Here is a 54,168-nt window from a genome sequence, read left to right as displayed (position 1 = left end):
TCTTGATGGGAGAGTCGGCCTTCACGGCCACCACCTCGTAGTCGCTGGTGAGCCGGGCCACCGGCGCGACCTGCGCCATGGTGACGGCGGGCTTCTGCAGCGCCACCGCGCCGACCATGACCATGCCGCTCATCAGCAAGGTGTCGGGGTCGGCGTCGTACTTCTCGACGTACTTCGCCAGGCCGATGGTGCCGCCTTTGCCGCCGAGGTTCTCGTAGACCACGTCGCCCACTGCGCCCGAGGCGATCATGGCGGCGCCGAGCGCGCGGCCGGTCTGGTCCCAGCCGCCGCCCTCATTGGCGGGAATGAAGATGCGCAGCTTCGGGATCAGCTGCGGCTCGGCCGCCTGGGCCGCAGCGGGCCAGAGCGAAGCGGGCACCACCCCGGCCGCCGCGGTCGATGCAAGCCATGCGGCGAAACCGCGGCGAGAAGGAGTTAGCACGGAATGCGTCATTTTGTTTCAATCTCCCCGTAAAAGTAACGGGATGATGAACGAAAACCGTGTCAGTCATTAGTGTCATTTGCTCGGGGAAAACCCGAACAAATGAGCGGGCCCGGCGGCCTGGGCAGGCCGCTCAGGCCTTCAGCTTGAGCAGGTAGATCAGCGGCCCGGCCATCGCCGTGTCGGTCTCGAGGAAGCTCTCGAACTCCTTGCCCTCGAGCCAGAACGGGTCCCAGTTGTTCTGCTTGATGGCTTTCTGCCACACGTCGGTGGCGGTGGCGCGCTTCACCACCGTCAGCAGCGCCGCCTTGCGGTACGGCGGCACCTTGCGGCCGGTGAGCACACCGCGCCAGTTGGCGAGGTCGGCCTCCACACCCTGCTCGCGCACCGAGGCGATGCCCTGGAACGGCCGCTTCGACGAGACGCCGATGGCGCGCAGCTTGCCGCTGGCCAGGCTCTCGGCGAACTCGCTGTAGCCGGAGATGCCCGCCGCGGCCTTGCCGCTTTCCAGCGCCTCGACCACCTCCGCGCCGCCGGGGTGCGCCAGGTAGACCAGCGACTGCGAGGCATCGGCCACGCGCGCCAGCATGCCGGCGTACATGTGGTCCACGCCGCCGGCCGAACCGCCCGCGACGACGGTGCCGGCCGCATCGGAGCGCAGTTGCGCGATCAGGTCCTTCGGCGTCCTGATGGGAGAGTCGGCCTTCACCGCAATCACTTCGTAGTCGCTGGTGAGGCGGGCGATGGGCGCCATGTTGGCCATGGTGACCGTGGGCTTCTGCAGGGCCACCGCGCCGACCATGACCATGCCGCTCATCAGCAGCGTGTCGGGGTCGGCGTCGAATTTCTCGACGTACTTCGCAAGGCCGACGGTGCCGCCCTTGCCGCCGATGTTCTCGTACACCACGTTGCCGACCGCGCCCGACGCGAGCATCGCGGCGCCGAGCGCACGTCCGGTCTGGTCCCAGCCGCCGCCCTCGTTGGCGGGAATCACGATGCGCAGCTTGTTGCTCACCGGCGCGTCGGCCGCGTGGGCTTCGCGCGGCCACAGGGCGGCACGCCCCCCGCCGACTGCTGCGGCCGAGGCCGCGATCCATGCAGAGAAACTGCGACGGGAGATAGGGGAAACGGAACGCGACTGGGTCATCTTCTTTCCGGTTGTCGTGGGGTAAACCGGATGATGTCCGCGAAACGCGCCAATCCCGCGAGCGCGCGGGCAGGACAAACCCTGAGGCCCCGAGTTTCGCGGGGCCGCTGCTGGAGCTCTTCTTCTTACTGGAACGCCACCTCGGCGAAGCTGCGCAGCTTGCGGCTGTGCAGCCGCGACGAGCCTTCCTCGCGCAGGATGTCGATGGCCCGCATGCCGATGCGCAGGTGCTGCTCCACGCGCTCTCGGTAGAAGTGGTTGGCCATGCCGGGCAGCTTGATCTCGCCGTGCAGCGGCTTGTCGCTCACGCACAGCAGGGTGCCGTAGGGCACGCGGAAGCGGAAGCCGTTGGCCGCGATGGTCGCGCTTTCCATGTCGAGCGCCACCGCACGGCTCTGGCTGAAGCGGCGCTGCGGCTGGTTGCCCGGCAGCAGTTCCCAGTTGCGGTTGTCGGTGCTGGCCACGGTGCCGGTGCGCATGATCTTCTTCAGGTCGGGGCCTTCGTAGCGCGTGACGTCGGCCACGGCCTTCTCCAACGCGAGCTGGATCTCCGACAGCGCCGGAATCGGCACCCACAGCGGCAACTCTTCGTCGAGCACATGGTCCTCGCGCACGTAGGCGTGGGCCAGCACGTAGTCGCCGAGCTGCTGCGTGTTGCGCAGGCCGGCGCAGTGGCCCAGCATCATCCACGCATGCGGGCGCAGCACCGCGATGTGGTCGGTGATGGTCTTGGCGTTGGCCGGGCCGACGCCGATGTTGACCATGGTGGTGCCGCTGCAGTCCTCGCGCACCAGGTGATAGGCCGGCATCTGCGGCAGCCGCGGCGGCGCGATGCCCTGGCTGCCGTCGAGCAGGTGGCCGTAGGTGGCGCTCGAGCCCGCGGGCAGCCCGCGCCGGCGCGTGACCACGTTGCCGGGCTCGATGAAGGCGACGTACTCGCTGTTCTCGTCGGCCATGGCCTCGTGGCCGAGGCGCACGAACTCGTCGATGTAGAACTGGTAGTTGGTGAAGAGCACGAAGTTCTGGAACCAGTCGGGCGCCGTGCCCGAGTAGTGACGCAGGCGGTGCAGCGAATAGTCGACCCGCGCGGCCGTGAACAGCGACAGCGGTTGAGCCTCGCCGTCGCGCGCCTCGAAGGTGCCGTTGGCGATGCCGTCGTCCATCACGCCCAGGTCGGGCAGGTCGAACACGTCGCGCATGAGGGCGCGGCGCTCGGCGCTCATCGTGCCTTCGATGTGGTCGTTCTCGGCGAAGGAGAAGTGGATCGGGATGGGCTGCGTGCTGGTGCCGACCTCGATCTCGACCTGGTGGTTTTCCAGCAGCAGGCGGAACTGGTCGAGGTAGTAGCGCGAGAACAGGTCGGGCCGCGTCAATGTGGTCTCGTAGCGGCCGGGGCCGGCCACGAAGCCGTAGCTCAGGCCTGCATTGGCCGGCGGCGTGTGGCGCGAGACGGTGTGGGTGTGCACCCGCACGAAGGGGTAGCAGGCCCGCACCCGGCCCGGCAGTTCCTCGCCGGCGACGAAGCGCAGCATCGATTCGCGCAGGTGGGCGAGGCCGGCCTGGTAGATGGCCTTGACCTGTTCGAGTGCGGCGGCGGCATCGGTGAAGCGGGCGGGAGCGACAAAGGTGGGCATGTAGGGCATGCCGTCATTGTGCAATGCTGCCGTGGCGGCCGCCGGCGCCGCTTTCTAGGTCAACAGGCAGGCGAGCACCTTGGCCAGCATGTCGTTCAGGTCCGTGGCCTGCACCGCGCCGGGCAGCGGCACGTCGCCATGCATCACGAACACCGGCTTGCCCCACTTGAGCCCCAGCGCCATTTCAGACAGCGTGCCCATGTTGCCGCCGATGGCGACCAGGCACACGCCGCTGCGCGCGACGATGCCGTTGCGCATCTCGCCCATGCCGGTCGGGATGGCCACGCTGAGCCATTCGTTGGCGTTGCGGTCGTCGTCCTCGGGCAGGATGCCCACGGCGATGCCGCCGGCCTCCACGGCGCCGCGCGAGGCTGCGGCCATCACGCCGCCACGCCCGCCGCAGACCACGGCCATGCCCGCGCCGGCCAATGCATGCGCCACCGCGTGCGCGGCCTCGCATTCGGCCGGACCACCGTCTCCGGGGCCGATGATGGCCACCGGCTGCCGGTGGCGCTGCGGCCCCCGCTGCTTCTGCGCGAGGCGCTCCAGCGCCTCAATGACCGGCGCCGGCAGCGCCACCGCGCTCGCGCCTTCGCGTAAAGACATCGCCCACTCCCATCACGATCACACACACAACCATCAGCACCAGCGACAGGGCCGCCGCCACCGCGAAATCGGAACCGCCGTCGCCCACCTGCGCCAGCAGCATCAGCGGCAGGATGTTGAGCTGCGTGCCCACCAGCGCCAGCGCCGTGCCGTAGGTGCCCATCGCGATCGCGGCCACCATGCAGGCGTTCGACAGCACCGAGGGCAGCACCTCGGGCACCACCGTGTCCCAGAAGGCGCGCGAACGCGATGCGCCCAGCGTGCGCGCGGCCTGCGCGGGGCGCAGGTCGAGGTTCGCGAACACCGGGTACAGCGAAAGCGCCACGCGCGGGATCAGGTAGTAGGCATAGGCAAAGCCCAGGCCCGATACGCTGTAGATCCAGCTGCCGATGACGGCCGGGTCGGCGCCCAGGCCCGCGAGGAGCTGTGTCACGAAGCCGGCGCGGCCGAAGGCCAGGATGAAGCCGTAGGCGATCACCAGGCCCGAGAAAGCCAGCGGCAGGCCCAGCAGCGTCATCATCCATTGGCGCCGGCCTTCGGGCTGGCGCGCGAGTTCGATCGCGATGCAGGTGCCCACCAGTGCCGACATCGCTCCCGCCGCAAGCCCGAGCGCCAGCGTGTTGCGCAGCGCGCCGAAGAAGAGCGGGTTGCCGAACAGCCGACCGAAGGCGCTGCCGCCCTCGCCGAAGGCCTCGGGCAGCAGCGCCGCCAGCGGCACCGCGAAGAACAGCGCCATGAAGGCCCAGGCGGGCCAGGCGCCAAAGCGTCGCATGGCTGCTTACTTGCCCAGTGCGGCTTGCGCCCAGAGCTTGTCGACTTCCGCCTTGCGCTCCGAGGCCTTCACCACGTCGAGCGGCTTGATCTGCGGCGCGGCCGGCATCTTCGCCGCCACATCGGCCGACAGCGGCGTGCCCGGCACGGCGGGACGCACGAAGCCCTGGGCGAACAGCGACTGGCCGGCCTCGCTCATGATGAAGTTGAGCCACAGCTTGCCGGCGTTCGGGTTCGGGCCGTTCTTCACGAGGCTGATGGCGTAGGGCGCGGCCACGCTGGCTTCCTTCGGGATCACGACTTCTACCGCGTCGCCCATGCCGTCGACGTGCTTGGCCTTCAGGCCGTCGTTCTCGTAGCTGATCCACACCGGGATCTCGCCCTTCAGGAACTTGGCGTAGGGCGTGGTGCCTTCCACGCGCAGCACGTTGCCGGCCGCATGCAGCTTGCCGAGGTAGTCGGTGCCGGGCTGCACGTTGTCGACGCTGCCGCCGTTGGCGTATGCCGCCGCGAAGGTCAGCACCTGGCCGATGCCGGTGGAGCGCGGGTCGAGGTAGACCACCGTGTTCTTGAACTCGGGCTTGAGCAGGTCGGCCCAGCCGGTGGGCACGTTCTTCACCAGCTTCTTGTTGACCAGGAAGGCGATGTTGAGCGTGTGGATGGTGAACCAGCGGCCCTCGGCCTCGCGGAACACGGGTGGCAGCTTGTCGAAGTTGACGGGCTTGAAGGGGGCGACGACATCCTTCTTGGCTGCGTCGACGGCCGATGCGGCGAAGTAGTAGGCGGTGTCGGCCTGCGGGCGGCGCTTGGTCTTCTCGAGCGCGACCACGGTGGCGGCGGAGCCGATGTCGTTGTAGGTCAGCTCGATCTCGGGGTAGCGCTTCTTGAAGTCGCGGAATAGCGACTTCCAGTTGGCCCATTCGGGGCCGGTGTCGAAGGAGACGCACAGGCCTTCCTTCTGCGCCTCGGCGTACAGGGCCTTCTCGCCCGCGTAGAGCTCGGGGCCATCGAAGGCGAAGGCGGTGCGTGCCGCCAGAGTGGCCAGAGGCAGTGCGCCGGCGGCCTGGATCAGATGTCTGCGTTGCATGGTGGCTCCTTGAAGGAAAGGTTCAGTGGTTGATTCGGTTGTCGATTCAGTTGTCGAGCAGGCGAAGGTGCTCGGGCGCGATGGCGATGGCCTGCGAGGCGGGCTTCGCCGATTCGGCGAGGAAGGGCTTGCCCGCGCCCTGCACCTCGAAGTCGTAGCGCGTGAGTGCGCCCAGGTAGCGCTGCGCGCCGGTGCGGCCTTCGAGGCGGTTCACGGCGTCGGGCGCCGGGTCGGGGTGGATGTGCTCGGGGCGCACCAGCACGTGCACCGCGGTGCCGAAGGCGCGACGGCCGGTGTCCGCGAAGAGTTCGGCAAAGCCCAGGTCCAGCCGGCCCGGCGCCGCCACCTTCGCGGGCAGGATCGTCGAGAGCCCGACGAACTCCGCCACCGCGCGGCTCGCGGGGTTCTCATAGATCTCGCGCGGCGTGGCGATCTGCAGCAGCCTGCCGTCCTTGAGCATGGCCACGCGGTCGGCCATCACCAGCGCTTCTTCCTGGTCGTGCGTGACCAGCAGCGTGGTGGCGTTGAAGCGTTGTTGTATGGAGCGGATCTGGTCGCGCAGATGACCGCGCACGCTGGCGTCTAGCGCCGACAGCGGCTCGTCGAGCAGCAGGGCGCGCGGGTCGATGGCCAGCGCGCGGGCCAGGGCCACGCGCTGCTGTTGCCCGCCCGAGAGTTGAGCCACGGCGCGTTGGGAGAAGTCGCCCAGTCCCACGATGTCGAGCAGTTCCTGCGCGCGCTGGCGCCGCTCGGCGGTAGCCACCTTGCGCAGCTTCAGCCCGTAGGCCACGTTGTCGAGCACGCTCAGGTGCGGAAAGAGCGCGTAGCTCTGGAACACCATGCCGATGTGGCGCTGGTGCACCGGCGTGCGCGACATGTCTTCGCCGCCGAGCGCGATGCGGCCGGTGTGGCCGGTCTCCAGGCCGGCCACCAGCTTGAGCAGTGTCGACTTGCCCGAGCCGCTGGGCCCGATCACCGCGACCAGTTCGCCCGTGCGCACGTCGAGCGACACGTCGTGCAGGCCGTGCGTGCTGCCGGGGTAGTTGTAGCTGACCTTGTCGAAGAGGAGGCTCATGGCGTATCGGTTATGCGCGTTGCTTCACGAGGGAAGATGAAAGAAGCGCCGACGCGCTCGCCAGCACCAGCAGGATCACCGTGGCCGCGCAGGCGAAGCCCGTCGCGCCGTAGAAGGCCTGCAGAAGCACCACCGGATAGGTGCGGTTCTGGAAACTCGTGAGCAGGTTCGATACGCCGAACTCGCCCACCGAAATGGCAGCCACCATCACCAGCCCGCTGATCAGGCTCTGCCGCAGGCTGGGCAGCACGATGCCGGTGAACTGCTGCCAGCCTGAGGCGCCGAGCGTGGCGGCCGCCTGTTCGAGCCGGCCGAGGTCGAGGTGGCGCAGGTCGGTCAGCAGCGTGTTGGTGAGGTAGGGCAGCGTGAGGATCGCGTGCGCCGCGATCAAGAGCGGCATCGAGCCCAGCCAGGGCGCGAGGTCGGTGTTGAAGACGATCATGTAGCCGAAGGCCAGCGTGATCGCCGGCACCGCCACCGGCGTGGCGCTCACGATGCGCGCCGCCAGGCTGCCGCCGCGCCGCGCGCCGTGGTACAGCGCATAGGCCAGCGGCAGCGCCAGCACGGTGTTGATGGCGCAGGCCGCCATCGCCACCACGAGGCTGCTCACGAAGGCCTTGCGGAAGGAAGTGTCGAGCCAGAGGTCGACATACCACTGCCCCGTGGTGCCCGTGGGCAGCAGCGTGTTGGTCCAGTTGCCGCCCACGCTGCCGACCAGCAGCAGGGCGATGGGCAGCAGCAGGTACAGGCCGTAGATGAGCGAAATGCCGCGGATCAAGGTGGCTCCCAATGTCATGGACACCCGGCATACTTTCCGGATGCGCTACTGTCCGCGCCGAACATGCCGCCGCGTTGCCTCGAATTCTAGGAATCGCATGCGTACTTATGGGTGAAAGTTGGATGACGACACTTGAGCAATCGGAAAGCGTTTTTCATGCGGCTTTCATGAAGCGAGGCCATGCATGAAGCGCGACTGCCCGACCATCCAGGAGCTGCTGGCCTTCGACGCCGTGGCGCGCCACCAGAGCATCACGCTCGCGGCCGGGGCGCTGTGCATCACCGTGAGTGCGGTCAGCAAGCAGATCGCGGGGCTCGAGGCCTTCCTGGGCCGCGAGCTGCTGCAGAAGAACGGGCGCGGCGTGCAGCTCACGCCGCAGGGGCGCGTGTACTGGCAGAAGATCTCGGGCGGCCTGCGCGCCATCGAAACGGCGACCTTCGAGGCGCGCTCGGGCGACGCCGGCGCCGGCCTGCTCACGCTGGCCAGCGTGCCCACGTTCCTCACCAAGTGGCTCATTCCGCGCCTGCCCGCCTTCAGCCAGAAGAGCCGCCACGTCATGCTGAGCTTCAGCCGCCACCTGGAGCCCAGCGACGGCATTCCGGCCGGCGTGGACGCCGCCATCCGCTACGGCCCCGACGGCTGGCCCGGCGTGGTGTCCGAATACATCGCGGGGCGCGAGTTCGTGCTGATCGTGGCGCGCTCGTTGGTGGAAGGGCGGCACCGCATCGCGCAGCCCGCGGACATCGTCGGCCACACGCTGCTGCACCACGAGGGCGCGCCCACCGCGTGGCGCCTGTGGGCCGTGCAGCACGGCGTGCCCGAGGTGCAGATCGTCGCCGGGCCACGCTTCGCGCAGTACTCGGCGCTGATCCAGGCGGCGCTCAACGGGCTGGGTATCGGCCTCGTGCCGAAACTGCTGGTTCAGGAAGAGCTCGCCGAAGGCGCCCTGCTGAGCCCCTGCGGCACGCCGGTGAGCGTGAACCAGGGACACTACCTCTGCTACCGGCCCGACAGGCTCGACCTGCCGGCCTTCGCGGCGTTCCGCGAATGGCTGCTGGACGAGGGGCTGAAATCGCGCGGCGTGGAAGCCGAGGCATGAAGCGCCGGTGCTGGCTACGCTCGCCATACGTACGGACAACCAGGGAAACGAACCGATGAAAGTCGCAGTGATGGGCGCCGGCGCAGTCGGCTGCTACTACGGGGCGATGCTCGCGCGCGCCGGGCACGAGGTCGTGCTGATCGGCCGGCCTTCGCATGTGGAGGCTGTCAACGCCAGGGGGCTACGGCTGGAAACCAAGGCCTTCGATGAATTCGTGAAGGTGGCCGCAAGCACCGAGGCCAGTGCCGTGCAGGGCGCGGACCTCGTGCTGTTCTGCGTCAAATCGACCGACAGCGAATCGGCGGCTGGACAGATCAAGCCGCATCTCGCCCCCGGCGCACTGGTGCTCACGCTGCAGAACGGCGTGGACAACGACGAGCGCGTGCGCTCGGTGCTGCCGCCGTCGAACGAAGTCGCTGCGGCCGTCGTCTACGTCGCCACGGAGATGGCGGGGCCGGGCCATGTGAAGCACCACGGGCGCGGCGAACTGGTGATCGCGCCGTCGGGCCGCAGCGAAGAAGTGGCGCGGCACCTCGAGGCCGCCGGCGTGCCCACGCAGATCTCCGCCAACGTGCGCGGATCGCTGTGGGCCAAGCTGATCCTCAACTGCGCCTACAACGCGCTCTCGGCCGTCACGCAGCTGCCCTATGGCGTGCTCGCAAAAGGCATCGGCGTGACCGACGTGATCCGCGACGTGGTGGCCGAATGCCTCGCGGTCGCGAAGGCCGAGGGCGTCGAGGTGCCCGGCGATACCGACGCCGCCGTGCGTGGCATCGCACAGAGCATGCCGTCGCAGTATTCGTCGACCGCGCAGGATCTCGCACGCGGCAAGCTCAGCGAGATCGACCACCTCAACGGGCTGGTCGTGCGGCGCGGCGAGGCGCTGGGTGTGCCTACGCCTGCCAACCGGGTGTTGTTCGTGCTGGTGAAGCTGCTTGAGGGCAAGCAGCAGGCCGGTGTCTAGCCTGGCATCGGCTCGCGCATCGTCACGAACTCCTCAGCGGCGGTGGGATGGATCCCCACCGTGCCGTCGAAGATCGCCTTCGTCGCGCCCGCGCGCATCGCCACCGCGAAGCCCTGCACGATCTCGCCCGCATCGGCACCCACCATGTGCAGGCCCACGACGCGGTCGGTGGTCTTGTCGACCACCAGCTTCATGAAGGTGCGCTCGCTGCTGCCCGACAACGTGTGGCGCAGCGACTTGAACTCGCTCGAGAACACGGTGACTTCGCCGAACTTCGCGCGCGCATCCAGCTCGGTGTAGCCGCAGGTGCCGATGTTCGGATGCGTGAAAACGGCAGTCGGAATGAACTCGTAGTCGAGCCGGCGTTTCCCTTTGCCGAAGAGCTCGTCGACCACCACCATCGCCTCGGCCAGCGCCACCGGCGTGAGCTGCACACGCGTGGATACGTCGCCCACCGCGTAGATCGACGGCACCGAGCTGCGATAGTGCGCATCGACTGCGATCGCGCCGTGCTCGTCGAGCTTCACGCCCGCCGCCTCGAGACCGAGCCCCTGCGTGTTGGGCACGCGGCCGGTGGCGAAGAGCACCGTGTCGGCCTGGACCTGCTGGCCGCGCGCGAGCGTGACCGTGAGGCCGTCGGGCCCGCGCGTGATCGACGTGGCCTCGCAGTTCATCCGCAGGTCGACGCCGGCCTTGCCCATCTCGGTGGCGAGGAACTGGCGCACATCGTCGTCGAAGCCGGTGAGCAGGTGTGCGCGACGGTGCAGCTGCGTGACCTTGGCACCCAGCCCGTTGAAGATCGATGCGAACTCGCAAGCGATGTAGCCGCCGCCCACCACCAGCAGGCGCCTGGGGAACGGGTCGAGGTCGAACATCGCGTCGGAGGTCACGATGTGCTCGCGGCCCTGGATGTCGGGCACGAAGGGCGTGCCGCCGGTGGCCACCAGCAGGTGGCGCGCGGTGTGGCGCTTGCCATCGATTTCCACCGTGTGGGCATCGGCCAGCTGGGCCCATCCGGTGACGAGCGTGACGCCCGAATTCTTCAGCAGGGAGGCATAGATGCCGTTGAGCCGCGTGATCTCTTTGGCGCGCTGCGACTTGAGGTGTGCCCAATCGAACTGCGGCGCCTCGGGCAGCTTCCATCCGTAGCCTGCGGCTTCCTCGAAGGATTCGGCGTAGCCGGCCGCATAGCTGTAGAGCTTCTTGGGAATGCAGCCCACGTTGACGCAGGTGCCGCCCAGTTCGGCGGCCTCGGCGAGGGCGACGCGGGCGCCGGTCTGCGCCGCCATGCGCGCGGCGCGAACGCCGCCGCTGCCGCCGCCGATGACGAAGAGATCGAAGTCGAATGTGGGCATGAAAGGCTTGCTCCTTGGTCACCGACTGTAGCGGCGGGGGCGAAGCCGGCGCTTGCGTCGGGGCTTGCTTGACTCTGAAGCTGCTTCAGGGATTCCACTGCGTCCAGGCCCCGTGGAAGTTCATCGCCGTCGGCGACGCTTCCCGGGCAGCCAGTTCTCAGGGAGATGCACATGGGCATGCTTGAAAGACTTTTCGGAGGCCACGGCGGATCGCGGCATGGCGGTGGCGGCCATCACGGATCGCGTGACGGATATGGCTACGGCAATGGTGCGCCGCCGGTGGGCAGTGCATGCCCTGCATGCCGGGCCGTCAATGCGCCGGGTGCGCGCTTCTGCCAGCAATGCGGAGGCTCGATGCAACCGGCAGCGTGCAGGCAATGCGGCACCACGATGCAGGCCGGCGCGAAGTTCTGCGGCCAGTGCGGCCAGCCGTCGGAAGCGGCGCCGCGCGGTTGAAGCGCTATCTACGGGGTGCGCCAGTCCGGCGGAGTCCAGTTCTTGTGCGGATCGTTGCCCGCAGGTTGGGCTGGTTGCATCTGGATGCCGGACTGCTGCAGCGCGCGCAACTGGGCCTGCTGCAAGGCCTGCTGTTGAGCCTGCGCCTGCTGCTGCATCTGCGCGGCGCGCTGTTGCATCTCCTGTTGCTGGCGAAGCGCCTGCTGCTGCGCCAATGCCTGCTGCTGTGCCGCACGCATCTGCTGGAGCTGCATCTGCTGCGCCTGCTGTTGCTGGAGCAGCTGTTGCTGTTGCAGGGCTTGCGCCTGCGCGGCGCGCTGCTGCATCTCCTGTTGCTGGCGCAGCGCCTGTTGCTGCTGTCGCTGAAGTTGCAACTGCAGTTGTTGTTGTTGCTGCTGTTGCTGCCAGCGGTCCTGCTCGGCGCGCTCGCGCCAGTCACGCCGCTGCTGCCATTCGCGCTGCTGGCGCCAGTCTTCCTGCCGGCGCCATTCCTGTTCGCGCTGCCAATCCATCTGTTGCTGGGCCGCCTGTGCTGCGCGCTGTTGCTGCGCCCACTGCTCTTGCTGCTGAGCCTGCTCGTAGTCGATCTGCTGCTGCCGCGCGATCAGCGCCGCTGGCGGCACCACAACGGCCGGCTGGACGTAGCGTGTGGACCCGGGCTGACCCTCGAACCGGTTGCGCTCAGCCACCCAGGTGTCGAAGCTGCTGTTCGGCGATGGCGTGGTGCGCACGGTCGCGAGGTTGCGTCCCGACACCGTGGTCTGCTGGCGATCGGTCAGCAATTGCGAGATGCCGCGATCGCCGTAGAGCGTGAGGCGTCCCGAGGCCACCGCTGCCCAGGTGGTGGCCGTGGCGGCATCGGCGGTGATGCGGTATTCGCCCGGCGCCTCGATTTCCGCCGAAAGGTTGCTGGTATCGATCCTGATGCGCTGGCCCGAGGACATATCGCGCACGCTCAGCTGCAGGTTGCCGCGGCTCGCGTTGATGCGCACGGTGTCCTCGTCGATCCCCGAGAACTCCACATGCGTCTCGCCGTCGAGCCGCAGCGCGGCCGGACCGACGTAGACCTCGGCGCGTGCGTTGCGGTCGGTCCAGATGCGGTCGCCGACGGCGAACTGGCGATTGGGCCGGGCGGCGGACCAGCGGTCGTCGCCCGCCGACGACACGCTCACGGTGCCCTGCTGCAGGTTCAGGCGTGCGATGGGCACCGGCTGCGCGCTGGCCGCGAAGCCGGCGCACACCAGCGCCAGCCCGAGCAGCCATCGGTGCAGCGGGCGTCGAAGGGCCGGAAGGCTTGTTGTGCGATTCATGTGATTCCTCTGATCCCGGGTAGACGAAGCGATGGAGTTGTAACGCGCGAGAATCCGCTGCCGCCGTCACCGCTGCTCCATTGCTTGGTGAAGCGCGCGTGCAATCGGAAACCGGCTGTAAGGAGGGACACCACATGAAAAACCAGAAAAGCGCGCGGCCTGTGGGCATGGCGTGCTTCCAAAACAGTAGCGCGATTGTTTTCTTCTGCGTGGCGGCCACCACGGTGCTGGCAACCTTGCCCGCCGCCGCCCAGCTGGCGCGAAAGCCATCGTATTACCAGCAGCAGAACCAGCCGCAGCCCGAGGGCCCAGCCGCCCAGCTCGTGCCGCGCCCGTCGGTGCCGTCGTCGTTGCCCGCGCTGCGCAGCCAGGGCGACTTCGACCAGATGGCGCGCGTCTACGACGCCGGCACGCCGATGCAGCTCGCGCACGTGCTGTTCGCCGTCGACCGGCAGGCGAAGCCGCCGCGCATGCACTACATCGACACGCCGCGCTACCAGCTGCACGTGCGCTTCCTGCGCGACACGCGGCTGGTGCCCAACATCGTCAAGCGCGAGATCGACCGCAACTACCTCGTGCCCGACCGCCGCTTCCTGTTCGGCACGCTGAGCTGGCAGCAGAACATCGGCAGCTTCACCTACGAATTCTGGGAAGGCGACAAGCTCACCGCGCCGCTATTGCGGCAGGCCGACGAGCAGGTGAAGGCCAGCTTCTTCGCGCCGGTGAAGTTCAAGACCAACTCCACGCTGCACGAGCGCGTGGCGAACGAAACCGGCATCGACTTCGTGAGCCAGGAAGCGCTGATCCGCGAGCAGCCCTTCCTGCCGATGAACCTCGGCACCGCCACCGGCCGCGTGCGCATCGTGGACGACGAATCGGGCATCAACGCTCTGCTGCCCGACGACATCGCCGTGCTGCGGCAGGTGCCGATCAGCCTGCCGCCGGTGGCGGGCGTGCTGACCGAGCGGCCCTCGACCGCGCTGTCGCACGTCAACCTGCTGGCCAAGGGCTGGGGCATTCCCAACGCCTACGTGCGCGATGCCGCCTCCGTGCTGAAGGAACACGCGGGCCAGTGGGTGGCGCTGAAGGTGGCGGCCTCGGGCTACCAGGTGCGCCGGCTTACGGCGGAAGAAATCGCCGCGCTGCCGCCCCGCGCCGTGCGTGCCGCGGCTACGGGCGCCGTGCCCGGCAGCGCACGGGCCATCAAGCCTGACCTGCGCGAGAACCGGCTGCTGCCGCTGGCCTCGCTGCGCGCACGCAACAGCGCCCAGTGCGGCACCAAGGCCGCGAACCTGGGCGCCATGCAGGCTGCCAGCATTCCGGGCACCTCGGTGCCGGACGGCTTCTGCATTCCCTTCGCGCACTACGACCGCTTCATGCGCGCCAACGGCCTGGCCGATCGCATCGCGCGCATGCAGCAGCAGCCGGGCTTCGCCGGCGATCCGAAGGTCCGACAGAAGGCGCTGGCGCAGTTGCGCGACGAGATCGTGCAATGGCCCGTCGACGCCGCCACCGCGGCCGGCTGGCGCGCGGCATGGCAGTCGCAGCTCGGCGGAGGCGGGGTGTTCGTGCGCAGCTCGTCCAATTCGGAAGACCTTCCCGGCTTCAGCGGCGCGGGGCTCTACACCACGGTGCCCAACGTCAAGACCGGCGATGCGCTCGAAGTTGCGGTGAAGAAGGTCTGGGCCTCGGTGTTCAACCCCGAGGCCTGGGAGGCCCGCAGCGCCGCCGGCTTCGGCGCCGAGTCGGTGCTGATGGGCGTGTTCGTGCAGACCGCCATCGACTCGACCAACGCCGGCGTAATGATCACCCGCGACCCCTTCGACGCGGGCCACCCGCACGTCACCTACATCTCGGCCAAGCGCGGCATCGGCATTCGTGTGGTGGAAGGCCAGCGCGTGGCGGAGCAGGTGATGTACTCGAGCTGGTCCAAGGCCATCCAGGTGCTGAGCCGGTCGGCGGAGGAAACTTCGCTGCAGCTCGACAAGGACGGCGGCGTGAAGGAAGTGCCGGTGCAGGCCGGCCGCAACGTGCTGACCGACGAACTGGTGGTGCGCCTGGCCAACGTGGGCGCCGCCGTGAAGCGCACCTTCAACGCGGTCGACCAGGACATCGAATGGGCGACGGTGGGCGATCGCATCGTGCTGCTGCAGGCGCGGCCGTATGTGGAGCGGCGGCGCTGAGTCTGCGTCACGAACCTCCAATCCGTCGCGCATAGGATTCACTTGCGCAAACTCTGTCCAGCGCGAACCAACAAGCAGGGAGGATTGAATGACGGAAGCGGTACATCGGACACGGCATCCCGCGGTCAGGCCCGCGACACCCAAGCCAAAGTCCGGTTTCGAAAAGTGGCAGGACGACATCAGGAAATCGGACGACAGCTGGGATGTCTACGACTGCGAAATTCAGCTCGCGGTCAACGAGTTCAATCGCCATCTTTCCGGCAAGGCTGGCTACACCCCGCTGAACTGGCAGCTCGTCAAGGCGATGGTTTGGGTCGAGACCGGCGCCAACAAGGAGCTGTGGAAATCCAACCCCATCCAGATCGGGATGTACAACGACCCGGGCCTGAGCGATCTTCTGGCAAATAACAAGGGCGGCGAGCTGATCCTGCCGCCGCGGATGAATTTGTCGGCCAGCCGGGTTCGAACCGAGCCGGCGCAGAACATTCGCGCAGGCATCGGCTATCTGCTCATGCGTTCGGCCAGCTTCGAAACTCGCAGCGTTGCAGACGCGGACACCATGACTTACGAAGTCGATGTGCAGCCGGGCGACACGATCGAGAAGATCGCCAATGTCCAGGGTAGTACCGTTGAGGTCATGAAGCAGCTGAATCCAACTGTTCGCACGCTCCGGCCTGGGCAGACCTTGAAATACCGGAAGGCTTCCATGCGGAAGGTCATCACGCGGTGGATGCCTTTGACGTCAATGACGGTCGCGACTCGGTACAACACAGGAGATCCGCGATATTCCCAGAAACTCGACTACGCGATCAGCGTGATCCAGCAACGTGACGCAGTCGCATGCAAATGACAAGAAACCTACTGCCCTTGGGCGTGCTCGGGCTCATTTTTGCCGGACAGGTGCTTGCGGCAGATGTTCCTTTCGGCGGCGAGTACCAGGGCACCGGCAGGCAGTGCTTTGGAAAGCTGTCGATACGAAGCAAGACCATCGAATGGCGCACTCCGTTTGCCGCCTGCAAGAAGACTCCATACCGGGTGCTTAAACAGGAGTCCGGCGCACTTGGACAAGAGGCCGTTTTCCTGCTGCAAGGCAAGTCTTGCGGCTTCGGCGTGATCGTGCTGGGCCTGGACCCGAAACAGCCGGACTACTGGAACGCCACCGGATATCGCTCGATGGCCGACTACGAGAAAAGCAGCGACGACAAACTGCTGTGCAGCGTCGAACGGCTCCCCGAGCGCTCCAGGCGTTGAGTCGCTACGCTACCGGCGCCTTCACGCCGGGGCCGGGCGCCTGCGACGGCCGGGCAGGGCGTTCAGTGGAATGCGCAGGTAGGCCACCCCGTTGTCGTCGGGCGGCGGCAGTCGCCCGGCGCGCACGTTGACCTGCATCGACGGCAGGATCAGCGTCGGCACGTCGAGCGTGGCGTCGCGCGCGGTGCGCATGCGCACGAAATCGTCTTCGCCAATGCCGTCGTGCACGTGGATGTTGTGGGCGCGCTGCTCCGCGACGCTGCTTTGCCAGCGGGGCTCGCGCGTGGCGGGCGGATAGTCGTGGCAGACGTACACGTCCGTCCCGGGCGGCAGTGAGAGCAGGCGGCGCATCGAGCGGTAGAGCTGGCGCGCGTCGCCACCCGGGAAGTCGGCGCGCGCGCTGCCAAGGTCGGGCACGAGCAGCGCGGTCGCCTCGACGTCGCCGATGCGGAAGGATTCGCCGTCCTTGAAGAGATGGTCGAACTGGCTGCCGTCGGGCAGGAAGTCGCGCTCGAGGTTGTAGAGGCTGCGGAAGGTGGCCTGCACCGTACGGATGTGCTCGCCGATGGCGATGCGCCCGCCGACCTGCGACTGCACGTGGCGCGCGCCCGAGAGGTGATCGGCGTGCGCGTGGGTCTCGAGGATCCAGTCGATCTGCAGCGACTGCGCGCGGATGTAGGCCAGCAGGCGGTCGGCCGAGACGGTGTCGGTGTGGCCGGACTTGAAGTCGTAGTCCAGCACCGGGTCGATGACTGCCGCGTGCTTCGTGGCGTGGTCCCAGATCACGTAGGACACCGTACCCGTCACGGGATCGAAGAATGCCTGCGTGGTGGTGCGGCGGGGCGCGGTGGTCGTCGACATGGGCACTCCTTCTGTTGCGACGCCTGGGTCAGGCCGTCGTTCGAGTCATCAACATTATATTGATTGATATAATGTAAAAACACGAACTGACACTGTTCCCATGAAGGTTTCCACCCTCGTCATCGATCCCGAAGCGCTGCGCGGTGCCGCCGGCCAGGCGGTCGCCGTGCTCAAGCTGCTGGCCAACGAAGACCGGCTGCTGCTGCTGTGTCAGCTCTCGCAGGGCGAGATGTGCGTGAGCGACCTCGAAAGCGCGCTGGGCATCCGCCAGCCCACCCTGTCGCAGCAGCTCTCGGTGCTGCGCACCGAAGGCGTGGTCAACACCCGGCGCGAGGGCAAGAACATCTACTACAGCGTGGCCGACGCCGCCCTGCTCGAGATCCTGGCGGTGCTCTACCGCCTCTACTGCCCGAAGGAGAGTTGAAGATGCCTGTCATCGACTGGCCTCATTTCACGCCGTGGGCCGCGCTGGCCGGTGGCGTCCTCATCGGCATTGCCGCGGCAATGTTCGTTCTGCTCAACGGACGGATCGCGGGCATCAGCGGCGTCTTGGGCGGGTTGCTGCGTCCGGCGAAGGGCGACGTCGCCTGGCGCGCGGCCTTCGTGCTCGGCCTGATCGGCGCGCCGCTTGTCTACGGCCTGTTCGCCGTGCTGCCCGCAGCGCGGATCGACGCGGGCTACGGCGTGCTTGCGCTGGCCGGCCTGCTGGTGGGCGTGGGCACGCGCTATGGCGCGGGCTGCACCAGTGGCCACGGGGTGTGCGGACTGGCGCGGTTGTCGCCGCGCTCGCTGGCCGCCACCGGGGTCTTCATGGCCGCCGGCTTCGCCACGGTGTTCGTGGCGCGTCATCTGTCGCATCTGTGAGCAGGGATCGATCCGCCATGCCGCTCGTCATTGCTTCCCTGCTCTCCGGCTTGGTCTTCGGACTCGGCCTCATCGTTTCCGGCATGGCCAATCCGGCCAAGGTGCTCGGCTTCCTCGACCTCGCCGGCGCGTGGGACCCATCGCTCGCGTTCGTGATGGGCGGGGCGGTTGCCGTGAGCGCCGTTGCCTTCCTGTTCGCGCGCCGGCGCAAGGTGTCGTTGCTTGGCGCGTCGGTCGCGCTGCCCACCGCGCGGCGGATCGACCGCCGCCTGATCGGCGGCAGCCTGCTGTTCGGCATCGGCTGGGGCGTGGCGGGCTTCTGCCCCGGCCCTGCACTGGTTTCGCTCGGCACGGGCGAGTTCAAGGCAGTCGTCTTCGTGGGCGCCATGCTGCTGGGCATGGGCCTGTTCGAACTGCTCGAGCGCCGACGCTGAACTACTTGTAGAGCATCTGCGGCAACCACAACCCGATCTGCGGCCACATGTACAGCATCACGATCGCCAGCACCTGGATGCCCATGAAGGGCAGCATGCCCAGGAAGATCTGGTTCAGCGTCACATGCGGCGGGCTCACGCCCTTCAGGTAGAAGGCCGCCATCGCCACCGGGGGCGAGAGGAACGCGGTCTGCAGGTTCAGTGCCACCAGCAGGCCGAAGAACAGCGGGTCTACGCCGAAGTTGTCGAGCAGCGGGATGAAGATGGGCATGAAGATCACGATGATCTCGGTCCACTCCAGCGGCCAGCCCAGCAGGAAGATGATGACCTGGCTCAGGATCAGGAACTCCACCTTCGTGAGGTTCATGCCGAGCACCCACTCCTCCACCAGCGCCTGCCCGCCGAGCAGCGCGAACGCGGCCGAGAAGATGGCCGAACCCACGAAGAGCCAGCACACCATGGCCGATGTCTTGGCCGTGAGGAACACCGACTCCTTCAGCACCGCGAGGTTGAGCCGCCGGTAGGCCGCCGCCAGCAGCATGCCGCCGAGCGCGCCCATGGCTGCCGCCTCGGTGGGCGTGGCGAGGCCCAGCACGATCGAACCGAGCACCGAGAGGATCAGCAGCACCAGCGGGAAGAACGACGCCAGCAGCATCTTGAAGATCTCGAGCCGCGCGAAGCTCAGGAAGAGGTAGAACAGCGTGACGATGGCGCCGAAGACCGCGAAGCTGACCCACCACCAGGTGGGGGCGGGGCGTTCGGTGGCGGCCTGGCTCGCGGCCCCGGCGGGCTCCGTGGCGCTTGTGGCCGCCGGCGGCGCGGTCAGCGCGCCTGGGGGCTCGGCCAGCGAGCCGGAACTGCCCGAGGCCGCGGCCGGCGGCTCGTCGGAGGGCGGCTCCTGCAGCTCGCCTTCCTTCGGTGGCTCCTGCAGACCACCCTCCGCCGGCGGCTCCTGAAGGCCGCCCGACGCCTGCTCGCTGCTGCTTCTCACAGCCCCGATCTCCTCCACCTCGTAGCGCTCCTGCACTTCCACCGTCGTCACGGCCTTGTAGCTGAACGCAGCCAGCACGAGGAAAAGCACGCCCGGCATCGCGACGATGCCCAGCTGCTTCAGCACATGCGAGAACGGCACATCGGCGTTGCGACGTCCCTTCAGCAGCCCGACCAGCGCGTGAGCGGCGGGGCTGTCGGCCAGCCGCTGCGACAGCGGCGGCAGCGGCACCACCCGCTCGGCCTGTGACAGCGGCGGCGCCCACTGCGGCTTGAGCCACGCGATGATGATCACGTACAGCACGTAGAGCGACGCGAGCATCAGTCCCGGAAAGAAGGCGCCCGCGTACAGCTGCACCACCGAGACGCCCGCCGTCGCGCCGTACACGATCAGCAGCACCGATGGCGGAATCAGGATGCCCAGGCAGCCGCCGGCGGTGATCGCGCCCGCGGCAAGCGGCACGCTGTAGCCCGCGCGCAGCATTGCCGGCAGCGCCAGCAGGCCCATCAGTGTGACCACCGCGCCCACGATGCCGGTGGCCGTGGCGAAGATGGTGCAGGTCACCAGCGTCGCCACCGCGAGCGCGCCCGGCAGCCGCGCGAGTGCGAGGTGCAGGCTCCTGAAGAGCGACTCGATGAGGTTTGCGCGCTCCACCAGGTAGCCCATGAACACGAACAGCGGCACCGCGATGAGCACGTCGTTGGCCATGGTCTTGAAGGCCGACTGCACCATCAGGTCGAGCGTGCGGTGCCAGTCGCGGTCATACGCGAGCCAGGTGAAGAGCATGCCCATGCCCATCAGCGTGAATGCTGTCGGAAAGCCCAGCATGATGGCCACCACCACCAGCGAGAGCATCAGCAGCCCAAGGTGGCCGTTGGTGATGGTGGGCGCGTTCGCCAGCACCGCGACGGCGCCGATCACGATCAGCGCCATGAACGAGAGACCGAACCAGAGTTCGCGGCGGATCATCGCGCGGCCTCCCTGGAAGTGACCACGCGGTCGAGCGCGATGATGTCCGCGTCCTTCACGTGCACCATCTCCTTGAGCTTCTCGACGTCGACTTCCTCCACGTCCTGCTCGCGCGAAGGCCAGGCGCCGTCGCGGATGCACTGCACGCATCGGATGATTTCCACCAGTCCCTGCAGCAGCAGCGTGAAGCCCGCGAGCGGGATGACGTACTTGAACGGATACAGCGGCAGCGGCTCGGCCGAGAAGGTCTGCTCGCGGATGGCGAGCGACTCGCCCGCGTAGATCCACCCGGCCCACGTAAGAGCGACGATGCCGGGCAGGAAGAAGACGATGTAGAGCACCAGGTCAACCAGCGCCTGCGTGCGCGGGCGGAAGAAGCCGTAGAGCACGTCGCCGCGCACGTGGCCGTTCTTCGACAGCGTGTAGGCGCCCGCGGTCATGAACATGGTGCCGTACAGCATGATCTGCGCGTCCAGCACCCAGGCGTGGGGCTTGTTGAGGGCATAGCGCGAGAACACCTCCCAGCTGATCAGCAGTGTGAGCAGCAGGGCGCACCAGGCGAAGGTCTTGCCGATCCACGTGGAGAACCGGTCGACCGCCAGCAGGAAAGATTGCATCGGAACGAACTCCTCGCCGCGTCATCCTTCGCGGCAGCTTGAGCGCAGGCGTGAAAAGAGGGCACCGCCCGGGTGCCCTCGCGTCGCATCGATCCCGTCGGATCAGGTCTTCTTCGCCTGCCGTCCGAAGTAGTGGTTGTAGGCCATCTTGAAATCGACCGAGTAGTCGTTCTGCCACTGGCCCGCGCGCTCCGCGAAGGCGCGCTGCGAGTCGAGCACCTTCTTGAACATCGGGTTCTCTGCCGACTTCTTCGCGATGGTCTTGTCCCACGAGGCGAGCTGCGCGCGCAGCACGGTGTCAGGCGTCTTGTAGAACTTGATGCCGCCCTTCTTCAGCTCCTCGTAGTCCTTCGAGTTGCGGTCGATGGCCTTCCAGCTCATGTCGGCGCTTGCGGCCTGCGTGGCGTACTCGATGATCGACTTGAGCTCGGGCGGCAGCGCCTTGAGCTTGCTGCCGTTGAACAGCACCTCGAACTGCTCGCCGCTCTGGTGAAAGCTCTGCAGCATGCAGTTCTTGGCCACGTCGGGAAAGCCCAGCACGCGGTCGCTCGATGCGTTGTTGAACTCGGCCGCGTCGATCAGGCCGCGGTCCAGCGCGGGCACGATCTCGCCGCCGGGCAGCGGGTTCACGGCCGCGCCCATGTCGGTGAACACGTCCACCGCCAGGCCCACGGTGCGGAACTTCAGGCCCTTCATGTCCTCGGCCTTGGCCACCGGTTTCTTGAACCAACCCAGCGGCTGCGTGGGCATGGGACCGTAGAGGTAGGAGGCCACGTCGAGATTCAGGCTCTTGTAGATCTCCTCCATCAGCGCCTTGCCGCCGCCGTAGGTGTGCCAGGCCAGCACCATGTTGGCGTCCATGCCGTAGCCCGGGCCGGAGCCCCACAGCGCGAGCGCCGAGTTCTTGCCGTACCAGTACGCGACCACGCCGTGGCCGCCGTCGAGCGTGCCCTTGGCCACCGCGTCGAGCAACTGGAAGGCGGGCACCACCGAGCCGGCGGGCAGCACTTCGATCTTCAGGCGGTTGCCCGCCATTTCGTTGACCTTCTTCGCGTAGTCCTGTGCGTACTCGTGGAAGATGTCCTTGGCTGGCCAGGTGCTCTGGAAGCGCAGGGAAGTGGTCTGGGCCATGCTGACCATCGGTACCGACATGGCGCCCGCGGCCACGGCGGCGCCCTTGAGCAGCCCGCGGCGGCGGGGCATCTTGCTGTCTGTCATTTGTCTCTCTCCAAACGGTTCTGACTTGGGAAAACCCAGGCTGTCCGTCTTGGAGTTATGGTTCGACAGGCCCAAGGCGCCATCTTTGGCGCGAGGGAGCACGCAACAAACAGGGTTTTCACGAAGTGGTGAAAAATTCCGGCGATTGAAAACCCGCATCGCAAGGACGCAAGAGAGATGACAGAACCCGTCGAGAACAAGGGCTACGCTGGCGACATCACGCCCGAGCAGGCCGCGCAGTGGGTGGCCAGCGGCGAAGCCGTGCTGGTCGACGTGCGCACCGACGCCGAGCGCGAATGGGTCGGCTACGTGCCCGGTGCCGTGCCGCTGGCCTGGAAGCAGTGGCCGGGCATGGCGATGAACCCGGCCTTCGACGACGGCGTGCGTGCCGCCGCCGAGGGCGGAAAGAAGCTGGTGCTGCTGTGCCGCAGCGGCGTGCGCTCGATCGCCGCGGCGAAGCGCGCGACCGAGCTGGGCGCGGAGGCATACAACATCCTCGAAGGCTTCGAGGGCAACCCGGACGAGAACGGCCACCGCGGCCTGACCGGCGGCTGGCGCAAGCGCGGGCTGCCCTGGCGGCAGAACTAGAGAGAGCCGCGCGCCTCACTCGGCCGTGGCCGGGTCGATCACGCTGTACACCCGGTCCACGCGATTGGCCGGGAAGCCGCCGAGCTCCGCGTGCCGGCGCACCAGGGCCTCGTCGGTAGCCTGGTAGACGCAGTAGACCCGGTCGTCGGTCACGTAGCTGTGGATCCACTGGATGTCGGTGCCCATGCTGCTGAGCACGCCGCAGGATTTTTGCGAGATGGCTTTCAGGTCCGACGGGGTGAGCTTGCCGGCGCCGGGGATGTCTCGCTCGATGACGAACTTGGGCATGGTGGTACTCCTGTCTGGCTGTCAGAATCGGTCGAAGGCGACCAGTACCTATGGTGCCGACGCGAAGCCGCCTTGTATTGCCCGCTTCGCCTGACTTGTTGACCGAAACCCCGCCTCGCTTGCCCTGGAGGTGACCATGGATGTCTTGTCGGACGTGCTGCGGACCATCCGCCTGGAGGGCGCGCTGTTCCTGAACGGGGACATGTATGCACCCTGGTGTTTCAAGGTACCCAAGGGTACGGACATCGCGCAGCTGCTCAGGCCCGGCGCGCAGCGGCTGGCCATCTGCCACCTCGTGCTGCAGGGCGAGTGCTGGGCACAGGTCGACGGCGCGGCGCCGGTCCGCGCACATGCGGGCGAAGTGATCGCCGCGCCGCATGGAGACTCCCATGTGCTGGGCAGCGGCCTGCAGAACGCGGCCGTGGACATGACATATGTGGTGAGCCCGCGTGCGCCCGAACTGGAGCGCGTCCGCTACGGGGGCACGGGCGAGCGCACGGTGCTGGTGTGCAGCTGGTTCGCCTACGAGGGCGACACGCCCAACCCCGTCATGGCGAACATTCCGCGCCTGTTCACCACGCCGCTGCGCAGCAGGCCGGCGGGCCCGTGGATCGAGCAGTCCGTCGACTTCGTGCTGGGTGACGCGGCTTCGCGCAACCCGGGTTCGGAGATGGTCGCCGCCAAGGTGGCTGAAGTGCTGTTCGCCGAAGTGCTGCGCGGCTACATCGAATCCATGCCCGCCAACAACCCGGGTTGGCTGGCTGGTTTGCGCGATCCCCACGTGAGCCGCTGCCTGGCGCTGATGCATGGCGAGCCCGCGCGCAACTGGACGGTCGACGCACTGGCGCACGAGGCCCACATCTCGCGCAGCGTGCTGGCGGACCGCTTCGCCGAACTGGTGGGCGTGCCGCCCATGCACTACCTGGCGCGCTGGCGCATGATCCTGGCCGCCGGCATGCTGCGCAGGGATCAGTGCAACCTGGCGCGCATCGCCGAAGGCGTGGGCTACGAATCGGAAGCCGCCTTCAACCGCGCGTTCAAGCGAGAGTACGGCGTGTCGCCAGGGGCCTGGCGACAGAACGGGGTCTAGCCCGCGCCGTGTGTGCTCAGAGCGCCGGGATGCGCAGCTTCTGCCCCGGATAGATCTTGTCCGGGTTGCTCAGCATCGGCTTGTTCGCCTCGAAGATCACGTTGTACTTGTTGGCGTCGCCGTAGTACTTCTTCGAGATGGCCGAGAGCGTGTCGCCCCGAACCACGTCGTGGTACTGCGCGGGCGGCGCCGCCGGTGCGACGAGGTTGTTCTCCACGCTGGTCACGTTCGCCACGTTGCCGGCGGCCAGCGATGCCTTCTCGCTCGCTTCCTGCGAAGGCGCCTGCCCCGCGAGGGTGACCACTCCGCTGCTGGCCGTGTACGTCACCTCGAGGCCCGTGAGACCGAGGTTCTGCGTCTCGATGTAGGTCTTGATGGCGGCTGCAGCCGCCGCATTCGCGTCGGGGGTCGCGGCCTGGGCCGACGAGCCGCCGAACAGCTTCTCACCAGCCTCCTTGATGAAACTCAGCAATCCCATGGCTTTCTCCTTGTGCGGTGGTGAATGGAACTGGCGAATTTAGCGGCGCAACGCAGTGCGCTCGCGTAGGTCCATGCCGCGTGTGTCAACGACGTGCCAGCGGAAATAACCACAAAGTCGCAATAATCCCGCGCATGTCATCCCCCTTCCTCGCCATCGACATCGGCAACACCCGCCTCAAGTGGGCGCTCTACGACTCGGCCCGCCCCGGCGCCGCGTTGCAGGCGCAGGGCGCCGAATTCCTCGACCACATCGAACGGCTGGCCGACGGCCCGTGGGCCGAGCTGCCTTCGCCCAGCTCCATGCTGGGCTGCGTGGTGGCCGGCGACGCCGTGCGGCGGCGTGCCGAGGAGCAGATCGTCGAGCGCTTCGACTGCACGCCGCGCTGGGTGATGTCGAGCGCGGGCGAGGCCGGCATCATCAACGGCTACGACCATCCCACGCGCCTGGGTGCCGACCGCTTCGTGGCGATGATCGGCGCGCGCCACCGCATGCTGGCCGCCAAGCCGGGGCAGCCGCCGCGGCCGATGGTGGTGGTGCTGATCGGCACGGCCGTGACCGTCGAGGCCATCGACGCCGACGGCAAGTTCCTGGGCGGCCTGATCCTGCCGGGCCACGGCATCATGCTGCGCGCGCTCGAATCGGGCACGGCGGGGCTGCACGTGCCCACCGGCGAGGTGCGCGAATTTCCGACCAACACCAGCGATGCGCTGACCAGCGGCGGCACCTACGCCATCGCCGGCGCGGTCGAGCGCATGGTGCAGCACGTGCGCTCGCACTGCGGCATGGAGCCGGCCTGCTACATGACCGGCGGCGCGGGCTGGAAGATGGCGCCCGTGATGAACGGGCACTTCGAGCTGGTCGAGAGCCTGATCATGGACGGGCTGCTTGTCATAGCCCGCGAGCGGGCTTCGAACTGAGAAGGCTCGCTCAGGGGCGCATCAGCGCTTCTGCCATCGCCTGGAACGCGGGCAGCGTGAGCGGATCGTTCGCGCCGTTGGCCGCCACCGGGTGCGCCGCGTAGCGCACGATCACCATCTCGGCCTTCGGGTCCACGTAGATGCTCTGGCCGTGGATGCCGCGTGCCATGTAGGCGCCGTGCGGGTTGTGCGACACCCACCACATGTCGCGGTACGACCAGCCCTTGAGCAGCGCATAGCCCGCCTTCACGAACTTGGCCGGATCGCCGCCGCGCTGGATGTCTTCCACCACCGCCTTCGGAATGGCCTGCTGCCCGTTGGAGGCACGGCCGCCGTTGCGCATGGTCTCGCCGAAGCGCGCGAGGTCGCGCAGCACGGTGTTGAGGCCGCCACCGCCCGACTCGGTGCCGATGCGGTCGACCATGAAGTACGCGTCCTGTTCGGCACCGATGCGGCGCCAGATCTTCTCGCTCAGCAGGTCGGCCAGCGACTGGTTGCTGGCGCGGCGCACGATCCAGGCCAGCACCTCGGCGTTGACGGTCTTGTAGGCGAAGCCTTCGCCGTGCTCGCCTTCCTTCTTCAGCGTGACGAGGAATTCGTAGAACGACTTCGGGCCGGTGTAGTTCTGGCCCTGCGTGAGCATGCCGCCGGCGCGGGCGTAGTCCCAGATCTCGGCCTTGGGGTCGGCGTAGTTCTCGGAGTAGTGCACGCCCACGGTCATGTCCATCACCTGGCGCACGGTGGCGTCGCCGTAGGCCGTGTCCTTGAGTTCGGGGATGTACTTGGTGACGGGCGCCGCCGGATCGAGCTTGCCCTCGTCCGCGAGGATGGCCGCCAGCGTGCCCACGAAGGACTTGGTGACCGACATCGCGATGTGCGGGCGCTCGGGCGTGAGCGCGCCGAAGTACTTCTCGTAGACCACCTTGCCGCGGTGCATCACCAGGATGCCGTCGGTGTAGGTGCCGGAGATCATCTGGGCGAAGTTGAGCGTCTGGTCACTGCCCAGGGGCTTGAACGTGACGGCCTCGATCTGGACCGGCGAGGTGCCCGAGGGCAGCGGGCTGGCCGCGCCGGGACCGCGCCACACGTTGGCCGTGGGCACCGTTTCACGCACATGCGAGAAGCTCCAGCGCGTGCGCGGAAACACGCCGCCGGCCGGGTTGTCGAAGGTGATGAGCTTGTCGGGCGGGGGCGGGAAGCCCTTCATCCAGCCCAGCGCGTCGACCGAAGTGGCTGCGGGGTCCGGCAGCGCGGCGGGTGTGGGCGTCTGTGCGGAGGTGGTGTTCACGGCGAGCAGGGTGAAGGCGGCGGCGAGCGCCGTGCGGATGAAAAGAGGCATGTTGTTGTTCTCGGTGAAAGGAATCAACGGCCGCTGAAGCGTGCCGGGCGGCGTTCGATGAAGGAGCGCACGCCTTCGGCGGCATCCTCGCTGTTCGACAGGCGCTTCTGCGTCTCGATGAATTCCGACACGGCCGCCAGCGGTCCTTGCTCCACCGCCTTGATCACGTTCAGCCGCGTGGCCACCACCGCCAGCGGCGCCTGCGCCGCGATGCGCTGCGCGATGGCCAGCGCAGCGTCCAGCTCCTGCCCGGCCGGCACCACCTTCTGCACGAAGTTGAGGCGATAGGCCTCGGCGCTGTCGAACTCGTCGGCCGTGAGCAGGTGCAGCATCGCATTGCCCACGCCCGCGCGTTCGGCCATGCGCAGCGTGGCGCCGCCCGTGGCCATGATGCCGCGCTGCACTTCCATCTGCGAGAAGCGGCAGTTGTCGGCGGCCACCACGATGTCGGCGCCCAGCATCAGCTCGATGCCGACCGTGAAGCAGATGCCCTTGACCGCCACCACCATCGGCTTGGTGCGGCGGCGGTAGTCGGGCAGGCCGAAGTCGTGCGGCTCCACCAGCCCGGCGGGAATCGCCTTCTCGCCGCGCTTCATGTATTCGGTGACCGCCGGCAGGTCGAGGCCCGCCGTGAAGTGGTCGCCGAAGGCATGCAGCACGCCCACGCGCAGGTTCGGATCGTCGTCGAGCCGGGTGTAGGCCTCGGCCAGCTGCCTGAACATCGGCGGCGTCCAGCCGTTGCGCTTGGCGGGGCGGTTGATGCCGATCAGCAGCACGTGGTCGAGCACCTGGGTGTCGATGCAGCCTTCCGCCGGTGGGGTGGTGGGGGTCGCAGTCATCGGTCTTGTCTCCGTGTTCTTGTTATGGCTGCGCGACTCAGTAGGTGTAGACGCCGCGGCCGGTCTTGCGGCCGAGCTGGCCGGCGGCGACCATTTCCTTCAGCAGCGGGCAGGGGCGGTACTTGGAATCGCCGAACTGCTCGAGGTAGACCTCCATCACGGCCAGGCACACGTCCAGGCCGATCATGTCGGCCAGCGCCAGCGGGCCGATGGGCTGGTTGCAGCCCAGCTTCATGCCGGCGTCGATGTCTTCCGCCGTGGCGATGCCTTCGGACAGCACGAAGAAGGCCTCGTTGATCATCGGCACCAGGATGCGGTTGACCACGAAGCCCGGCGCGTTCTTCACCGTGATCGGCGACTTGCCCAGCCGCTCGGCCAGTTCCTTCACGGTGTCGTGCGTGGCGTCGCTCGTGAGGTAGCCGCGAATGAGCTCCACCAGCGCCATCATCGGCACCGGGTTGAAGAAGTGCATGCCGATGAAGCGGTCGGCGCGCGAGGTGGCGGCCGCCAGCTGCGTGATCGAGATCGACGAGGTGTTCGAGGCAATGATGACCTCGGGCGCCAGCATGTCGTCGACCTGCTTGAGGATCTTCAGCTTGAGCGCGTGGTTCTCGGTGGCCGCCTCGATGACCAGCTGGGCGCTCTTCAGGTCTTCGTAGTTGGTCGAGCCCTTGATGAGCGCCAGCGCGGCGGTCTTCTGCTCGGCCGTGAGCTTTTCCTTCTTGATCAGGCGGTCGAGGCTGCCCGACACCGTGGCCAGGCCCTTGTCGACCGCAGCCTGGGCGATGTCGACCATCACCACGTTCACGCCGGACACCGCGCAGGCCTGCGCGATGCCGTTGCCCATCGTTCCGGCGCCGATGATGCCGACAGTCTGGATAGCCATGAGAGAACTCCTTGAAGAAAACAAAAAGGGGGTGCGCGTGGCCCGCGCCACGGCAAAGACATCGATTGTGAAGCAGCCCCGCGCCCGGCCCGTTGCCGCGTGCGACACCCCGGCCCGCCGGTGGCTTACAGTCCTGCGGTTGCTTTTTCCCGCTCTTTTCGACTTCCGACCATGACCACCCTCGGCACCCCCCTTTCCCCCTCCGCAACCCGCGTGATGCTCCTGGGCTCCGGCGAACTCGGCAAGGAGGTGCTGATCGCCCTGCAGCGCCTCGGCGTCGAGACCATCGCCGTCGACCGCTACGAGAACGCCCCCGGCCAGCAGGTGGCGCACCATGCCCGCACCATCACCATGAGCGACCCGGCGCAGCTGAAGGCGCTGATCGAGGCCGAGAAGCCCGCGCTGGTGGTGCCCGAAATCGAGGCCATCGCCACGCCCATGCTGCAGGAGCTGGAAGAAGCGGGCACCGTGCGCGTGATCCCCACGGCCCGCGCCGCCCGCCTCACGATGGACCGCGAAGGCATCCGCCGCCTGGCCGCCGAGACGCTGGGCGTGCCGACCAGCCCCTACAAGTTCTGCGACTCGCTGGCCGAGCTGCAGGCAGCCATCGACGGCGGCATTGGCTACCCCTGCATCGTCAAGCCCGTGATGAGCAGCTCCGGCAAGGGCCAGAGCAAGATCGACGGCCCCGCCGACGTGCAGAAGGCCTGGGACTACGCCATGGCCGGAGGGCGGGTCAGTCATGGCCGCGTGATCGTCGAGGGCTTCATCGACTTCGACTACGAGATCACCCTGCTGACCGTGCGCGCCAAGGATGCCAGCGGCTCCGTGCAGACCCAGTTCTGCGACCCCATCGGCCACGTGCAGGTGAGCGGCGACTACGTGGAAAGCTGGCAGCCGCACCCCATGGCACCCGCCGCGCTGCAGAAGGCGCAGCAGATCGCGCAGGCCGTCACGGCCGACCTGGGTGGCCAGGGCCTGTTCGGCGTTGAGCTCTTCGTGAAGGGCGACGAGGTCTGGTTCAGCGAGGTCAGCCCGCGCCCGCACGACACCGGCATGGTCACCATGGCCACCCAGTGGCAGAACGAGTTCGAGCTGCATGCGCGCGCCATCCTCGGCCTGCCGGTCGACACCTCGCTCAAGAGCCCGGGCGCCAGCGCGGTGATCTACGGTGGCGTGGGCGCCACCGGCATCGCCTTCGACGGCGTGGCCGAGGCGCTGCAGGTGCCCGGCAGCGACATCCGCCTGTTCGGCAAGCCCGAGAGCTTCCTGAAGCGCCGCATGGGCGTGGCGCTTGTGCACGCGGCCGACACCGATACCGCCCGCAAGCTTGCCAAGGAAGCCGCTTCGCGCGTGAAACCCCGCACGGCCTGAAGGGGCGCATAGCCAGTTTCCGCAAGCCGCGCCGCAAGGGCGCAGGCATGGTGCGGTGGCTTGCCGGGCCCGGTCGGATGCGGGTGCGTGCGGATACCGCGCGGCCCCGTTGCCTTCCACACTGGAAGCTCGCAACGATCCACCGGAGACACCATGCTGCATCCCCAGGCGCGCGCCCTGCTGGACTTCATCGAGGCGCGCGGCATTCCGCCGACGCACACCCTGTCGCCTGCCGACGCGCGGACCTTCTACCGCGAGCGCCGGGTCGCCACGCAGCCGCTGCCGCCCGAAGTGGCCGAGGTGCGCGACCTTGCCGCCGACGGGCCGCACGGCACCATCCCGGTGCGCCTGTACCGTCCGATGGGCTCCGGCGTGGGCCCGCTGCCCGTGCTGGTGTACTACCACGGAGGCGGCTGGGTCATCGGTGACCTCGACACGCATGACGTGCTGTGCCGGGAGCTCGCCAACGGCGCGGGCTGCGCGGTGGTCGCGGTCGACTACCGCATGGGCCCGGAGCACCGCTTTCCCGCCGCCGTCGACGACGTGCTGGCCGCCACCCGATGGGTGCGCCGCGAGGCCGCCGCGCTGGGGCTCGACGCGAACCGCCTCGCGGTGGGCGGCGACAGCGCGGGCGGCAACCTCGCGGCGGTGGTGTCGATCGCGGCGCGCGACGCGGGCGATTTGCCCATCGTCTACCAGCTGCTGATCTACCCGGCCACCGACATGCGGCGCGGCCACCCTTCGCACCAGGCCAACGGGCAGGGCTACCTGCTGACGGCGGACACCATCCGCTACTTCCACGACCACTACATCACCGACCCGAAGCACGACCTCGACTGGCGCGCCTCGCCGCTGCTGCATCCGGATCTCTCGAAGCTGCCGCCGGCACTGGTGCTCACCGCCGGCTACGACCCGCTGCGCGACGAAGGCGCCGCGTATGCCGAGGCGCTCACCGCCGCCGGCAACAGCGCGGTCTACGTGTGCTTCGAGCGGCAGATCCACGGCTTCGTGCCCATGGGAAAGGTGCTCGACGAGGCCAATGCGGCGGTCGCGCTGTGTGCCGCGGAATTGCGCCGAGCCTTTGCGAGGGCCTAGGGAAAGTCCCCGCGCAAATCGCCGCAAATCGATACCGCCCGGGCGGCCCCCGCCGCTACGATCCAGCCAACAAAAGACGCCACCACGCAGTGGCAGTCCACCGATGCAGGAGACAAACACCATGCAGCGAACGAGGACGACGCCGCCCGGACGCGGCGCCGAGAGGCAAGGAGAACGCCTGATGTGGCTCACGCCGCATCGCGTGTTCTACGCCGGCCTGCTCGGCGCCACCGCCGAGCGCACGATGGGCGGACACGGCGTGTACGTGTCGCCCGCCGGCGCGCCACCCAACCGCATCCGCGTCGGTGGCGGCGCATGGATGACCGGTGAATTCATCGTGGTGCCGCCGCACGTGCCGCACGAGGTGGAAAGCGAATATCCGCTGATCTTCAACCTGCTGATCGAATCGGAGTCGGTCGACCCGGCGCGCATGCCGGCCTTCCTGCAGCACTGCGGCCCGGTCGATGCGCCGGCCTTCGTGCAGCGCGTGCGCGAAGCCCATGCGCACCTGCTGGCGGCCTCGGCGCGCGGCATCGACTTCGAGGGCTTCGACTTCGACGCGATGTTCTTCGGCGAAGCGCTCGCGCCGCGCGCGCTCGATCCGCGCATCCGCAAGGTGGCCGAGGCCATCAACGCCGATCCCGCCGCGCCGATGTCGGCCGAGGAGTGCGCAGCTTCCGTGCACCTGTCGTTCTCTCGCTTCCTGCACCTGTTCAAGCAGGAGACCGGCATGGCCTTCCGCGCCTTCCGGGCCTGGAAGCGCGCGCGCAGCCTGCTTCGCTATGTGCGCCAGAGCTGCACGCTGACCGACATCGCGCTCGATACCGGCTACCCCGACTCGACGCACTTCAGCCATTCGATCCGCCAGGTCTACGGCCTCAAGCCCAGCGACATCGTGGCCGGTTCGCGCCGCCTCGCGCTGCACGATGCGGCCGGCGGCTTCCGGCAGTAAGCGCGGCGGAAGGGGCCCATGCAGATCCTCCAACTCCTGCTGTCGGGCATTGCGCAAGGTTGCATCTATGGCCTGATCGCCCTGGGCTTCGTGCTGATCTACAAGGCCACCGAGACCGTGAGCTTCGCGCAGGGCGACCTGATGATGCTCGGGGCCTTCGGCGCGTTCGCGGGCATGTCGCTGTTCGGCATGCCGTTCTGGCTCGCGGCCATCCTCGCGGTGGTGGCGATGGCGGCCTTCGGCGTGCTGCTCGAGCTGGTGGTGATACGGCCCATCCTCGGGCAGCCGCAGTTCTCCATCGTGATGCTGACCATCGGCATCGCCTACGTGGCGCGCGGGCTCGTCACCATGGTGCCGGGTATCGGCACCGAGACGCACACGCTGGCCGTTCCCTACAAGGACCAGATCTGGAAGCTGGGCGAGCTGGTGGTCAACCTGGAGCAGTTCGTCATCATCGTCGCCACGGCCATCCTGTGCGGCCTGCTGTTCGCGATGTTCCGCTACAGCAAGCTGGGCATCGCGATGCAGGCCTCCTCGCAGAACCAGCTCGCGGCCTACTACATGGGCATTCCGGTGAAGCGGCTCAACGGGCTGGTGTGGGGGCTGGCGGCGGCTGTGGCGGCCATTGCCGGCATGCTGCTCGCGCCCATCACCTTCGTGCACGCGAACATGGGCTTCATCGGGCTCAAGGCATTTCCGGCGGCGGTGGTGGGCGGCTTCGGCAGCCTGCCTGGCGCGATCGTCGGCGGGCTGGTGATCGGCATCGTCGAGTCGTTCGCGGGCTTCTACCTGCCCGACGGTTTCAAGGACACGGCGCCGTACATCGTGGTGCTGCTGATGCTCATGATCAAGCCGAACGGCCTGTTCGGCGAAAAGCTGCGCAAGAAGGTCTGAACATCCCATGCGCTTCATCTTCAAGACAAGCTACGACCAGGACGTTCGTCTCGCCAAGCACGGCGGGCATGTGTTCTGGTATGGCCTGCTCGTCGCATTCCTCATCGTCGCGCCGTGGATCATCGACGAGTACTGGCTCGCGCAGCTGACCTTCGTGCTGATCTACGGCATCGTCGGCCTGGGGCTGATGCTGCTGGCCGGCTTCACGGGGCAGTTCTCCATCGGGCATGCGGCCTTCCTCGGCGCGGGTGCGTACACGCAGGGCGTGCTGACGAATCTCGGCGTGCCTTTTCCGATCGCGTTGATTGCGGCGGCCGCGTTGTCGGCGGCCGTTGGCGTGGTGGTCGCGTTGCCGGCGTTGCGGGTGAAGGGCATCTACCTCGGCATCGCGACGCTGTCCTTCGGTTTCATCGTCGAGGAAGTGTTTGCGCGCTGGGAGAGCGTGACGGGCGGCAATGCGGGGCTGCACGTGAAGTCGCCGCAGCTCTTCGGCTGGTCGCTGGGCTCGGGCGAGGGCTTCTACTTTCTTTGCCTCGTGGTGGCGGTGCTGGCCACGCTGGGCATCCTGAACCTGCTGCGCTCGCCGACGGGGCGGGCCTTCGTCGCCATCCGCGATTCGGAGATCTCGGCGCAGAGCATGGGCATCCATCTCGCGCGCTACAAGACGATGTCGTTCGCGATCTCGGCCGCGCTGGCTGGGCTGGGCGGGGCGCTGTATGCGCACAAGCTGAGCTTCATCTCGCCGGACCAGTTCAGCATCCTGCAGTCGATCGACCTGCTGCTGATGGTGGTGATCGGCGGGCTCGGCTCGGTGCACGGCGCCTTTCTGGGCGCGATCTTCCTGATCGCGATGCCGCAGCTGATTTCCATCGGCAAGGACTGGCTGCCGGAGGCCATCGGGCAGGCGCCGGGGCTGCAGGGGCTGGTGTATGGGCTGGTGCTGATCGCGTTCGTGCTGTTCGAGCCGCTGGGGCTGTATGGCCGCTGGCTGAAGATCCGCACCTGGCTTCAGCTCTTTCCGTTCTACCGCAAGGGCCTGTTCAAGCGGCAGAAGTCCTTCACCAAGTCGGACAGGCTGAGATGAGCGGCGGCGACATTCTTCTTTCCGCGAAGGAGTTGAGCGTGCGCTTCGGCGGCGTGCTCGCGGTCAACAAGGTGAGCTTCGACGTGCGGCGCGGCGAGGTGTTCACGCTGATCGGCCCGAACGGCGCGGGCAAGACGACGGTGTTCAACCTGATCAGCCGCATCTACACGCCGACCACCGGCGAGATCACCTGGCACGGCGAGGAAGGCGGGGCGCTCGCGCTGACCCGGCAGGCGCCGCATGCGATCGCTGCCCTGGGCATTGCGCGCACCTTCCAGAACATCGAGCTGTTCGAACATGCGACGGTGCTGCACAACCTGCTGATCGGCCGGCACACGCACCGGCAGACGGGTTTCTGGAGCGAGGTGTTCTTCACGCCCGCCACGCGACGCGCGGAGATCGCGGCGCGCGAGAAGGCGGAGCAGGTGATCGAGCTGCTGGACCTGCAGCACCATCGCGATTCGATGGTGGCGGGGTTGCCCTATGGCGTTCGCAAGGTGGTGGAACTGGCGCGTGCGCTGTGCACCGAGCCGAAGTTGCTGCTGCTCGATGAGCCGTCCTCCGGTCTCAACGTGGAAGAGACCGCCGACATGGCGTTCTGGATCCAGGACATCCAGCATGAGCTGGGCGTGTCGGTGCTGATGGTCGAGCACGACATGTCGCTTGTGTCGAAGGTGTCGGACCGGGTACTTGCGATGAACCAGGGCGAGGTGCTGGCCACCGGGTCTCCCGCAGAGGTGCAGGCCGATGCGCGCGTCATCGAGGCCTATCTCGGAACCGTGGATGACGTGAGCAGCCTGAGGAGGGTGGCGGCATGAGCGCCTTCTTCGCTATCTGTTTAGGGACGCCCGGCATGCGGCACGGCGCGGTCGCCCCCACTATGCCGGCCGCTTCGCGGCTCCCCTGCGGTGCTCGCGTTTCGCGGGGTCTCGCAGAACTCGCTTCGCTCAGACAGCTGCGAGCCCTTATCCGCGAAACGCTGCGCTCCTCGGCGGCACAGAGGGGGCGCCCGCACCGCACCGCACGCCGGGCTTGGCTGGGTAGTGGAGGGCGGCCATGAGCGACGCAGTCCTCCAGCTCATGAACGTCGAGAGCGCCTACGGCCCCATCAAGGCCATCAGGGGCGTGAGTCTGCGGGTACGACAGGGCGAGATCGTGACCGTGCTCGGCTCGAACGGCGCGGGCAAGACGACCATTCTCAAGACCATCTCCGGGATCATCGATCCACGCAAGGGCAGCATCGAGTTCCAGGGCAGGGACATCACCGCCAAGGACCCGGCCTTCATCGTGCAGCAGGGGCTGAGCCATGTGCCCGAGGGGCGCGAGGTGTTCCCGCTGCTGTCGGTGAAGGACAACCTGCTGATGGGCGCCTACACCCGCAAGGACCGCGACGGCGTGGCACGCGACGTGGAGACGGTCTACGGCTACTTCCCGATCCTGCGCGAGCGGGCCGCGCAGGACGCGGGGCTGCTCTCGGGGGGGCAGCAGCAGATGCTGGCGATCTCGCGCGCGATCATGGCGGCGCCGCATCTCATCCTGCTGGACGAACCCAGCCTCGGCCTCAGCCCGAAGCTGACGAAGGAGATCTTCGAGATCGTGGTGCGGATCAACCGCGAGCGCGGCACCACGATCCTGCTGGTCGAGCAGAACGCCAACATGGCGCTCAACGCGGCCGACCATGGCTATGTGCTGGAGAACGGCCGCATCGTGATGGAAGACTCCTGCGAACGCCTGAGGGAGAAGGAAGACATCAAGGAGTTCTACCTCGGCATGAAGGATGACGGCGTGCGCGGCGAGCGGCGCTGGAAGAAGAAGAAAACCTGGAGGTAGCCGCCATGCAAGGACTCTGGGAACTCAACACCTTCGAACCCCGGATCGACGTCGTCGTGCCCGGCGACACCATTCCCGCGATGTTCTGGAACGCCGTGAAGCAGCGCGGCGACAACATCTGGATGCGGCAGAAGGAGCTGGGCATCTGGCGCAGCTGGAGCTGGCACCAGACGGCCGACGCGGTGCGCGAGATCGCGGCCGGGCTGCAGGCCATCGGCTTCGCGCCCGGGGAGTGCGCGTCGATCCTGTCGAACACGGTCATCGAATGGGTGCTCGCCGACCTGGCCGTGCTCAGCTGCGGCGGCGTGTCCAACGGCATCTACCCGACCGATGCGGCCTCGCAGGTGCACTACCTTTGCGAGGACTCGCGCACCACCGTGCTCTTCGTGGAAGACGACGAGCAGCTCGACAAGGCGCTCGAAGTGCGCGCCGGCCTGCCGGGGCTGCGCTGCGTGATCGTGTTCGATATGGAAGGGTTGCGCGACCTCGACGATGCGGCGGTGATGAGCCTCGACGCGCTGCGCGCCCTCGGCCGCGAGCACCTGGCGACCGATCCGCAGGCGGTCGAGCGCACCGTGGCGGCCTGCCGGCCCGAAGACCTTGCCATCCTCGTCTACACCTCGGGCACCACCGGCAAGCCCAAGGGGGCGATGCACAGCCACGCGGGGCTCGTGTACACCGCGCGCGGCTACAACACGCTCATTGCGCAGGACGACAAGGACGAGCGCATGTGCTTCCTGCCGCTGTGCCACATCGCGGAGCGCATGGGCGGCGAGTATTTCGCGATGTACACCGGCTCCATCCTCAACTTCGTCGAGAACCCGGAGACGGTGCCCGAGAACGTGCGCGAGATCGCGCCCACCGTCTTCACCGCCGTGCCGCGCGTGTGGGAGAAGTTCTATTCGGGCGTGATGATCGCGTTGAAGGAAGCGAGTCCGCTGCAGCAAGCTGCCTACAAGTGGAGCATCGGCGTGGGCGAGGAGATTGCCAACCGCGTGCTGGCCGGCGAGGCCGTCGGCGCGGCGCTGAAGGCCAAGTTCAGGCTCGCGCGCGTGCTCGCGCTGGACAACGCGCGCAAGCTCATCGGCATCCATCGTTCGCGCTTCCTGGTGACGGGTGCGGCGCCCATCTCGCCCGAGCTGGTGAAGTGGTATCTCGCGCTCGGCGTGCCGATGCTGGAGGTGTGGGGCATGACGGAGTCGTGCGGTGCTTCCACCGCCGTGCCGGCCACGCGCATCAAGCCGGGCTCGATCGGGCCTGCCACGGGCTACAACGAAGTGCGCGTCGACGCGGCCACCGGCGAGATCCTGGTGCGCGGCCCCAATGTCTTCATGGGTTACCTCAACCTGCCCGAGAAGACGGCGGAGACCATCGACGCCGACGGCTGGCTGCACACCGGCGACGTGGGCGTGATGGACGAGGACGGGTATTTCCGCATCACCGACCGGATGAAAGACATCATCATCACGGCGGGTGGGAAGAACGTGACGCCGAGCGAGCTGGAGAACGAACTCAAGTTCAGCCTCTACATCACCGATGCCGTGGTCATCGGCGACAAGCGGCCCTACCTCACGGTGATCGTCATGATCGACCAGGAGAACGTCGAGAAGTTTGCGCAGGACCACGACGTGCCGTTCAGCAACTACGAGAGCCTGACGCGCACGAAGGAAGTGCAGGATTTGATCCAGGGCGAGATCGACCGCGTCAACGCCAGGTTCGCGCGCGTCGAGCAGATCAAGAAGTTCTTTCTGCTCGAGACGCAGCTCAGTGCCGAGGACGAGGAGCTCACGCCCACGATGAAGCTCAAGCGCAAGCTGGTGCAGACCAAGTACGCGCAGCGCATAGATGCCATGTACCGGTGATTCGTTTTTTTCGCCAACCCGAGGAGACAACCGCATGAAGCTCAAGACACTGACGACGCTGGCCGTGCTGGGCCTGATCGCGACGCTCGCGTCCGCGCAGCAGCAGGGCGTGACCAAGGACGAGATCCGCATCGGCACCATCCAGGACCTGTCGGGTCCGCTCGCGGGCTTCGGCAAGCAGGCGCGCAACGGCATGCAGCTGCGCGTGGACGAACTCAACGAGCAGGGCGCCCTCAACGGCCGCAAGCTCAAGCTGTTCGTGGAGGATTCGGGCTACGACCCGAAGAAGGCGGTGCTGGCGGCGCAGAAGCTGGTGAACCAGGAAAAGATCTTCATCATGGCCGGCCACATCGGCACCGCGCAGAACATGGCGGCGATGCCGGTGCAGTTCGAAAAGAACATCATCAACTACATGCCCATCACGGCGGCGCGCGAAATGTACGAGCCGCTGAACCGGCTGAAGTATTCGTTCGCGGCCACCTACTACGACCAGATCCGGCTCGCCCTGCCGAAGATGATCAAGGACAAGGGCGCCAAGAAGGTCTGCACCATCTACCAGGACGACGAGTTCGGCCTGGAGGTGCAGCGCGGCGCCGAGGCAGGCCTGAAGGCCGCGGGCATGGAGCTGGCCGAGAAGACATCGTTCAAGCGCGGCGCCACCGACTTCAGCTCGCAGGTCGCGAAGATGAAGGCCGCCAACTGCGACCTCGTGGTGCTCGGCACCATCATCCGCGAGACCATCGGCACCGTGGGCGAGGCGCGCAAGACCGGCTTCAACCCGACCTTCCTGGGCTCGAGCGCGGCCTACACCGACCTGATCCACAAGCTCGGCGGCAAGGCGATGGACGGCGTCTACGCCACCATGACCGTGCAGAACCCCTACACCGACGAGCAGTCGCAGCCGCTGCGCTTCTGGGCCAACAAGTACAAGACCAAGTTCAACGAGGACCCGACGGTGTTCTCGGTGTACGGCTACGTGATCATCGACTCGTTCATCAAGGCCGCGACCAAGGCCGGCCCGAACCTGACGACCGACAGTTTCATCAAGGCCATGGACAGCATGACCTTCGAGCCCGACATGTTCGGCAGCCCGAAGAGCAACTACACGGCCACGAAGCGCCTTGGGAACGACCAGTCCCGTTTGTCGCAGATCAAGGACGGGAAATGGGTCGTCGTGTCTGACTATGTGACACCATAACGGGCACCATGCCCAATTACTGGTTGATGAAATCCGAGCCCGACGAGGTCTCGATCGACGATGCGCTCGCCGCGCCCGGCGCCACCGTGGCGTGGACCGGCGTGCGCAACTATCAGGCACGCAACTTCATGCGCGACGGCATGAAGGTCGGCGACGGCGTGCTGTTCTATCACTCGAGCTGCCCGGAGCCGGGCATCGCCGGCATCGCGCGGGTGGCCTCGGGCATCAAGCCCGACCCGACGCAGTTCGACGCGAAGTCGCCCTACTACGACGCGGGCTCGAAGAAGGACGATCCGCGCTGGCTGCTGGTGGACGTGCAGGCGCTGCGCAAGACGCGCCTGCTGGCCTTGCCAGAGCTGCGGGCCAGGCCGGAGCTGGCCGAGCTGATCGTGCTGCGCAAGGGCAACCGGCTGTCGATCACGCCGGTCGAGCCCGCACACTGGAAGATCATCGAGAAGATGCTGGCCTGAGCCAGCCTCGAGGGTCTCTCAGCCGAGCTTGTTCAATATGGGGAACAGCTTGCCGAGCCCGTCGGCCATCACCTCGACCGCGAGCGCGGCGAGGATCAGGCCCATCAGCCGCGTCATGATGTTGATGCCCGTCTTGCCGAGCACGCGCGCGATCGGCTGAGCGAGCGAGAAGGCCAGGGCGGTGGCCAGCGCCACCACCACGCCGTAGCCCACCAAAATCGCAAGCTCCCACAGGTGCTGCGCCTTGTCCGCGTAGATCACCACGGTGGAGATGGTGGCCGGCCCGGTGAGCAGCGGAATGGTGAGCGGCACCACCGCGATCGACGCCCCCATCGACGCCTTCACCTCGGTGGCGCGAAGCTCCTCCACGTTGGTCTTGCTCTCGGCCGGCTTGGCGTTGAGCATCGACAGCGAACTCATGAGCAGCAGCAGCCCGCCGCCGACCTGGAAGCTCGCGATGGAAATGCCGAAGAAGGACAGCAGCTGCAGCCCCAGCAGCGCGCTCACGGCAATGACCACGAAGGCGCTGAAGGCCGACATGCGCACCGTGTGGCGGCGCTGCGCGTCGCTGTAGCCCTGCGTGTAGTGGATGAAGAAGGGCACGATGGCCAGCGGGTTGACGATGGCCACCAGCGTCACCAGCGGCTTGATCAGGTCCATCGATGTGCTCATGGATCAGCGGCCTCCGGTGACGTCGAGCAGGGCCATGGTGGTGTAGCTGGCCTCGGGCGAGAGCAGCCACAGGATGGCGCCGGCTATTTCCTCGGCGCTGCCGGTGCGCTTCATCGGCACCGTGGGCGCGAGTTCGAAGGCACGGTCGGGCAGGCCGCCGGAGGCATGGATTTCGGTGTCGATCAGGCCGGGGCGCACCGCGTTGACGCGGATGCCTTCCTCGGCCACCTCCTTGGCCAGGCCGATGGTGAAGGTGTCGATGGCGCCCTTGCTGGCGGCGTAGTCGACGTACTGGCCCGGCGAGCCCAGCCGCGAGGCGCCGCTGGAGGTGTTGACGATGGCGCCGCCCGAGCCGCCGTGGCGCGTGCTCATGCGCCGCACGGCCTCGCGCGCGCAGACGAAGCTGCCGATCACGTTGATGCGGAACATGCGCTCCAGCCGGGCTGCGCTCATTTCGTCCACGCGCGCCGTCACGTCGACCACGCCGGCGTTGTTGACCAGCGCGGTGAGGCGGCCGAACCTGGCGTCGACCTTCCGGAACATGGCGATCACCTGCGCCTCGTCGCCCACGTCGGCCTGCACGGCCATGGCGTTGCCGCCGTTCTCGCGGATGGTGCGCACCACTTCGTCGGCCGCCAGCGAATTGGTGGCGTAGTTGACGGCCACCGCGTAGCCGCGACTGGCTGCCAGCACGGCGGTGGCGGCGCCGATGCCGCGGCCGCCGCCCGTGATCAATAGCACCTGGTCCAAAACCTACCTCCTGCAGAGAAACTGCGTGTCAGTTAAAACGGCCGGCTTGGATTACATCACCGGGGGCATGCGCATGAGCACCAAGACGATCGACTATTACTTTGCGCCACAGAGCCCGTGGACCTATCTGGGGCATTCCCGCTTTGCGGCGATTGCCGCGGCAGCCGGCGCCACGGTGCGCGTGCGGCCCATCGACATGGGCAGCGTGTTCCCGGTGTCGGGCGGGCTGCCGCTGGGCAAGCGCGCGCCGCAGCGCCAAGCCTACCGGCTGGTCGACCTGGCGCGCTGTTCGAGCCACCTCGGCCTGCCGCTGAACGTCAAGCCGAAGTTCTTTCCGGTGGCCAGCGACGACGCGGCCCGGATCATCATCGCGGTCGACATGCACGACGGCACCGAGGCCGCGATGCGCATGTGCGGGGCGGTGTTCGCGGCCGTGTGGGTGCAGGAGCGCAACATCGGCGATCCGAAGGTGCTCGATTCGCTGGTGATCGAATGCGGACTGTCGCCCAAGCGCGGCGAGCAGTCGCAAAGCCAGGCCGTGCAGGAACGCTACGAGGCCTACACGCAGGAAGCCATCGACACGCAGGTGTTCGGCGCACCGAGCTACGTGATCGACGGTGAAATATTCTGGGGGCAAGATCGTCTCGACTTCGTCGAGAGGGCGCTGCGCCCGTAACCCCGGCACCTTTTTCGGGGTGCCATCAAGGAGAAAGAAAACATGGGTCAATTCATCGATCTCAAGGCCAGGGACGGCCTGAGCTTCCCCGCCTACGTGGCCGAGCCGGCTGGCAAGCCGCGCGGCGCGGTGGTCGTGGTGCAGGAAATCTTCGGCGTGAACTCGCACATCCGCTCGGTGGCCGACGGCTATGCGGCCGAGGGCTACCTGGCCGTGGCGCCGTCGACCTTCCAGCGCGTCAAGCCGGGCGTGGAGCTGGGCTATTCGGAAGACGACATGAAGAACGGCTTCGGCCTGAAGACGGCGGTCGAGGCGCTGCCGGCGCCGGGCGTGCTGCAGGACATCGAGGCGTCGATCGCCTACGCGTCGAAGGCAGGCAAGGTCGGCATCGTCGGCTACTGCTGGGGCGGCCTGCTGGTGTGGCGCGCCGCGGCGCTGCTGCCCGGGCTGGCCGCGGCCGCGCCCTACTACGGCGGCGGCATGACTTCACCGGAAGAAACGGCGCGCCAGCCCAAGGTGCCGGTGCTCGCGCACTTCGGCAACCAGGACCACTGGATTCCGCTGGACACCATCGAGTCGTTCAAGAAGGCGCATCCGGAGGTGGAAGTGCACGTGTACCCGGTGGGCCACGGCTTCAACTGCGACCAGCGCGGTTCGTACAACGCCGAGGCGGCCAAGCTGGCGCGCGAGCGCACGCTGGCGTTCTTCGCGAAGCACGTCGGCTGACGCTCTCCGGCGAACAGAAAAAAGCCCGGCATACCGGGCTTTTTTTCATGATGCCTGCTTGCGCTTGAGGCCGGGTCCGTCGCCCACGCGGGTCTGCAGGAAGTCGAGCAGCGCACGTAGCGCGGCGCTGTTGTGGCGCCGCTGGAGGTACGCGGCCGACAGCCACATGTCCTTGCGCGTGTAGCCCTGCAGCACCGGCACCAGCTCGCCGTGCTCGATGTGCGACTGCACGAGGATCGAAGGCAGGTAGATCACGCCGAATCCGCGCATCGCGACACGGATCAGCGGGGCGCCCTCGGTGCAGTCCATGCGGCTCTTGACGTGCACGTCCAGGGGCTGGCCGTTGTCGTCGAAGCGCCACACCGGCTGCGCACCGAGCAGGGAATGGGTGAGGGCTTCGTGCGTGGCCAGGTCGCGCGGATGCTCGGGCTTGCCGTGCTTCTTCCAGTAGATGGGCGAGGCGCAGACCACCATTTCCATGAGCCGGAGCTTGCGCACGATGAGGTTGGCGTCTTCCACCGGGCCGCTGCGGATGTCGACGTCGATGCCTTCTTCGGCCAGGTCGACCGTGCGGTTCGTCAGCTGCAGGCTGATGCTCACGTCCGGGTAGTAGCGCATGAAGTCGGCCAGCAGGTTCGGAAACTCGCCGTTGCCCATGCCGTGCGGGGCGGAGATGCGCAGCCGGCCGCCGGGCTGGCTGGCGCGGTCTTGCAGCTCCGACTGGGTCAGCTCGACCATTTCGAGCACCGGCGTGCTGCGCTCCAGCAGCAGCTGGCCGGCGTCGGTGAGGCTCACGGAGCGCGTGGAGCGGTTGAGAAGACGCACGCCGAAGCGGGTTTCCAGCTCGGCCACATACTTGCTGACGGTGGCCTTCGACATGTCCAGCCTCTTGGCTGCCTGGGAAAAGCTGCCGTGCGAGGCGACTTCCCGGAAGGTTCTGATCAGATCGAGACTGTCCATGAGGATGGGTCCATTGTTTCCGTTTTGGGAACGCGATGGTTCGATTCTCCCGGGTTTTTCCTAGCTGGTTCGGGCGACACTTCGGTTACACGCCAGCGTCGCCAGCCCGGCTGGGCCGCTGGAAGGAACTGAAATGAAAACCTCGAACCTCGTTGCCGCCGCCGTTCTGTCGCTGCTCGCCGCCTCCGGTGCGCAGGCGCAGCAGGGCTTCGAGCCGGTGCAGCCGCTCAAGGCCGTCACCAGCCGTGGCGATGTGGCCGCCGGCGCGGACGCCGCGGCGCGCGACGGCAATGTCTACGGCGACGTCGTGGCGCCGCCGCTGGTCTCGCGGCCGAGTTCGCTGGACCGGGCCTCGGTCCGGGCCCAGGCAGTGGCCGCGGCCCATGCGCCGAACCAGAACCTGGACCGCCGCGCCTTCGTCAACAGCGAAGTGCCGCCGCAATTCCAGAACCCCCGGCGATAGGCCGGAAGCCTTCTCTCGACAAGGCCGGGCCGGTGAGAACCGGGCCCGGCTTTTTTGCTTTGCATGCCTTGATGTCGGCATTGTTTCAATAGAGGAAACACGGTGTCTCTGAACCGAGTGTTCCGGCAACGCGGTTCGCCCGGAAACTCGCCGCACAGGCTCGCGAACCAGCAGGCCTGGTGGACGAACCATCCAACGAACACCCTAGGAGAACTGAATATGAAGACCTCGCAAATCCTCGCAGCTGCCGCCCTGACCCTGCTGGCCGTGACCGGCGCTCAGGCTGAAACCTACCAAGGCGTGAACACCGCCGTCTCGACCAAGAGCCGCGACGAAGTCAACGCCGAAGCCGTGCGCACCGCGTCGGCTCCCAACCAGAACGTCGTGCGCGGTTCGCGCGGCCCGGAAACGGTTGCCGTGTCGAAGGACCGTTCGATCGTCGAAGCCGAAGCCGTTCGCACCGCCTACGCCCCCGACCAGAACGTGACCGGCGGCTCGCGCGTGAACAGCAAGGTCATCTCGACCATGCCGCACCCGATGGACGCTCGCGTTCAGGCCCAGCAAGGTTCGGGCGCCGTCGCCAAGTAATCGAAGCGGCCCCTTGGGGTCGTCGAAATCGAAAAGGGCCACGCGAAAGCGTGGCCCTTTTTCGTTGGCGGGACGGATTCGGCTCGTCAGCGCGTGCGGGCGAGGTAGCGTTTGCGCCAGAAGATCACGACCAGCAGCACCGCGATGACCAGCATGGACGTCATCGCGATCCAGAAGCCGTCGGCCTTGTGCACCAGCGGGATGAACTCGAAGTTCATGCCGAAGATGCCGGCGATGAGGTTCAGCGGCAGGAATACGGCGGTGAGCACCGTCAGCACCCGCATGATGTCGTTGGCGCGGTGGCCCTGGACGCTGAAGTGCATCTGCACGGCCGTCTCGGCGTTCTGCTCCAGCCGGTGCACGTGGTGTACCACGCGCTCGATGTGCTCCAGCACGTCGCGGCTGCGGATCATGATGAGTTCCCGCTCGCGCTGCTCCGTCTCGCCCTTGGGCGCGGGCAGCGTCTCGAGCGAGTCGATCCAGTCCTGCATGGCGGCGCGCTGATCTTCGCAGATCTCGTCCAGGTGGTGCAGCGACTGGCGCGCCTCCATCAGCGCGCCCCAGTTGGTGAAGCGGCTGCGCGGGTCGATCAGCTCGGTCTGCCAGTGGTCGAGCTGCTTGGTGAGTTCGCGCCGCAGGTCGAGGTAGCCGTCGACGATCTGGTTGATGACGCGCAGCATCAGGTCCGAAGGGCTGGTCGGCAGGCGGGCCGAGGTGGCGCGCACGTCGAGCGCCGGGGTGCCGCGGTCGTCGCTCGAGGCGGCCGCCAGCAGCCTTGCGGCGAAGGCGTCGCGCACCGCGCCGTCTTCGGGGTGCACCGAGAGCAGCACGCGGTCGAACACCGCGAAGCCGACTGGCCGGGTGTCGACGCGGCGCAGCACCGGCGGGCCGCTGCGGGGCTGGCGCGGGGCGGTGGCCGGAGCTGGCGGGGCTTCGTTGCCGTTGCCTTTGCCGTTCCCCAGCGCCGCCTGGCCTTGCCCGTTGGCCAGCCGCCGGAACACCAGCACGTCGTACAGCGAGGTGTAGTCGTAGTGCGAGGGCAACTGGTCGTTGAGCAGGTCGGCCACGTGCAGGTCGACCAGCTGCGTGAGGCACAGCGTCTGCAGGATCTGCTGCACCTCGGCCAGCGAGGCGCGGAATTCGTCCCGCGTGAGCGAGATCCAGAGGTAGCCCCCGGCGCCGCATGCGCCCGGCGCGGCCAGCGGTGCGAGGGCGGCGTGCTCGCTGACCTGCGAGCGGTTGATTTCGAAGATGCGCATGCCCGGTGTCGACGCGCCGTTACTTCTGCAGCAGGCGCGCGGCGTCGAGCGCGAAATAGGTCAGCACGCCGTCGGCGCCGGCGCGCTTGAAGGCCAGCAGGCTTTCGAGCACCACGGCGTCGTGGTCGAGCCAGCCGTTCTGGGCAGCGGCCTTGAGCATCGCGTACTCGCCGCTGACCTGGTAGGCGAAGGTGGGCACGTGGAACTGGTCCTTCACCCGGCGCACGATGTCGAGGTAGGGCATGCCGGGCTTCACCATCACCATGTCGGCGCCTTCGGCGATGTCGATGGCGACTTCGCGCAGCGCCTCGTCGCTGTTGCCCGGGTCCATCTGGTAGACCTTCTTGTTGCTCTTGCCGAGCGTGGCGGCCGAGCCCACGGCATCGCGGAAGGGACCGTAGAAGGCGCTGGCGTACTTGGCGCTATAGGCCATGATGCGCGTGTGGATGTCGCCGCGGGCTTCGAGCGCGTTGCGGATGGCGCCGATGCGCCCGTCCATCATGTCGCTGGGGGCCACGATGTCCACGCCGGCCTGCGACTGCGCGAGCGCCTGCTTCACCAGCACCTCGACGGTCGCGTCGTTGAGAATGTAGCCGGTGTCGTCGAGCAGGCCGTCCTGGCCGTGACTGGTGTAGGGGTCGAGGGCGACGTCGGTCATCACGCCCAGCTCGGGAAAGCGCGCCTTGAGGGCGGCCACCACGCGGGGAATCAGCCCGTCGGGGTTGAAGGCCTCTCGGCCGTCGGGTGTCTTGAGGCTGGCGTCGATCACCGGGAACAGCGCCATCACCGGGATGCCGGCCGTCACGCACTGCTCGGCCACAGGCAGGAGCAGGTCGAGGCTCAGGCGGTCCACGCCGGGCATCGAGGGAACGGCATCGCGGCGTTTCTCGCCTTCCTGGACGAACACCGGGTAGATCAGGTCATTGACCGTCAGCGCATGCTCGCGAACCAGATTGCGGGTGAAAGCGTCGCGGCGCAGCCGCCGCGGCCGTCCGGCGGGGAACATGGCCAAGGGGGAAGATGATGACGTCATATATCCAAAATTGTGCCTGAAGCGGTTGTTTACGAGTCTTTGGCACGGGCGTTCGGTTGTCGGACAACTACGGAAATTCGTAGAACCAAGGTTCTCAGTTTTTCGCTTTAAATGTCAAAGAAAGTGCCTCAGTCGCTTGAAACCTTGTTTCGTCTTTGTTAAATTCTGAAGCGGGCGGCTTGCCGCTCCCCGCTTTTCCTCCCTGAGCGGGTGCCTTGATGTGTGACAGCAAAAGGGCTTCCCAGCCCGACGTGAAGACGTCGGGCTTTTTTTTGCCTGTCGTACGAGCACGCCCCGGGGAAACGAGCCGTACCAGAGAGAAGGCGCCACTAAACTGCCGCCATGCTCTGGGTCAAATCTCTACACATCGTCTTCATTGCAAGCTGGTTCGCGGGGCTGTTCTACCTGCCCCGGATCTTCGTCAATCTGGCGATGGTTCCGCCGGAATCGGTGGCAGAGCGCGAGCGTCTGCTGCTGATGGCGCGCAAGCTCATGCGGTTCACCACTTTCCTGGCGGTTCCCGCGATCGGCTTCGGTCTCTGGCTCTGGCTGGGCTACGGCATCGGGCGCGGCCCGGGCAACGGGTGGATGCACGCCAAGCTGGCGCTGGTGCTGGTGGCGATCGGCTATCACCACGGCTGCGGCGTACTGCTGCGCCGCTTCGTGGCCGGCGAGAACCGGCGCAACGACCGCTGGTTCCGCTGGTTCAACGAGCTGCCGGTGCTGCTGCTGCTGGGCATCGTGATCCTGGTGGTCGTCAAGCCGTTCTGAGTCCGGGGCAAACGGTGGAGAGACCGCACAAGTCCGCCGCGCTCCCCCTGGCGCTCGCGTACGCGGCGTTGATCGTCTACGCCAGCCTCTACCCGTTCGCCGACTGGCGCGACCAGGGGATCGCGCCCTGGGCCTACCTCTCGGCGCCCTGGCCCAAGTACTGGACGGGTTTCGATTTCGCGATCAACGTGGCGGGCTACGTGCCCTTCGGCTTCCTGTGCGCCCTGGCGGTGCTGCGGACGGGCCGGGCCACCGGCGTCTGGCATGCGGTGCTGAGGGCCACCGCGGCGGGCGCGGCGATTTCCTTCGCCATGGAGACGTTGCAGAGCTACCTGCCCGCGCGCATTCCGTCCAACGTGGACCTGGGGCTGAACACGCTGGGCGTGATCGTCGGCGCGGTGCTTGCGGCGGGCCTGGAGCGGCTGGGGGCGGTCGCGCACTGGAGCCGGGCGCGCTCGCAGTGGTTCGCCGAAGACTCGCGCGGCGCGCTGGTCCTGCTCGCGCTGTGGCCCTTTGCGCTGCTTTTCCCGGCGGCGGTCACCTTCGGGCTGGGGCAGGTGTTCGAGCGGCTCGAGGTGGCGATCTCCGAATGGCTGCTCGACACGCCTTTCATCGACTGGCTGCCGCTGCGCCAGTTCGAGCTCGAGCCGCTGGTGCCGGCGGTGGAGCTGCTTTGCGTGATGCTGGGCGCGCTGGTGCCGTGCCTGCTGGGATACCTTGTCGCGCGCTCGGCGATCCAGCGCGCGGTGCTCCTGCCGCTGACTCTGCTGGCCGGCATCGCGGCCTCGGCGTTGTCGGCTGCGCTGAGCTACGGGCCCGAGCACGCCTGGGCCTGGCTCGGGCTTCCGGTGCAGGTCGGCATGGCCGCCGCGTTCTTTGCCGGCGTGCTGCTGCTGTTCGCGCCGCGCCGCCTGTGCGCGGCGCTGCTGCTGATGGGGTTGGTGCTGCAACTGAGCCTGCTGAACCAGGCACCCGAGAGCGCGTACTTCGCGCAGACGCTGGCCACCTGGGAGCAGGGGCGCTTCATCCGGTTCCACGGATTGGCGCAGTGGCTGGGCTGGATATGGCCCTATGCGGTGCTGGTCTATGTGGTGTTTGCCCTGTCGCGCCGAGGACGGCCCAGGGGCGTCGCTACGGTCTGAGCGCGCAGGCTCAAGCGTTGGAGTGAAGCTGAATGAAGGGGGCGGTCACTAAAATCCGCCGATGCCCAGCTCAACCCCAGCCGCGCCGTCCGGCTACTACGGCCGCCACATCTTCTTCTGCCTGAACGAGCGGAAGAACGGTGAAGACTCATGCTCCCTGCACAACGCGCAGGAGGGCTTCGACCGCTGCAAGGCGAAGGTCAAGGAAGAGGGGCTATCGGGACCGGGCAAGGTGCGCGTCAACAAGGCCGGCTGCCTCGACCGCTGCGCGGGCGGGCCGGTGGCCGTGGTGTACCCCGAGGCCGTCTGGTACACCTTCGTCGACAGCGAGGACATCGACGAGATCGTCGAATCGCACCTGAAGAACGGCCAGGTCGTCGAGCGGCTCCTGCTGCCTCCGAACGTCGGGCGCTGAACTTTTCCGCCGACCCCCTGCTCGTACTTTGCGCCAATGAATTCCCAGACCGAAAAGATCAGCCTCCAGGGCGCCGCCGGCGCAATCGAGGTGCAGCGCGATCAGCCCGCCGGCACCCCGCGCGGCATTGCAGTCATCGCCCATCCGCATCCGCTTTTCGGCGGCACCATGGACAACAAGGTGGTGCAGACGCTCGCGCGTGCCTTCGTCGCCAGCGGCTGGACCACGGTGCGCTTCAACTTTCGCGGCGTGGGGGCCAGCGAAGGCGTGCACGACGAAGGGCGCGGTGAGCTCGAGGACATGCTGAATGTCGTCGGTCAGCTCGCGCCCGAGGGGCCGCTGGCGATAGCCGGCTTCTCTTTCGGAGCCTTCGTCGCGAGCGGCGCCGTCGCCGGGCTCTGGGGCGGGCGCGACATCCGGCAGATCGTGCTGGTGGGCACGGCAGCGGCACGCAACAACGTCGCCACGCTGCCCGCCGAAGCGCACGAGCGCACGCTGGTGGTTCATGGCGAAGCCGACGACACCGTAGCCCTGTCCGCCGTGATGGATTGGGCGCGGCCGCAGTCACTTCCTGTCACAGTCATCCCCGGGGGCGGCCATTTCTTTCACGGACAATTGCCGCTGCTCAAGGGTCTGGTGGTCCGCCATCTGCGCGCGGACATCGCATGAAAGCCTCGCAGGCTTGTTTTCGTTTCTTTCCGAACTCCCAATGAATCGTTTTCTTGGCGCGCTCCGCGCGCTGGTCTTTACCGCCGCCGCATCCGTCAGCCTGATCGCCGCCGCCCAGGTGCCGGCGCCTCCTGAAATCGCAGCGCGCAGCTATCTGCTGCTCGACGTGACCGCGAACCAGATCCTGGCCCAGAAGGACATCGACAGCCCGGTCGAGCCGGCCTCGCTCACGAAGCTGATGTCCGCCTATCTGGTGTTCGACGCGCTGCGCGCCAGGAAGATCACGCTGACCCAGACGCTGCCGGTCAGTCCGCGCGCCTGGAAGATGCCCGGCTCGCGCATGTTCATCGACCCCAAGATGCAGGTGCCGGTGGAAGACCTGATCAAGGGCCTGATCGTGCAGTCGGGCAACGACGCCACGGTCGCGCTGGCCGAAGGCGTGGGCGGCACGGTGGAGCACTTCGTCGAAATGATGAATGCCCAGGCCAAGGTGCTGGGCATGAAGAACACGACCTACAAGAATCCCGAGGGCCTGACCGCGCCCGGCCACACCACCACGGCTCGCGACCTGAGCATCCTGGCGACCCGCCTTGTGCGCGACTTCCCCGAGGAGGCCAAGTACTACGCGATCAAGAAGTACCGCTACCCGGGCACCCCGTCGACCAACGACACCAATCGCAACCTGCTGCTGTTCCGCGATCCGACCGTCGACGGCCTGAAGACCGGTCACACCGACGCGGCCGGTTACTGCATGATCGCCACCGCCAAGCGCGACTTTCCCAACCTGACGGGCGGGCGCCGCCTGCTGTCGATCGTGCTGGGCACCACGGGCGAGACCGTGCGCGCCAACGAATCGCAGAAGCTGCTGAACTGGGGCTACACGGCCTACGATGCCGTGCGCCTGTTCGACGCCGGCCAGCCGGCTGCCACCCCGGCCGTCTGGAAGGGCAAGGCCAACACCCTGAAGCTGGGGCGCCCCGAGCCGATCGTGGTCGCGGTTCCGGCGGGTACGGCCAGCAAGATCAAGACCCAGGTGTCGCGCCCCGACCCGCTGGTGGCGCCGTTCACCAAGTTCCAGCCGGTCGGCTCGCTCAAGGTCACGCTGGACGACCAGCCGGTGGCCGACGTGCCGCTCGTGGCCCTGGAGGCGGTCGAGCAGGCCGGCATCTTTGGCCGCGCCTGGGACGCCCTGCGGCTCTGGATCAAGTAAGCCGGAGGGGCAGAACAAGGCCGCTGGCGGGCATCCGCGGCGGCTGACCTTGCCGTTTCAGGCTCGTTTGCTATACTCGTGGGCTTTTCGGAATTTTCCGAAGGGTTTCACGTTTTCGTCATTCCCGGCCTCCTTGAGTCACGACAAGGGCGGTTTCACAGCCAGGGCCGGGGCGTTTCTCGTTTTGGGGACTTTTTAATTCATGCCAACCATCAATCAACTGGTGCGTCAGGGTCGAACGGTCGAAAAGATCAATTCGAAGAGCCCTGCCATGCAGAACTCGCCGCAACGTCGCGGTGTCTGCACCCGCGTCTACACCACGACGCCCAAGAAGCCCAACTCGGCGCTTCGTAAAGTTGCCAAGGTCCGCCTGACCAATGGCTTCGAAGTCATTTCCTACATCGGCGGCGAAGGCCACAACCTCCAGGAACACAGCGTCGTGCTGGTTCGCGGTGGTCGTGTCAAGGACTTGCCCGGTGTTCGCTACCACATCGTGCGCGGTTCGCTCGACCTGCAAGGCGTGAAAGACCGCAAGCAGTCGCGTTCCAAGTACGGCGCGAAGCGTCCCAAGAAGGCCTAAGCCTTCCTGTCGTCAAAAACAAACGGTGTTCGGTTACCTTGGCGGGTACATCGAACGAAGTGACCCAATGTCGGGTCGAGTAAGTGAGAGCTCTGACTGGCTCTCGCGGTGCCGGAAACGGTGCCAACTGAAGCAAAGAGGTTAAGAAAATGCCACGTCGTCGCGAAGTCCCCAAACGTGAAATCCTGCCGGATCCCAAGTACGGCAATGTCGAGCTGTCCAAATTCATGAACGTGATCATGGAAGGCGGCAAGAAGGCTGTTGCCGAGCGCATCATCTACGGTGCCCTCGACTTCATCGAAAAGAAGAACCCGGACAAGGATCCCCTCGAAGCGTTCACCGTTGCCATCAACAACGTGAAGCCGATGGTCGAAGTGAAGTCGCGCCGCGTCGGCGGTGCGAACTACCAGGTGCCGGTCGAAGTCCGTCCCGTCCGCCGCCTCGCCCTGTCGATGCGCTGGATCAAGGAAGCTGCCCGCAAGCGCGGTGAGAAGTCGATGGCCCTGCGTCTGGCCAACGAACTGATGGAAGCCACGGAAGGCCGTGGCGGTGCCATGAAGAAGCGCGACGAAGTGCACCGCATGGCAGAAGCCAACCGCGCCTTCAGCCACTTCCGCTTCTAAAAACCAAACTTCGCTTGGGCGTTGGGTGTCGAGTGACGGGCTTAAAGCCCGTGCTCGGGGCCCAGCGCTCAACGCATTTCAACCCGAAAGTAAATCATGTCCCGCAAGACCCCCATCGAGCGCTACCGCAACATCGGCATCTCCGCGCACATCGACGCTGGCAAGACCACGACGACCGAACGTATCCTGTTCTACACCGGTGTGAACCACAAGATCGGTGAAGTGCACGACGGTGCCGCCACGATGGACTGGATGGAGCAAGAGCAAGAGCGCGGCATCACGATCACCTCGGCTGCCACCACCTGCTTCTGGAAGGGCATGGCCCAGAATTTCCCCGAGCACCGCATCAACATCATCGACACCCCCGGCCACGTGGACTTCACCATCGAGGTGGAGCGCTCCATGCGCGTGCTGGACGGTGCGGTGATGGTCTATGACGCCGTCGGCGGCGTGCAGCCCCAGTCGGAAACCGTCTGGCGCCAGGCCAACAAGTACAAGGTGCCCCGTCTCGCGTTCGTCAACAAGATGGACCGTACCGGCGCTAACTTCCTGCGCGTTCGCCAGATGATGATCGACCGCCTGAAGGCCAACCCGGTCGTGATCCAGATCCCGATCGGTGCCGAGGACAAGTTCCAGGGCATCGTCGACCTCGTGAAGATGAAGGCCATCATCTGGGACGAAGACAAGGGCGTGACCTTCACCTACGGTGAGATCCCGGCCGACCTGGTCGATGTCTGCAACGAATACCACGAGAAGCTGGTCGAGGCCGCCGCCGAATCGAGCGAAGACCTCATGAACAAGTACCTCGAAGGCGAAAAGCTCTCCGAAGAGGAAATCAAGAAGGCCCTGCGCCAGCGCACCATCGCCGGCGAGATCCAGCCGATGCTTTGCGGCTCGGCCTTCAAGAACAAGGGCGTGCAGGCCATGCTCGACGCCGTGATCGAGTACATGCCCGCTCCGACGGACATTCCCCCGGTGGCTGGCACCGACGAAAGCGAAGCACCGGTGGTGCGCCAGGCTGACGACGAGGAGAAGTTCTCGGCGCTCGCGTTCAAGCTGATGACCGACCCCTTCGTCGGCCAGCTGACCTTCGTGCGCGTGTACTCGGGCGTGCTCTCCAAGGGTGACAGCGTCTACAACCCGGTGCGCGGCAAGAAGGAACGCATCGGCCGTATCGTGCAGATGCACGCCAACAATCGCGAAGAAGTCAGCGAAATCCGCGCTGGCGACATCGCCGCGTGCGTGGGCCTGAAGGAAGTGACCACCGGCGAAACCCTGTGCGATCCGGAAGCCGTCGTCACGCTGGAGCGCATGGTGTTCCCCGAGTCGGTGATCTCGCAGGCCGTCGAGCCGAAGACCAAGGCCGACCAGGAAAAGATGGGCATCGCCCTGCAGCGCCTGGCACAGGAAGACCCGTCGTTCCGCGTCAAGACCGACGAGGAATCGGGCCAGACCATCATCTCGGGCATGGGCGAGCTCCACCTTGAAATCATCGTGGACCGCATGAAGCGCGAATTCGGCGTGGAAGCCAACGTGGGCAAGCCGCAGGTGGCCTACCGCGAAACGATCCGCAAGACCGTCGAAGAAGCCGAAGGCAAGTTCGTTCGCCAGTCGGGCGGCAAGGGCCAGTACGGCCACGTGGTGCTCAAGATCGAACCCCAGGAAGCCGGCAAGGGCTTCGAGTTCGTCGACGCCATCAAGGGCGGTGTGGTTCCTCGCGAATACATCCCCGCAGTGGAAAAGGGCGTCGTGGAAGCGCTGACGCAAGGCGTGCTGGCGGGCTACCCCGTCGTGGACGTCAAGGTCACGCTGCACTTCGGTTCGTACCACGACGTGGACTCGAACGAAATGGCGTTCAAGATGGCCGCGATCTTCGGCTTCAAGGAAGGTGCCCGCAAGGCCAACCCCGTGATCCTCGAGCCGATGATGGCCGTGGAAGTCGAGACGCCCGAAGACTACGCCGGCAACGTGATGGGTGACCTGTCGTCCCGCCGCGGCATGGTGCAGGGCATGGACGACATGGTCGGCGGTGGCAAGGCCATCAAGGCCGAAGTGCCGCTGTCGGAAATGTTCGGCTACTCGACCACGCTGCGCTCGATGTCGCAAGGCCGTGCCACGTACACGATGGAGTTCAAGCACTACGCCGAAGCTCCGCGCAACGTTGCCGAAGCCATCGTGGCCGCTCGCGCCAAGTAAGTTTTCAAGAATGCGGGGCCGCGCAGTGCGCGGCCCCTCTTGTCTGCGATCCGGTGCCGCCCTGTTCCCGTGCGAGGCGAACCAGCAATCGGATGCAGACATAAAACCAATACACGGGACTGCTCTTTCAAGGATT

At 67.0% G+C, this 54,168-nt stretch carries 58 protein-coding genes (1 of these 58 only partly in view); 34 read left to right on the top strand and 24 right to left on the bottom strand.

Translation table 11 applies throughout. From position 1 onward, the window contains the following. From EJO71_RS30250 to EJO71_RS30215, 8 genes are all read right to left on the bottom strand, one after another. Positions 1 to 454, bottom strand: the beginning of a protein-coding gene (locus EJO71_RS30250; protein WP_125952356.1) for a tripartite tricarboxylate transporter substrate-binding protein. It extends 551 nt beyond the left edge of the window; the window shows 454 of its 1,005 coding nt (coding positions 1-454); the start codon lies at positions 452 to 454; the stop codon falls past the left edge of the window. 121 nt (positions 455 to 575) lie between these two features. Beyond that, positions 576 to 1,589, bottom strand: a complete 1,014-nt coding sequence (locus tag EJO71_RS30245; RefSeq protein ID WP_171022456.1) for a tripartite tricarboxylate transporter substrate-binding protein — start codon at positions 1,587 to 1,589, stop codon at positions 576 to 578. 125 nt (positions 1,590 to 1,714) lie between these two features. Continuing rightward, complete coding sequence (locus EJO71_RS30240; protein ID WP_125952357.1) at positions 1,715 to 3,232, bottom strand: AMP nucleosidase; 1,518 nt, start codon at positions 3,230 to 3,232, stop codon at positions 1,715 to 1,717. Positions 3,233 to 3,277: 45 nt separating this feature from the next. After that, positions 3,278 to 3,829, bottom strand: coding sequence for a TIGR00725 family protein (locus tag EJO71_RS30235; RefSeq protein ID WP_125952358.1), 552 nt, complete (start codon positions 3,827 to 3,829; stop codon positions 3,278 to 3,280). Then, a complete protein-coding gene (locus EJO71_RS30230) occupies positions 3,777 to 4,601 on the bottom strand; it encodes an ABC transporter permease subunit (protein WP_125952359.1) in 825 nt (274 codons plus the stop codon). The genes EJO71_RS30235 and EJO71_RS30230 overlap by 53 nt, the downstream gene beginning before the upstream one ends. Positions 4,602 to 4,607: 6 nt before the next feature. Then, positions 4,608 to 5,687, bottom strand: a complete 1,080-nt coding sequence (locus tag EJO71_RS30225; protein WP_125952360.1) for an extracellular solute-binding protein — start codon at positions 5,685 to 5,687, stop codon at positions 4,608 to 4,610. A gap of 46 nt (positions 5,688 to 5,733) precedes the next feature. Continuing rightward, positions 5,734 to 6,762 carry an ABC transporter ATP-binding protein gene (locus EJO71_RS30220; RefSeq protein WP_125952361.1) on the bottom strand — a complete coding sequence of 343 codons (1,029 nt, stop codon included), beginning with the start codon at positions 6,760 to 6,762 and terminating at the stop codon, positions 5,734 to 5,736. Positions 6,763 to 6,772: 10 nt separating this feature from the next. Continuing rightward, complete coding sequence (locus EJO71_RS30215; RefSeq protein ID WP_125952362.1) at positions 6,773 to 7,558, bottom strand: ABC transporter permease subunit; 786 nt, start codon at positions 7,556 to 7,558, stop codon at positions 6,773 to 6,775. Between the two features lie 166 nt (positions 7,559 to 7,724). On the opposite strand from EJO71_RS30215, the gene EJO71_RS30210 reads away from it, so the two are divergent. Beyond that, on the top strand, positions 7,725 to 8,639 hold the full coding sequence (locus EJO71_RS30210; protein ID WP_125952363.1) for a LysR substrate-binding domain-containing protein: 915 nt from the start codon (positions 7,725 to 7,727) through the stop codon (positions 8,637 to 8,639). 55 nt (positions 8,640 to 8,694) lie between these two features. After that, positions 8,695 to 9,603 (top strand): ketopantoate reductase family protein, encoded by a 909-nt coding sequence (locus EJO71_RS30205; protein ID WP_125952364.1) that lies wholly within the window; start codon positions 8,695 to 8,697, stop codon positions 9,601 to 9,603. Here EJO71_RS30205 and gorA read toward each other — a convergent pair. Next, positions 9,600 to 10,958: a glutathione-disulfide reductase gene (gene gorA / locus EJO71_RS30200; protein ID WP_125952365.1), complete on the bottom strand. Its 1,359-nt coding sequence runs from the start codon at positions 10,956 to 10,958 to the stop codon at positions 9,600 to 9,602. The genes EJO71_RS30205 and gorA overlap by 4 nt on opposite strands. A 165-nt stretch (positions 10,959 to 11,123) precedes the next feature. Between gorA and EJO71_RS30195 the strand changes: the two genes are divergently transcribed. Further along, on the top strand, positions 11,124 to 11,414 hold the full coding sequence (locus tag EJO71_RS30195; protein WP_346428064.1) for a zinc ribbon domain-containing protein: 291 nt from the start codon (positions 11,124 to 11,126) through the stop codon (positions 11,412 to 11,414). An 8-nt stretch (positions 11,415 to 11,422) separates the two neighbouring features. On the opposite strand, the gene EJO71_RS30190 is transcribed toward EJO71_RS30195, so the two are convergent. Next, positions 11,423 to 12,724 carry a hypothetical protein gene (locus EJO71_RS30190; RefSeq protein ID WP_125952367.1) on the bottom strand — a complete coding sequence of 434 codons (1,302 nt, stop codon included), beginning with the start codon at positions 12,722 to 12,724 and terminating at the stop codon, positions 11,423 to 11,425. 167 nt (positions 12,725 to 12,891) lie between these two features. On the opposite strand from EJO71_RS30190, the gene EJO71_RS30185 reads away from it, so the two are divergent. The 3 genes from EJO71_RS30185 to EJO71_RS30175 all read left to right on the top strand — a co-directional run bounded on the left by EJO71_RS30185 (position 12,892) and on the right by EJO71_RS30175 (position 16,158). Next, positions 12,892 to 14,907, top strand: a complete 2,016-nt coding sequence (locus tag EJO71_RS30185) for a PEP/pyruvate-binding domain-containing protein (protein ID WP_240651568.1) — start codon at positions 12,892 to 12,894, stop codon at positions 14,905 to 14,907. A gap of 88 nt (positions 14,908 to 14,995) precedes the next feature. Further along, positions 14,996 to 15,757 (top strand): LysM domain-containing protein, encoded by a 762-nt coding sequence (locus EJO71_RS30180; protein ID WP_125952369.1) that lies wholly within the window; start codon positions 14,996 to 14,998, stop codon positions 15,755 to 15,757. Continuing rightward, positions 15,754 to 16,158 carry a hypothetical protein gene (locus EJO71_RS30175; protein WP_126053805.1) on the top strand — a complete coding sequence of 135 codons (405 nt, stop codon included), beginning with the start codon at positions 15,754 to 15,756 and terminating at the stop codon, positions 16,156 to 16,158. The genes EJO71_RS30180 and EJO71_RS30175 overlap by 4 nt, the downstream gene beginning before the upstream one ends. Before the next feature lie 21 nt (positions 16,159 to 16,179). On the opposite strand, the gene EJO71_RS30170 is transcribed toward EJO71_RS30175, so the two are convergent. Further along, the gene (locus tag EJO71_RS30170) at positions 16,180 to 17,019 is read right to left on the bottom strand and encodes an MBL fold metallo-hydrolase (RefSeq protein ID WP_125952371.1); all 840 of its coding nucleotides are present in this window, start codon (positions 17,017 to 17,019) and stop codon (positions 16,180 to 16,182) included. A 100-nt stretch (positions 17,020 to 17,119) separates the two neighbouring features. Here EJO71_RS30170 and EJO71_RS30165 point away from each other — a divergent pair, with 100 nt between their 5' ends. From EJO71_RS30165 to EJO71_RS30155, 3 genes are read left to right on the top strand one after another with little or no spacing between them, the layout of a single operon-like run. After that, positions 17,120 to 17,443, top strand: coding sequence for a metalloregulator ArsR/SmtB family transcription factor (locus tag EJO71_RS30165; protein ID WP_125952372.1), 324 nt, complete (start codon positions 17,120 to 17,122; stop codon positions 17,441 to 17,443). A 2-nt stretch (positions 17,444 to 17,445) separates the two neighbouring features. Then, complete coding sequence (locus EJO71_RS30160) at positions 17,446 to 17,883, top strand: YeeE/YedE family protein (protein ID WP_125952373.1); 438 nt, start codon at positions 17,446 to 17,448, stop codon at positions 17,881 to 17,883. A 17-nt stretch (positions 17,884 to 17,900) separates the two neighbouring features. Beyond that, on the top strand, positions 17,901 to 18,317 hold the full coding sequence (locus EJO71_RS30155; RefSeq protein ID WP_125952374.1) for a DUF6691 family protein: 417 nt from the start codon (positions 17,901 to 17,903) through the stop codon (positions 18,315 to 18,317). A 1-nt stretch (position 18,318) separates the two neighbouring features. Here EJO71_RS30155 and EJO71_RS30150 read toward each other — a convergent pair whose 3' ends face one another. From EJO71_RS30150 to EJO71_RS30140, 3 genes are all read right to left on the bottom strand, one after another. Continuing rightward, positions 18,319 to 20,277 carry a TRAP transporter large permease subunit gene (locus EJO71_RS30150; RefSeq protein WP_125952375.1) on the bottom strand — a complete coding sequence of 653 codons (1,959 nt, stop codon included), beginning with the start codon at positions 20,275 to 20,277 and terminating at the stop codon, positions 18,319 to 18,321. Beyond that, positions 20,274 to 20,894 (bottom strand): TRAP transporter small permease subunit, encoded by a 621-nt coding sequence (locus EJO71_RS30145; RefSeq protein WP_125952376.1) that lies wholly within the window; start codon positions 20,892 to 20,894, stop codon positions 20,274 to 20,276. The genes EJO71_RS30150 and EJO71_RS30145 overlap by 4 nt, the downstream gene beginning before the upstream one ends. A gap of 102 nt (positions 20,895 to 20,996) precedes the next feature. Beyond that, complete coding sequence (locus EJO71_RS30140; protein WP_125952377.1) at positions 20,997 to 22,112, bottom strand: TRAP transporter substrate-binding protein; 1,116 nt, start codon at positions 22,110 to 22,112, stop codon at positions 20,997 to 20,999. 177 nt (positions 22,113 to 22,289) lie between these two features. On the opposite strand from EJO71_RS30140, the gene EJO71_RS30135 reads away from it, so the two are divergent. Beyond that, positions 22,290 to 22,700 (top strand): rhodanese-like domain-containing protein, encoded by a 411-nt coding sequence (locus EJO71_RS30135; protein ID WP_125952378.1) that lies wholly within the window; start codon positions 22,290 to 22,292, stop codon positions 22,698 to 22,700. A 15-nt stretch (positions 22,701 to 22,715) separates the two neighbouring features. On the opposite strand, the gene EJO71_RS30130 is transcribed toward EJO71_RS30135, so the two are convergent. Further along, positions 22,716 to 22,988 (bottom strand): DUF4242 domain-containing protein, encoded by a 273-nt coding sequence (locus tag EJO71_RS30130; protein WP_125952379.1) that lies wholly within the window; start codon positions 22,986 to 22,988, stop codon positions 22,716 to 22,718. A gap of 136 nt (positions 22,989 to 23,124) precedes the next feature. Between EJO71_RS30130 and EJO71_RS30125 the strand changes: the two genes are divergently transcribed. Next, on the top strand, positions 23,125 to 24,078 hold the full coding sequence (locus tag EJO71_RS30125) for an AraC family transcriptional regulator (protein ID WP_125952380.1): 954 nt from the start codon (positions 23,125 to 23,127) through the stop codon (positions 24,076 to 24,078). 16 nt (positions 24,079 to 24,094) lie between these two features. Here EJO71_RS30125 and lysM read toward each other — a convergent pair whose 3' ends face one another. Next, positions 24,095 to 24,556: a peptidoglycan-binding protein LysM gene (gene lysM, locus EJO71_RS30120; RefSeq protein ID WP_125952381.1), complete on the bottom strand. Its 462-nt coding sequence runs from the start codon at positions 24,554 to 24,556 to the stop codon at positions 24,095 to 24,097. Positions 24,557 to 24,690: 134 nt separating this feature from the next. Here lysM and EJO71_RS30115 point away from each other — a divergent pair, with 134 nt between their 5' ends. Continuing rightward, positions 24,691 to 25,476: a type III pantothenate kinase gene (locus EJO71_RS30115; RefSeq protein WP_125952382.1), complete on the top strand. Its 786-nt coding sequence runs from the start codon at positions 24,691 to 24,693 to the stop codon at positions 25,474 to 25,476. Between the two features lie 10 nt (positions 25,477 to 25,486). Here the strand turns inward: EJO71_RS30115 and EJO71_RS30110 are convergent, their stop codons facing one another. The 3 genes from EJO71_RS30110 to EJO71_RS30100 are packed head-to-tail and all read right to left on the bottom strand — an operon-like array spanning position 25,487 to position 28,540. Then, the gene (locus tag EJO71_RS30110) at positions 25,487 to 26,815 is read right to left on the bottom strand and encodes a serine hydrolase (RefSeq protein ID WP_125952383.1); all 1,329 of its coding nucleotides are present in this window, start codon (positions 26,813 to 26,815) and stop codon (positions 25,487 to 25,489) included. Positions 26,816 to 26,838: 23 nt separating this feature from the next. After that, positions 26,839 to 27,654 (bottom strand): crotonase/enoyl-CoA hydratase family protein, encoded by an 816-nt coding sequence (locus EJO71_RS30105; RefSeq protein ID WP_125952384.1) that lies wholly within the window; start codon positions 27,652 to 27,654, stop codon positions 26,839 to 26,841. Between the two features lie 37 nt (positions 27,655 to 27,691). After that, positions 27,692 to 28,540, bottom strand: coding sequence for a 3-hydroxybutyryl-CoA dehydrogenase (locus EJO71_RS30100; RefSeq protein ID WP_125952385.1), 849 nt, complete (start codon positions 28,538 to 28,540; stop codon positions 27,692 to 27,694). Between the two features lie 171 nt (positions 28,541 to 28,711). Here EJO71_RS30100 and purT point away from each other — a divergent pair, with 171 nt between their 5' ends. From purT to EJO71_RS30050, 10 genes are all read left to right on the top strand, one after another. Then, complete coding sequence (gene purT / locus EJO71_RS30095) at positions 28,712 to 29,914, top strand: formate-dependent phosphoribosylglycinamide formyltransferase (protein ID WP_125952386.1); 1,203 nt, start codon at positions 28,712 to 28,714, stop codon at positions 29,912 to 29,914. 153 nt (positions 29,915 to 30,067) lie between these two features. After that, complete coding sequence (locus tag EJO71_RS30090; protein ID WP_125952387.1) at positions 30,068 to 31,009, top strand: alpha/beta hydrolase; 942 nt, start codon at positions 30,068 to 30,070, stop codon at positions 31,007 to 31,009. A 121-nt stretch (positions 31,010 to 31,130) separates the two neighbouring features. Then, positions 31,131 to 31,961 carry an AraC family transcriptional regulator gene (locus tag EJO71_RS30085; RefSeq protein WP_125952388.1) on the top strand — a complete coding sequence of 277 codons (831 nt, stop codon included), beginning with the start codon at positions 31,131 to 31,133 and terminating at the stop codon, positions 31,959 to 31,961. 18 nt (positions 31,962 to 31,979) lie between these two features. Continuing rightward, complete coding sequence (locus tag EJO71_RS30080; protein ID WP_019657793.1) at positions 31,980 to 32,855, top strand: branched-chain amino acid ABC transporter permease; 876 nt, start codon at positions 31,980 to 31,982, stop codon at positions 32,853 to 32,855. A 7-nt stretch (positions 32,856 to 32,862) separates the two neighbouring features. Beyond that, on the top strand, positions 32,863 to 33,939 hold the full coding sequence (locus EJO71_RS30075) for a branched-chain amino acid ABC transporter permease (RefSeq protein WP_125952389.1): 1,077 nt from the start codon (positions 32,863 to 32,865) through the stop codon (positions 33,937 to 33,939). After that, positions 33,936 to 34,757, top strand: a complete 822-nt coding sequence (locus EJO71_RS30070) for an ABC transporter ATP-binding protein (protein ID WP_125952390.1) — start codon at positions 33,936 to 33,938, stop codon at positions 34,755 to 34,757. The genes EJO71_RS30075 and EJO71_RS30070 overlap by 4 nt, the downstream gene beginning before the upstream one ends. A 238-nt stretch (positions 34,758 to 34,995) precedes the next feature. Next, the gene (locus tag EJO71_RS30065; protein WP_125952391.1) at positions 34,996 to 35,769 is read left to right on the top strand and encodes an ABC transporter ATP-binding protein; all 774 of its coding nucleotides are present in this window, start codon (positions 34,996 to 34,998) and stop codon (positions 35,767 to 35,769) included. 5 nt (positions 35,770 to 35,774) lie between these two features. Beyond that, complete coding sequence (locus tag EJO71_RS30060) at positions 35,775 to 37,631, top strand: long-chain fatty acid--CoA ligase (RefSeq protein WP_125952392.1); 1,857 nt, start codon at positions 35,775 to 35,777, stop codon at positions 37,629 to 37,631. Between the two features lie 34 nt (positions 37,632 to 37,665). Continuing rightward, positions 37,666 to 38,829 carry an ABC transporter substrate-binding protein gene (locus EJO71_RS30055; RefSeq protein WP_125952393.1) on the top strand — a complete coding sequence of 388 codons (1,164 nt, stop codon included), beginning with the start codon at positions 37,666 to 37,668 and terminating at the stop codon, positions 38,827 to 38,829. 8 nt (positions 38,830 to 38,837) lie between these two features. Then, on the top strand, positions 38,838 to 39,299 hold the full coding sequence (locus tag EJO71_RS30050) for an EVE domain-containing protein (protein WP_125952394.1): 462 nt from the start codon (positions 38,838 to 38,840) through the stop codon (positions 39,297 to 39,299). An 18-nt stretch (positions 39,300 to 39,317) separates the two neighbouring features. Here EJO71_RS30050 and EJO71_RS30045 read toward each other — a convergent pair whose 3' ends face one another. After that, entirely contained in the window at positions 39,318 to 39,959 is a 642-nt protein-coding gene (locus EJO71_RS30045; RefSeq protein WP_026346756.1) for a MarC family protein, read from the bottom strand. Positions 39,960 to 39,974: 15 nt separating this feature from the next. Beyond that, positions 39,975 to 40,721, bottom strand: a complete 747-nt coding sequence (locus tag EJO71_RS30040) for an SDR family oxidoreductase (RefSeq protein WP_125952395.1) — start codon at positions 40,719 to 40,721, stop codon at positions 39,975 to 39,977. A gap of 73 nt (positions 40,722 to 40,794) precedes the next feature. Between EJO71_RS30040 and EJO71_RS30035 the strand changes: the two genes are divergently transcribed. Both EJO71_RS30035 and EJO71_RS30030 read left to right on the top strand, forming a co-directional pair. Next, on the top strand, positions 40,795 to 41,397 hold the full coding sequence (locus tag EJO71_RS30035) for a 2-hydroxychromene-2-carboxylate isomerase (protein ID WP_125952396.1): 603 nt from the start codon (positions 40,795 to 40,797) through the stop codon (positions 41,395 to 41,397). A gap of 42 nt (positions 41,398 to 41,439) precedes the next feature. Next, positions 41,440 to 42,123, top strand: coding sequence for a dienelactone hydrolase family protein (locus EJO71_RS30030; RefSeq protein ID WP_125952397.1), 684 nt, complete (start codon positions 41,440 to 41,442; stop codon positions 42,121 to 42,123). A 45-nt stretch (positions 42,124 to 42,168) separates the two neighbouring features. On the opposite strand, the gene EJO71_RS30025 is transcribed toward EJO71_RS30030, so the two are convergent. Further along, entirely contained in the window at positions 42,169 to 43,083 is a 915-nt protein-coding gene (locus EJO71_RS30025) for a LysR family transcriptional regulator (protein ID WP_125952398.1), read from the bottom strand. 133 nt (positions 43,084 to 43,216) lie between these two features. Here EJO71_RS30025 and EJO71_RS30020 point away from each other — a divergent pair, with 133 nt between their 5' ends. After that, positions 43,217 to 43,546, top strand: coding sequence for an alpha/beta hydrolase (locus tag EJO71_RS30020; RefSeq protein ID WP_125952399.1), 330 nt, complete (start codon positions 43,217 to 43,219; stop codon positions 43,544 to 43,546). Between the two features lie 219 nt (positions 43,547 to 43,765). Further along, a complete protein-coding gene (locus tag EJO71_RS30015; protein WP_125952400.1) occupies positions 43,766 to 44,134 on the top strand; it encodes a DUF4148 domain-containing protein in 369 nt (122 codons plus the stop codon). Between the two features lie 86 nt (positions 44,135 to 44,220). Here EJO71_RS30015 and EJO71_RS30010 read toward each other — a convergent pair whose 3' ends face one another. Then, complete coding sequence (locus tag EJO71_RS30010) at positions 44,221 to 45,393, bottom strand: magnesium transporter CorA family protein (protein WP_125952401.1); 1,173 nt, start codon at positions 45,391 to 45,393, stop codon at positions 44,221 to 44,223. 19 nt (positions 45,394 to 45,412) lie between these two features. Beyond that, positions 45,413 to 46,399: a porphobilinogen synthase gene (gene hemB, locus EJO71_RS30005; RefSeq protein ID WP_093208499.1), complete on the bottom strand. Its 987-nt coding sequence runs from the start codon at positions 46,397 to 46,399 to the stop codon at positions 45,413 to 45,415. Between the two features lie 369 nt (positions 46,400 to 46,768). Here hemB and EJO71_RS30000 point away from each other — a divergent pair, with 369 nt between their 5' ends. From EJO71_RS30000 to fusA, 8 genes are all read left to right on the top strand, one after another. Continuing rightward, complete coding sequence (locus EJO71_RS30000) at positions 46,769 to 47,197, top strand: CopD family protein (protein WP_125952402.1); 429 nt, start codon at positions 46,769 to 46,771, stop codon at positions 47,195 to 47,197. 14 nt (positions 47,198 to 47,211) lie between these two features. Continuing rightward, entirely contained in the window at positions 47,212 to 48,339 is a 1,128-nt protein-coding gene (locus EJO71_RS29995) for a VanZ family protein (protein ID WP_125952403.1), read from the top strand. A 61-nt stretch (positions 48,340 to 48,400) separates the two neighbouring features. Then, positions 48,401 to 48,754 (top strand): (2Fe-2S) ferredoxin domain-containing protein, encoded by a 354-nt coding sequence (locus tag EJO71_RS29990; protein WP_125952404.1) that lies wholly within the window; start codon positions 48,401 to 48,403, stop codon positions 48,752 to 48,754. 36 nt (positions 48,755 to 48,790) lie between these two features. Beyond that, on the top strand, positions 48,791 to 49,423 hold the full coding sequence (locus EJO71_RS29985) for an alpha/beta family hydrolase (RefSeq protein ID WP_125952405.1): 633 nt from the start codon (positions 48,791 to 48,793) through the stop codon (positions 49,421 to 49,423). Positions 49,424 to 49,463: 40 nt separating this feature from the next. Then, on the top strand, positions 49,464 to 50,633 hold the full coding sequence (locus EJO71_RS29980) for a D-alanyl-D-alanine carboxypeptidase family protein (protein ID WP_125952406.1): 1,170 nt from the start codon (positions 49,464 to 49,466) through the stop codon (positions 50,631 to 50,633). Between the two features lie 202 nt (positions 50,634 to 50,835). Continuing rightward, positions 50,836 to 51,213: a 30S ribosomal protein S12 gene (rpsL, locus tag EJO71_RS29975; RefSeq protein WP_013543948.1), complete on the top strand. Its 378-nt coding sequence runs from the start codon at positions 50,836 to 50,838 to the stop codon at positions 51,211 to 51,213. Between the two features lie 149 nt (positions 51,214 to 51,362). Further along, positions 51,363 to 51,836, top strand: a complete 474-nt coding sequence (gene rpsG / locus EJO71_RS29970; RefSeq protein WP_007829591.1) for a 30S ribosomal protein S7 — start codon at positions 51,363 to 51,365, stop codon at positions 51,834 to 51,836. Between the two features lie 96 nt (positions 51,837 to 51,932). Next, a complete protein-coding gene (gene fusA / locus EJO71_RS29965) occupies positions 51,933 to 54,032 on the top strand; it encodes an elongation factor G (protein WP_125952407.1) in 2,100 nt (699 codons plus the stop codon). The last annotated feature ends 136 nt before the right edge of the window (positions 54,033 to 54,168 follow it).

Origin of the sequence: Variovorax sp. 679 (assembly GCF_003952185.1) — a bacterium.
GTDB lineage: Bacteria > Pseudomonadota > Gammaproteobacteria > Burkholderiales > Burkholderiaceae_C > Variovorax.
This window is presented reverse-complemented; position numbering and strand designations above follow the sequence as displayed.

Coding starts and splice junctions, on each gene's coding strand:
- EJO71_RS30245 (WP_171022456.1), bottom strand. CDS start 1,589: ATGACCCAGTCGCGTTCCGTTTCCCCTATCTCCCGTCGCAGTTTCTCT.
- EJO71_RS30240 (WP_125952357.1), bottom strand. CDS start 3,232: ATGCCCTACATGCCCACCTTTGTCGCTCCCGCCCGCTTCACCGATGCC.
- EJO71_RS30235 (WP_125952358.1), bottom strand. CDS start 3,829: ATGTCTTTACGCGAAGGCGCGAGCGCGGTGGCGCTGCCGGCGCCGGTC.
- EJO71_RS30230 (WP_125952359.1), bottom strand. CDS start 4,601: ATGCGACGCTTTGGCGCCTGGCCCGCCTGGGCCTTCATGGCGCTGTTC.
- EJO71_RS30225 (WP_125952360.1), bottom strand. CDS start 5,687: ATGCAACGCAGACATCTGATCCAGGCCGCCGGCGCACTGCCTCTGGCC.
- EJO71_RS30220 (WP_125952361.1), bottom strand. CDS start 6,762: ATGAGCCTCCTCTTCGACAAGGTCAGCTACAACTACCCCGGCAGCACG.
- EJO71_RS30215 (WP_125952362.1), bottom strand. CDS start 7,558: ATGACATTGGGAGCCACCTTGATCCGCGGCATTTCGCTCATCTACGGC.
- EJO71_RS30210 (WP_125952363.1), top strand. CDS start 7,725: ATGAAGCGCGACTGCCCGACCATCCAGGAGCTGCTGGCCTTCGACGCC.
- EJO71_RS30205 (WP_125952364.1), top strand. CDS start 8,695: ATGAAAGTCGCAGTGATGGGCGCCGGCGCAGTCGGCTGCTACTACGGG.
- gorA (WP_125952365.1), bottom strand. CDS start 10,958: ATGCCCACATTCGACTTCGATCTCTTCGTCATCGGCGGCGGCAGCGGC.
- EJO71_RS30195 (WP_346428064.1), top strand. CDS start 11,124: ATGCACATGGGCATGCTTGAAAGACTTTTCGGAGGCCACGGCGGATCG.
- EJO71_RS30190 (WP_125952367.1), bottom strand. CDS start 12,724: ATGAATCGCACAACAAGCCTTCCGGCCCTTCGACGCCCGCTGCACCGA.
- EJO71_RS30185 (WP_240651568.1), top strand. CDS start 12,892: ATGGCGTGCTTCCAAAACAGTAGCGCGATTGTTTTCTTCTGCGTGGCG.
- EJO71_RS30180 (WP_125952369.1), top strand. CDS start 14,996: ATGACGGAAGCGGTACATCGGACACGGCATCCCGCGGTCAGGCCCGCG.
- EJO71_RS30175 (WP_126053805.1), top strand. CDS start 15,754: ATGACAAGAAACCTACTGCCCTTGGGCGTGCTCGGGCTCATTTTTGCC.
- EJO71_RS30170 (WP_125952371.1), bottom strand. CDS start 17,019: ATGTCGACGACCACCGCGCCCCGCCGCACCACCACGCAGGCATTCTTC.
- EJO71_RS30165 (WP_125952372.1), top strand. CDS start 17,120: ATGAAGGTTTCCACCCTCGTCATCGATCCCGAAGCGCTGCGCGGTGCC.
- EJO71_RS30160 (WP_125952373.1), top strand. CDS start 17,446: ATGCCTGTCATCGACTGGCCTCATTTCACGCCGTGGGCCGCGCTGGCC.
- EJO71_RS30155 (WP_125952374.1), top strand. CDS start 17,901: ATGCCGCTCGTCATTGCTTCCCTGCTCTCCGGCTTGGTCTTCGGACTC.
- EJO71_RS30150 (WP_125952375.1), bottom strand. CDS start 20,277: ATGATCCGCCGCGAACTCTGGTTCGGTCTCTCGTTCATGGCGCTGATC.
- EJO71_RS30145 (WP_125952376.1), bottom strand. CDS start 20,894: ATGCAATCTTTCCTGCTGGCGGTCGACCGGTTCTCCACGTGGATCGGC.
- EJO71_RS30140 (WP_125952377.1), bottom strand. CDS start 22,112: ATGACAGACAGCAAGATGCCCCGCCGCCGCGGGCTGCTCAAGGGCGCC.
- EJO71_RS30135 (WP_125952378.1), top strand. CDS start 22,290: ATGACAGAACCCGTCGAGAACAAGGGCTACGCTGGCGACATCACGCCC.
- EJO71_RS30130 (WP_125952379.1), bottom strand. CDS start 22,988: ATGCCCAAGTTCGTCATCGAGCGAGACATCCCCGGCGCCGGCAAGCTC.
- EJO71_RS30125 (WP_125952380.1), top strand. CDS start 23,125: ATGGATGTCTTGTCGGACGTGCTGCGGACCATCCGCCTGGAGGGCGCG.
- lysM (WP_125952381.1), bottom strand. CDS start 24,556: ATGGGATTGCTGAGTTTCATCAAGGAGGCTGGTGAGAAGCTGTTCGGC.
- EJO71_RS30115 (WP_125952382.1), top strand. CDS start 24,691: ATGTCATCCCCCTTCCTCGCCATCGACATCGGCAACACCCGCCTCAAG.
- EJO71_RS30110 (WP_125952383.1), bottom strand. CDS start 26,815: ATGCCTCTTTTCATCCGCACGGCGCTCGCCGCCGCCTTCACCCTGCTC.
- EJO71_RS30105 (WP_125952384.1), bottom strand. CDS start 27,654: ATGACTGCGACCCCCACCACCCCACCGGCGGAAGGCTGCATCGACACC.
- EJO71_RS30100 (WP_125952385.1), bottom strand. CDS start 28,540: ATGGCTATCCAGACTGTCGGCATCATCGGCGCCGGAACGATGGGCAAC.
- purT (WP_125952386.1), top strand. CDS start 28,712: ATGACCACCCTCGGCACCCCCCTTTCCCCCTCCGCAACCCGCGTGATG.
- EJO71_RS30090 (WP_125952387.1), top strand. CDS start 30,068: ATGCTGCATCCCCAGGCGCGCGCCCTGCTGGACTTCATCGAGGCGCGC.
- EJO71_RS30085 (WP_125952388.1), top strand. CDS start 31,131: ATGCAGCGAACGAGGACGACGCCGCCCGGACGCGGCGCCGAGAGGCAA.
- EJO71_RS30080 (WP_019657793.1), top strand. CDS start 31,980: ATGCAGATCCTCCAACTCCTGCTGTCGGGCATTGCGCAAGGTTGCATC.
- EJO71_RS30075 (WP_125952389.1), top strand. CDS start 32,863: ATGCGCTTCATCTTCAAGACAAGCTACGACCAGGACGTTCGTCTCGCC.
- EJO71_RS30070 (WP_125952390.1), top strand. CDS start 33,936: ATGAGCGGCGGCGACATTCTTCTTTCCGCGAAGGAGTTGAGCGTGCGC.
- EJO71_RS30065 (WP_125952391.1), top strand. CDS start 34,996: ATGAGCGACGCAGTCCTCCAGCTCATGAACGTCGAGAGCGCCTACGGC.
- EJO71_RS30060 (WP_125952392.1), top strand. CDS start 35,775: ATGCAAGGACTCTGGGAACTCAACACCTTCGAACCCCGGATCGACGTC.
- EJO71_RS30055 (WP_125952393.1), top strand. CDS start 37,666: ATGAAGCTCAAGACACTGACGACGCTGGCCGTGCTGGGCCTGATCGCG.
- EJO71_RS30050 (WP_125952394.1), top strand. CDS start 38,838: ATGCCCAATTACTGGTTGATGAAATCCGAGCCCGACGAGGTCTCGATC.
- EJO71_RS30045 (WP_026346756.1), bottom strand. CDS start 39,959: ATGGACCTGATCAAGCCGCTGGTGACGCTGGTGGCCATCGTCAACCCG.
- EJO71_RS30035 (WP_125952396.1), top strand. CDS start 40,795: ATGAGCACCAAGACGATCGACTATTACTTTGCGCCACAGAGCCCGTGG.
- EJO71_RS30030 (WP_125952397.1), top strand. CDS start 41,440: ATGGGTCAATTCATCGATCTCAAGGCCAGGGACGGCCTGAGCTTCCCC.
- EJO71_RS30025 (WP_125952398.1), bottom strand. CDS start 43,083: ATGGACAGTCTCGATCTGATCAGAACCTTCCGGGAAGTCGCCTCGCAC.
- EJO71_RS30020 (WP_125952399.1), top strand. CDS start 43,217: ATGAAAACCTCGAACCTCGTTGCCGCCGCCGTTCTGTCGCTGCTCGCC.
- EJO71_RS30015 (WP_125952400.1), top strand. CDS start 43,766: ATGAAGACCTCGCAAATCCTCGCAGCTGCCGCCCTGACCCTGCTGGCC.
- EJO71_RS30010 (WP_125952401.1), bottom strand. CDS start 45,393: ATGCGCATCTTCGAAATCAACCGCTCGCAGGTCAGCGAGCACGCCGCC.
- hemB (WP_093208499.1), bottom strand. CDS start 46,399: ATGTTCCCCGCCGGACGGCCGCGGCGGCTGCGCCGCGACGCTTTCACC.
- EJO71_RS30000 (WP_125952402.1), top strand. CDS start 46,769: ATGCTCTGGGTCAAATCTCTACACATCGTCTTCATTGCAAGCTGGTTC.
- EJO71_RS29990 (WP_125952404.1), top strand. CDS start 48,401: ATGCCCAGCTCAACCCCAGCCGCGCCGTCCGGCTACTACGGCCGCCAC.
- EJO71_RS29985 (WP_125952405.1), top strand. CDS start 48,791: ATGAATTCCCAGACCGAAAAGATCAGCCTCCAGGGCGCCGCCGGCGCA.
- EJO71_RS29980 (WP_125952406.1), top strand. CDS start 49,464: ATGAATCGTTTTCTTGGCGCGCTCCGCGCGCTGGTCTTTACCGCCGCC.
- rpsL (WP_013543948.1), top strand. CDS start 50,836: ATGCCAACCATCAATCAACTGGTGCGTCAGGGTCGAACGGTCGAAAAG.
- rpsG (WP_007829591.1), top strand. CDS start 51,363: ATGCCACGTCGTCGCGAAGTCCCCAAACGTGAAATCCTGCCGGATCCC.
- fusA (WP_125952407.1), top strand. CDS start 51,933: ATGTCCCGCAAGACCCCCATCGAGCGCTACCGCAACATCGGCATCTCC.